The following is a 48606-nucleotide window of genomic DNA, read 5'->3' as shown; positions in this document are numbered from 1 at the left end:
CAGGTCGTTCGTCACACATCGACGTTGGACGCCCTCGTCTCATGTCCGCAGGCGATCCCTTGGACTCATTCATCTAGTTGACTCGCTGTCAGTGTCCAATCACAGTAGCGACAGCAACCTATCGACTTATTTATAGTTGAGCATTCTTCGGGGGCCAGAGCAGTAGCTGGGACAAGGGGAGGGCACACCGTGGATCTGGCCTTGCTACGGACCTTTGTGACCGTGCACAGGGCCGGCTCCTTCACCCGCGCCGCCGCTCTGCTCGGCCTCTCCCAGCCTGCCGTGACCTCCCAGATTCGGACGCTGGAGCGGCAGCTCGGACGCCCTCTCTTCTTACGCCAGGCCCGCGGCGTGACGCCGACGTCCATCGGCGACGAACTCGCGCACCGGGCCGCCCCGCATCTCGACGCCCTCGTGGAGATCGCCGAGACCGGGCTCGAGGAGGACTCCTCCCTGCGGACGCTGCATCTGGCGGGGCCTCCCGAGTTCACGGCGGAACGGGCCCTGCCCGCCCTCACCGAGCTGACCGGCGAGGACGGCCAGGGCCTCGCCCTGCGGGCCTCCTTCGGGACCGCCGAGGAGGTGCTGGAGGGGCTGGCCGCCGGTCATCACGACCTGGCGATCAGCACGATCCTGCCGCGCGGCGCCCTGCTCTCGGCGACCGCGCTCTGTGACGAGGAGCATGTGCTCGTCACCGCTCCGCGCTGGGCCGAGCGGATCGACATCGAGAAGCTGCCCCGTACCGGCGGATCCGTCCTGGAGGAGGTACCGGTCGTCGAGGTGCACGAGTCGCTGCCGCTCGTCTCCCGCTACTGGGCCTCCGTCTTCGACTCCCGCCCCGTCGCCACCGGCACCGTCGTCGTCCCGGATCTGCGCGCGGTGCTGGCGTGCACCGTCGCGGGAGCGGGCCTGGCGGTCCTGCCCCGCTATCTGTGCGCGGCGGCTCTCGAGCGCGGCGAGGTGATCGCGCTGCACGAGCCGCCGGTGCCCCCTCTGCGCACGTACTTCCTGGTGGTCCGCACCGGGACGCTGGCGATGCCGCATGTCGCGCGCGCTCACGAGTGGCTGCAGCGGGCGGCGAAGGACTGGTGCTGAACGGTCGGCACGGTGGAAACGGTGTCCCGGCCGAAGCATGCACCCGGTCACGCCCCGCGATGTTTCACGTGGAACATGCGGGGCCACATTTCTCCCATGACCGTCCGACCCGTGGTCAAGCGCACCGCCCGTGCCGTTCTGCTGGACGGTGACGACCTCATCCTGATCAAGCGCACCAAACCCGGCGTCGATCCCTATTGGGTCACCCCCGGCGGCGGGGTCGAGCCATCGGACCCGACCGTCGTCCATGCCCTGCACCGCGAGGTGTACGAGGAGCTCGGCGCCAAGATCACCGACGTGGTGCCCTGCTTCGTCGACACGGTGGAGCACATCGGCGAGGACGGCGGCGCCACCGGTGTGAAGGTGCAGCACTTCTTCGTGTGCCGCCTGGAGTCCATGGACCCCTCCCTGCGGCACGGCCCGGAGGTCGACGAGCCGGCCGGCGAGTACGAGATCGTCCGTGTCCCGTTCACCCGTGTCGGCATCGCCTCCGTCCATCTCGTCCCGTTGTCCCTGCGGCACTATCTGGACGGCAACATCGAGGGAGTCCGCGCCATGCACGCACCCGATCTGGGCTGACCTTGCCGGCGCTTCGCCGGTGACGGCATGGCCAAAAGGGTCTGTCCATCGGAAGAAACAGGTGGACGGCGGCGGCCTGCGTCGGACAGCCTGACCTGCGTGCCGATGCCTTCTCTCGCCTCACTGCCCGTCCGCCGCCTGACGCTCAAGGATCTCACCGCCTGCGCCGACCTCTCCGAGGACCGCGGCTGGCCACGGGAGGAGCACAAGTGGGGACTCCTCCTCTCGGCCGGCAAGGGCTACGGCATCGACGACCCCAGTGGCGGGCTGGTCGCCGCCTGTGTGGTCACCGAGTACGGGGCCGGGGAGCGTCCCGCACTGGGCGCCATCGGCATGGTGCTCGTCGCGGAACGGCACGCCCGCCGGGGGGTCGGCCGCCGGCTGATGCGCCAGGTGATCGAGGAGGCGGGCCCCACACCGCTCACCCTGCATGCCACGCCGAACGGGCGCCCCCTCTACGAGCAGCTCGGCTTCAAGGTCACCGGCCGGGCGGAGATGGTGCGCGGGCATCTCACTCCCGGCGGGGAGGCCGACGAGGCCGTCACGCGGGCCGCCACCGCCGAGGATCTGCCCGCGATCCTGCGGCTCGATCACGAGGTGTTCGGGGCGGACCGCACGCACATCCTCACCCGGCTGCCCGCCTTCGCCGACCAGCTGCGCGTCGCCGAGGAGGACGGCCGTCTCATCGGGTACGCGGCCGCCTGGCCCAACATGGAGACGCATGTCGTGGGCCCGCTGATCGCCCGAGACACGGCGACGGCCAAGGCCCTCGTCCGCTCCCTCGCCGCCCGCACCGACCGGCCGCTGCGCACCGACATCGACGTCCGCCACGAGGAGCTGCTGCAGTGGGCGAAGGAGCACGGTCTGGAGTCCGTCGCCTTCAACGCGGTCATGACGTACGGGATCACGGAGCTGCCGGGTGACTGGAGCCGCCGTTTCGCGCCCGTGACGGTCGCGGCGGGCTGAAGCCCTCCGGCACGCCTTCCGACACGCGGACGCCGGCCCCCGTATCCATCGGGGACCGGCGTCGACGACGCAGCGGGCGGGCCCGGTGTGCGTGGTGTTCGTCGTGGGGCTCAGCCGAGCGCGGCTATGGCGGCCTCGGCGAAGGCGTGGTCCTGCTCGGGCGCGCCCCCGCCCACACCGATGGCGCCGATCAGACGGCCGTCCCGCCGTACGGGCAGCCCGCCCGCGATGAACAGCAGCGGCCGGTCGAGCGCGGTCGGCAGCGTGTGGAACGGTCCCCCGGGCTGCACGGCGTCGACGAGGCCGGCGGTGGGGGCGTTCAGCTGCAGCGCCGTGTAGGCCTTGCGGGTGCTGGTCTCGCCGGAGATCAGGACGGCGCGGTCGTCCCGCCGGAAGGCGAGCAGATGCCCGCCGGCGTCGAGGACGGTGACGCTGACGCTGACTCCGGCCGCCTCGGCGGCCCGGCGAGCGCCGGTGACCAGGGCCTCGGCGTCCGCCGTGGTGAGCGGGGCGACAGCAGTGGTGGTGCTCATGGGGAGGTTCTCCTTGGTGTACCGGTACCGGTTGTACGGGTTGAGCTGATCGAGCGGGTCGAGTGGTGACGGGAGCCGGTGACTGCGGGGCGGCGCCGGCCCGCGGCCACGGATCCAGGGATCCCGCGGCCTCGGATCCACGGGTCAGGGGATGAGGGCCCCGTGCTGGTCGGCGGGGACGGAGCCGGCGACCACGGCGCCGGTGCGGGCGGCACGGCGGTCGAGCGCGGCCGAGAGGAAGGCGAGGACCAGGGCGGCCGCGGCGAGGGCGGCGCCGACCCAGTTGGGCGCGGTGTAGCCGAGGCCGGCCGCGATCACCAGTCCGCCGAGCCAGGCGGACAGGGCGTTGCCCAGGTTGAAGGCGCCGATGTTCACGGCGGAGGCCAGCGTGGGCGCGCCGTGCGCCTGGTCCAGCACCCGCTTCTGCAGCGGCGGGACGGTGGCGAAGCCCAGCGCACCGATCAGGGCGATGGTGACGGCCGCGAGGATCTTGTCGTGCGCGGTCAGCGTGAACAGCGCGAGGACCACGGCGAGCGCCCCGAGGGACACGTACAGCATGGGCATCAGGGCCCGGTCGGCGTACTTGCCGCCGATCAGGTTGCCGCCCACCATGCCGAGTCCGAAGAGGACCAGCAGCCAGGTCACCGAGCCGTCGGCGAAACCGGCGACGTGGATCATCATGGGCGCGATGTAGGTGATGGCCGCGAAGACACCGCCGAACCCCAGGACGGTCATCGCCATGGCGAGCAGGACCTGGACGTTCTTGAAGGCGGCCAGCTCGTGCCGCAGGCGGACACCTTCCGGCTTGGGCATCTCGGGGACGAGCCGGGCGACGCCGAGGAGTCCGACGACACCGAGCGCGGCGACGATGCCGAAGGTGACGCGCCAGCCGGCCGCCTGGCCGACGAAGGTGCCGAGCGGGACTCCGACGACATTGGCGACGGTGAGGCCGGTGAACATCATGGCGATGGCTCCGGCCTTCTTGTCGGGGGCGACCAGGTCCGCCGCGACGACCGAACCGATGCCGAAGAAGGCGCCGTGGGCCAGCGAGGCCACCACGCGTCCGATCAGCATGACGCCGAAGACGGGGGCCAGCGCCGAGAGCAGGTTGCCGGCGATGAACAGGCCCATCAGCAGCATCAGCATCCGCTTGCGCGAGACCCTGGTGCCGAGGGCGGTCATCAGCGGCGCACCGAGCACGACGCCGAGGGCGTATCCGGTCACCGAGTAACCGGCGGTGGGGATGGAGACCCCGAAGTCCTGTGCGACCTCGGGCAGCAGTCCCATGATCACGAACTCGGTGGTTCCGATCCCGAAGGCCCCGATCGCGAGGGCCAGCAGCGCTAGAGGCATAAGACGAGACCTTCCAGAACATTGCAGGAGCGCTTTACGCGCCCCGACAATAGTTGCAGACGCGTTTTATTTACAAGCGCGGACTATTGCGTGCCTGCTCTATCCTGGGATGCAGCCGCCCTTGGACGGAGGAAACGCCCATGACCGCCACGGACCCCGCCCTCACCGCCCTCGCCCAGGGCTGGTGCGCCCTCTCCCTGCTGCACGGGAGGATCGAGGCGCACATCGAGCGCGCACTGCAGTCCCGGCACGGGCTGAGCGTGCGCGAGTACTCCCTGCTCGACGTGCTGAGCCGGCAGCACGACGGCCCGGGCGGCCATCTGCAGATGAAGCAGGTCGCCGACGCGGTGGTCCTCAGCCAGAGCGCCACCACCCGCCTGGTCACCCGGCTCGAGGACCGGGGTCTGCTGGAGCGCTATCTGTGCCCCACGGACCGGCGCGGCATCTACACCAACGTCACCGAGGCCGGTCTGAAGCTGCTGGAGGAGGCCCGGCCGACCAATGACGCCGCCCTGCGCCAGGCCCTGGACGAAGCCGCGAAGAACCCCGAGCTGGCCCCTCTGGTCCGCACCGTCGAAACCCTCAAGGCACCGGTGCCCGCCTGAGGCCTGGCCGGGGCGCGTACGCTGCGCGGCATGGGAGATCTTGAGATACGCGCAGCAACCGCCGACGACATCCCCGCCATCGTCGGCATGCTCGCCGACGACCCCCTGGGCGCCCAGCGCGAGTCGCCGGACGACCTCGGCCCCTACCTCACCGCGTTCGAACGGCTCCGCACCGATCCCAACCAGCATCTGGTCGTCGCCGTCCGGGAGGGGCGGGTCATCGGCACCCTGCAGCTCACGATCATTCCCGGCCTGTCCCGTCGTGGCTCCACGCGGTCGATCATCGAAGGCGTCCGCGTCCATGCCTACGAGCGGGGCAGCGGCCTGGGGTCCCGGCTCATCGAGTGGGCCATCGAGGAGTCCCGCCGTCAGGGCTGCCGGCTGGTCCAGCTGACCTCCGACAACACCCGCACGGACGCCCACCGCTTCTACGAGCGTCTCGGCTTCGTGGCCTCACACGTGGGCTTCAAGCTCGCGCTCTAGGAAGGCTGGACGAGATGGGCCGGGGGTGTTTCACGTGAAACACCCCCGGCCCCCACTCCTGGGTTCTTCCGATCGCCGGCTAACCGATCCCCCGCCACCCCTCGGGATCGACACCTCCCGGCACCGGTGCGGTCTCGTCATAGGGCAGCCGTGTGAACACGAACGACCCGAGGTCGAGATGGCTCACGGATCCGTCCGGCCTCCGCACGGGCTTGAGAAGTTCACCGGCGTAGTAGCCCTCGAGCCCCGTCCAGGTGCCGTCCCCATTGGAACGGAAGCGTGAGCGGCGGCCGCTGCCGCTCAGCGGTCCCAGCGAGATCAGGCCGTCGCCGATGAGCCGCAGGGCGAAGGGGTGCGTGCCCCAGTACCACTGCCCCACCAGCTCCAGCACCGCCGGATCGGCCTCTCGCAGGGGCTTCCAGGGCGCGGGGATGCGCGGCTCCGCCTCGGCCACGATCCGGACGAGATCGGCGGCGACCCCGGACACCGCAGGACCGGATGTGCAGTTGGCCAGGACGACCGCGGCCACGTCGTCCTCCACGCTGATCGCAAGACCGGCGAGGAAGCCCGGCAGAGACCCGGAGTGGCCGACGAGGGTTCGTCCCTCCTGATGCCGGATCTCCATGCCCAGGCAGTACGCGTACCCGCCGGCCACATCGGCGGCCTCGACCGCCGCCGCGGGCGTCCTCATCTCCCGCACGGACTCCGCGCTCAGCACCCGCTCGTCACCGTTCATCAGGAAGGAGGCGAAGCGCGCCAAGTCCGCGGTAGTGGACCACAGTTGTCCGGCGGGCGCCATCCGTCCGAGGTCCTCGGCCGGCTCCGGCAGCAGCACATCCGCCCAGGGATGCACGGCCCAGCCATCCGCATGCGGCGCCATCGGGCGCACGCTCGTGCGACTCAGGCCCAGGAGTTCGAGCACTTCCCGCCGAAGCACCTCCTCCCAGGAGGCACCCCGCACCTTCTCCACCAACGCGCCCAGCAACGCGTAGCCGGGGTTCGAGTAGTGGAACCGGCGCCCCACCGGATGCACCAGCGGCCGCTCGCCCAGCACATCGGCCAGTTCGGGGCGGAGAGATCCCGGGGTGCGCTCCCACCACGGCCCCGGCGTCTCGGCGGCCAGTCCACCGGCGTGCGCCAGCAGTTGGGCGATGGTCGCCTCCCCCACCCCGGTCCCGGGGAGGTGCTTCTCCAGGGGATCCCCGAGGTCCAGCACTCCCTCGTCCCGCAGCCGCAGCACCAGCACGGCGGTGAAGGTCTTGGTGATGGAACCGATCCGGTACTGCACATGCTCGTCCGCGGCCGCCCCCTCCACCGCCGTACGCGCCCCCGACCACACGGCCGCACCGCCGCGCACCACCGTCGCGACGAGTGACGGTACCCGCCCCTCCGCCTGAGCGACGGCAATCCGATGCAGCAGTGCCCGCTGCGTACCGGGCAGAAGTTCTTCCTGAGGTGTCGTCATGACCTCAGTTCACCAGCAAGGGTGTACACATACCCAACGACGGGAGAGACCATGGAGCCGGCGGAACTCGGCCGAGCAGTCGCGGCGGGGCGAGCGACCGTCGCGGAGCTGGGTCTTCGGGTCGACGACGCCTTCGTCGTGCACAACTCGGATCGCGTGGCGCTGCGTCTGGTCCCCTGCGATGTTCTCGCCCGGGTCGCGCCTTCGCAGCAGCTGGCTGAGACGAGGTTCGAAGTGGAGGTGGCCCGCCGTCTCGCCGAGGCCGGCGCACCGGTGGCCGGGCTCGATCCTCGCGTCGAACCTCGGGTTCATGTGCGGGATGCCTTCGCCGTCTCGCTGTGGACCTACTACGAACCCGTCGGACGCGGGATCGAGCCGGCCGACTACGCGGACGTGCTCATGCGGCACCATGCCACACTGCGCCGGGTCGACCTGGACACCCCGCATGTCACCGACCGGGTCTCCGCGGCGCTGCGAGAGGTGACCGACCGGCAGCGGTCACCCGAGCTGTCCGACGGCGACCGGACATTCCTCCGTGACGCCCTCGCCGAGCTGAGCGCCACGATCAGCGGCAACGGAACCGGCGACCAGTTGCTGCACGGCGAGCCCCACCCGGGCAACCTCCTCAACACCGGGCAAGGCCCGCTCTTCGTGGACCTCGCCACATGCTGCCGCGGTCCCATCGAGTTCGACCTCGCCCATGCGCCGGAGGAAGTGGAATCCCACTATGCGGCGGCCGATCCCCGCCTGACTCGCCTGTGTCGCGCCCTCAACTGGGCGCTGTTCTCGGCCTGGCGCTGGCGCCGGGACGACCAGATGCCCGACCGGGGTCACTGGAGAGGAGGGACTCGACCGGGTCCGTGCCGCCCTCGCCCGCTGCGCCCGGGGCTGAATTGGGGGAGCAAAGCGGCTGGGTCGTCCGCAGCACCGTGCTTCACACAACGAGCGAGGTTGGACCGCTCCTGAGACAGCCCGGCAGACTCGCTCGCATGGTGCGCTTACGGGTTCTCACGACTGACGACTGGCCGTTGTGGCGGGACATTCGTCTTGCTGCGCTGGCTGAAGCTCTGCGCTCCTTCAAATCCCGGCTCGAGGACTGGCCCTGCGGTGGGGAGGAGCGGTGGCGTGCGCGTTTGGCCATGCCGGAGGCGCACAACCTCGTCGCGTTTCTGCGCGGGCAGGCGGTAGGCATGGCCAGCGGGCTTCCCGTGGACGGCGACACCTGTGAGTTGAGATCGGTATGGGTCAGCCCCGTGGCTCGGGGCTGCGGCGTCGGAGACCTCCTGGTCGCGGAGGTCGAAGCGTGGGCCCGGCGGTCGGGCGCCACCACGTTGAGACTGGCGGTGATCCCGGGCAACGAGCCCGCCGTGACGCTGTATCAACGCCACGGGTTCGACTTTTCCGGAGAGGTCGGGGACCTCGTATCCGCCGACGGGCTGAGGGAACGGGTGATGGCGAAGGCCCTTCACTGACAGCCGAGCTCCCTCTGACTGGGAACCTGCACCGCGGGCGGTCAGGTCTGGGCCATGTCCACGAAGCGGGAGTAGTGGCCCTGGAAGGCGACCGTGATGGTGGCGGTGGGGCCGTTGCGGTGCTTGGCGACGATCAGGTCCGCCTCGCCCGCGCGGGGGGACTCCTTCTCGTAGGCGTCCTCGCGGTGCAGCAGGATGACCATGTCGGCGTCCTGCTCGATGGAGCCGGACTCACGCAGGTCGGAGACCATCGGCTTCTTGTCCGTGCGCTGCTCGGGGCCACGGTTCAGCTGGGAGAGCGCGATGACCGGGATCTCCAGCTCCTTGGCGAGCAGCTTGAGGTTGCGGGACATCTCCGAGACCTCCTGCTGCCGGCTCTCGGCCCGCTTGGAGCCGCCGGACTGCATCAGCTGGAGGTAGTCGATGACGACGAGCCTGAGGTCGTTGCGCTGCTTCAGACGGCGGCACTTGGCGCGGATCTCCATCATCGACAGATTCGGGGAGTCGTCGATGTAGAGCGGCGCCGCCGACACATCGGGCATCCGGCGCGCCAGCCGCGTCCAGTCCTCGTCGGTCATCGTGCCGGACCGCATGTGGTGCAGGGCGACCCGCGCCTCCGCCGAGAGCAGGCGCATGGCGATCTCGTTGCGGCCCATCTCGAGCGAGAAGATGACGCTCGGCAGGTTGTGCTTGATGGCCGCCGCCCGCGCGAAGTCCAGCGCCAACGTCGACTTGCCCATCGCCGGACGCGCGGCGATGACGATCATCTGTCCGGGGTGGAGGCCGTTGGTGAGCGAGTCGAAGTCGGTGAAGCCCGTGGGCACACCGGTCATCTCGCCGCTGCGCGAGCCGATCGCCTCGATCTCGTCGAGCGCGCCCTCCATGATGTCGCCGAGCGGCAGATAGTCCTCGCTGGTGCGCTGCTCGGTGACCGCGTAGATCTCGGCCTGCGCCCGGTTGACGATCTCGTCTACGTCGTCGTCGGCCGCGTATCCCATCTGGGTGATGCGCGTGCCCGCCTCCACCAGGCGGCGCAGCACAGCACGCTCGTGCACGATCTCCGCGTAGTACGCGGCGTTGGCCGCCGTGGGCACCATCTGCACCAGGGTGTGCAGATAGGAGGCTCCGCCGACCTTGTTGATCTCGCCGCGCTTGGTGAGCTCCGCGGCGATGGTGATGGGGTCGGCCGGCTCCCCTCGCGCATACACGTCGAGCACGGCCGTGAAGATGGTCTCGTGGGCCGGCTTGTAGAAGTCGTGGCCCTTGAGGATCTCCACGACGTCGGCGATGGCGTCCTTGGACAGCAGCATGCCGCCCAGCACGGACTGCTCTGCCTCGAGATCCTGCGGCGGGACCCGCTCGAAGGCGGCACCCCCGCCGTCCCACATCCCGCCGTCCCGGCCGCGCTCGTGCTGCTCGTCCCGGCCGCGGCCCGAGTCGTCACGGCGGCGGGAGGCGGGGAGACGATCGCTGGGGCTGTCGGCCCACGGGTCGTCCAAGGGCTCGGAAATGCTCACCGAGCCACCTCCTCCCGTCCGGCGAGCGGACCTCGCCGTGCCCCTCATTTCTACGGCACGGCACTGACAAATAAGACGCCCAACTCCGGTTGTGACGCGCCGGTTTTGCGGTGCTTTGGGAACCGGCGGACGGAGCAGGCGCCGGACCACCGTAGGCCCGTCGGCACCGTCAGCCAATCTGGTTATCCACAGGCCATGTGGACGACGGCCCCAATGCTGTGGACAACTCCACGAAACCTGTGCACGACCCGGTGGACAGCCCTGTGAACAAGCTCGGCCGATCTCTACAAGAACGCACTTGACCTGCACTTTTGCCATCCACCGGCTGTGCAGAAGAAAAACTTCCCCGGTCGGCTCAAGATCACCTCGGACGACACCCTCCGACACGCACCCTGTGTACATCGGTAAGGGGTGCCAGCGCTTTGCATCTCTTACCTGTGGACGATTAGATTGGTGCTCATGACACAGGCCCCCGCGCGCCCCCGCGCCGCCCGGCGACAGCACGACCGTGAGATCGTCACGCTGGCCGTTCCCGCCTTCGGCGCCCTCGTCGCCGAGCCCCTGTTCGTGATGGCCGACAGTGCGATCGTCGGCCACCTCGGCACGGCACAGCTCGCCGGCCTCGGGGTCGCGTCGGCCCTTCTCATGACCGCCGTGAGCGTCTTCGTCTTCCTGGCCTACGCCACGACCGCCGCCGTCGCCCGGCGCGTGGGGGCGGGCGACCTTCCGGCAGCCATCCGCCAGGGCATGGACGGCATCTGGCTGGCGCTCCTGCTCGGCGCCGTCGTCGTCGCCCTCGTGCTCCCCACGTCCCCCGGCCTGGTGGAGCTCTTCGGCGCCTCGGACACGGCAGCCCCGTACGCGACCACCTATCTGCGGATCTCCGCACTGGGCATACCCGCCATGCTGGTCGTCCTGGCCGCGACCGGTGTGCTGCGCGGCCTGCAGGACACCAAGACGCCCCTCTATGTCGCCGTCGGCGGCTTCGTCGCCAACGGCGTTCTCAACGCCGTGCTGGTCTACGGCGCCGGACTGGGCATCGCCGGATCCGCCTGGGGCACGGTCATCGCGCAGAGCGGCATGGCCGCGGTTTACCTGGTCGTGGTGGTGCGCGGTGCCCGCAGGCACGGTGCCTCGCTGCGCCCGGACGCGGCCGGGATCAGAGCCTCCGCCCAGGCGGGCGCGCCGCTGCTGGTCCGCACGCTCTCCCTCCGGGCCATCCTGATGATCGCCACCGCCGTGGCCGCGCGGCTCGGCGACACCGACATCGCGGCCCATCAGATCATCCTCTCCCTGTGGAGCCTGCTCGCCTTCGCGCTGGACGCCATCGCGATCGCCGGGCAGGCCATCATCGGGCGCTACCTGGGCGCCGGGGACGCCCAGGGGGCCCGTCACGTCTGCCGCCGCATGGTGGAGTGGGGCATCGCGGTCGGGGTCGTCCTGGGTGTGCTGGTGGTGCTGGCCCGGCCGGTGTTCCTGCCGCTGTTCACCAGCGACTCCGCCGTGAAGGACGCCGCGCTGCCCGCCCTGGTCATCGTGGCGCTCTCCCAGCCGATCTCCGGCATCGTCTTCGTCCTGGACGGTGTCCTGATGGGCGCCGGCGACGGGCCGTACCTCGCCTGGGCCATGCTGCTGACCCTGGCGGTCTTCACCCCGGTCGCCCTGCTGGTGCCGGTGCTGGGCGGAGGGCTCACCGCGCTGTGGGCCGCCATGACGCTGATGATGACCGTCCGGATGCTCACGCTGTGGCTCCGCAGCCGCTCCGGCCGCTGGCTCGTCACCGGTGCCACCCGCTGAACGACCGGGGCCACCCGCTGACGTTCAACGGCGGCGCTGTTTCACGTGAAACACCGTGCTCGACGCGAGCGCCGGGGCCGACCGCCGCTCGGCCGCAGGGACGGACACCTTGCGCGTCACGCCCACGGCAAAGGGGCCGCACCCGGAGTGGGTGCGGCCCCCTTGCTCACCGCGTCGGTGAGCGCGGCGATCAGGCCGCGACGACCTCGATGTTGACCTTGGCGGCAACCTCGGGGTGCAGACGCACGGACGTCTCGTGCGAGCCCAGGGTCTTGATGGGCGCACCGAGCTCGATGCGGCGCTTGTCGACCTCGGGGCCACCCGCTTCCTTGATCGCCGAAGCGATGTCGGCCGGGGTGACGGAACCGAAGAGACGACCGGCCTCGCCGGAACGGACCGCGAGGCGGACCTTGACGCCCTCGAGCTGGGCCTTCACCTGGTTGGCCTGCTCGATGGTGTGGATCTCGTGGATCTTGCGAGCACGGCGGATCTGCTCGACGTCCTTCTCGCCACCCTTGGTCCAGCGGATAGCGAGCTTCCGCGGGATCAGGTAGTTGCGAGCGTAACCGTCCTTGACGTCGACGACGTCGCCCGCGGCACCGAGGCCGGAGACCTCGTGGGTAAGGATGATCTTCATGAGTCGGTCACCCTTCCCTTATCGCGCGGTGGAGGTGTAGGGCAGCAGCGCCATCTCACGGCTGTTCTTCACGGCCGTGGCGACGTCACGCTGGTGCTGAGTGCAGTTGCCGGTCACGCGGCGGGCACGGATCTTGCCGCGGTCGGAAATGAACTTCCGCAGCATGTTCGTGTCCTTGTAGTCCACGTACGTGACCTTGTCCTTGCAGAACGCGCAGACCTTCTTCTTCGGCTTGCGCACAGGCGGCTTCGCCATGGTGATTCTCCTGTGTGATCAAGAAGTGTGGGGTAACGGCCCACCCTAGAAGGGGGGCTCGTCCGAGTAGCCGCCACCGCCGCCGGAGCCGCCGCCCCAGCCGCCACCACCCTGCTGGCCGCCGGCGGGAGCACCGGTCGCCCACGGGTCGTCGGCAGGAGCGCCGCCGCCCTGCTGACCGCCACCGGGGCCACCGCCCCAGCCGCCGCCCTGCTGGCCGCCGCGGCCCGTGGTCTTGGTGACCTTGGCCGTGGCGTTGCGCAGGCTGGCGCCGACCTCGTCGACGTCCAGCTCGTAGACCGTGCGCTTGATGCCCTCACGGTCCTCGTAGGACCGCTGCTTCAGCCGGCCCTGCACGATCACGCGCATGCCTCGCTGGAGGGACTCGGCGACGTTCTCCGCCGCCTGACGCCAGACCGAGCAGGTCAGGAACAGGCTCTCGCCGTCCTTCCACTCGTTCGTCTGACGGTCGAAGGTGCGGGGAGTCGACGCGACACGGAACTTCGCGACGGCCGCACCGGACGGGGTGAAGCGCAGCTCGGGGTCGTCGACAAGATTGCCGACGACCGTGATGACGGTCTCGCCTGCCATGGGTGAACCTCTCGGCGGGTTTGCTGCTGGCTGCTTGCTGCTACTCGTGTCCCGGGATCAGCTGAGCGGGATGCTCAGTGGGTCTCGGGGCGGAGGACCTTGGTCCGGAGGACCGACTCGTTCAGGTTCATCTGGCGGTCGAGCTCCTTGACGACCGCAGGCTCGGCCTGCAGGTCGATGACCGAGTAGATGCCCTCGGGCTTCTTCTTGATCTCGTACGCGAGACGACGACGGCCCCAGGTGTCGACCTTCTCGACCTTTCCGCCACCGTCACGGACGACGGAAAGGAAGTTCTCGATCAGCGGGGAGACAGCGCGCTCCTCGAGATCGGGGTCGAGGATGACCATCACCTCGTAGTGACGCATGTGGAACCCACCTCCTTTGGACTCAGCGGCCACGGGCGTTCCGTGGCAGGAGGGTCGTGATGCGTTGCGCAACGATGCCTGTCAGTAAAACAGCCGCCACTGACAATCGACGTCGGGCGGCGGTTTTCCCAGGTCGGCGGGACGGACCGTGGACTCACGAGTCCCTTGCCCCAGCGCGGGGCGGGTCGCTTCCCTGGCTGTGTCCGGACAGACACCGGTGCGGACGCTACAGAGTACCCGCACAGTGCCTTCCGGTTGAAATCCGTCCGGGCAGGCCGTCAATCTGTACACATCGGGTGTGTATGGCGCTACGATGCGCCGTTTTTCGCAGGAGGTGCCCCATGGCACAGGCAATGCGACCCAACACCGCCGGCGGCGGACTCTTCGCCACGGACGGCAAGCCCCATCCGGTCCAGGACGCCCTGCTCGCGGTGACCCTGGTGCTGGGACTCACGTCCTTCATCTCGGCGATGTTCGACGATCTGCACCTGCTCAGCTCCTGGACCGGCCTGGTGGGCATTCTCACCGGCGCGTACGGGCAGTGGATCTCGGAGACGACGCGTGGGCGCTTCGGCCTGATCGTGGGCCTCGGCGCATCCGCGGTCGGCTTCTTCCTGGGCATGGCGCACGGCGGCCTCTTCGGTGGGGTCTTCGACTGACGCCAGGCACTCCCGCTCCGAAAAACCGGTGTACGCCCCGGCCCCGACGGGCCGGGGCGAAGGGGCCGTGCGCCCCGCCGGGCCGCTCCCGGGCGCAGTAGGCTTCGCGCGAGAGCCGGAGCCCCTGAACCCATGGGGACACACCAGCCCGAGGAGCGCCCCGAATGAGCCTGACCCTGAGGACCATCAGTCGCGAGCAGCATCTGGCGTACATCCAGAGCCTGCCGTCGGCGAGTCACATGCAGGTCCCGGCCTGGGCGGACGTGAAGGCGGAGTGGCGGTCCGAGAATCTCGGCTGGTTCGACGACCGCACCGGCGAGCTGGTCGGCGTCGGACTGGTGCTGTACCGGCAGCTGCCCAAGATCAAGCGGTATCTCGCGTATCTGCCCGAGGGGCCGGTCATCAACTGGTTCGCGCCCAATCTTCAGGAGTGGATCGAGCCGATGCTGGCGCACCTGAAGCAGCAGGGCGCCTTCTCCGTGAAGATGGGCCCGCCGGTGATCATCCGCCGCTGGGAGGCGGCGACCATCAAGAAGGGCATCCAGAACCCGGACGTGAAGCGTCTGCGCGATCTGGAGGCCGACTTCATCGAGCCCCGTGCCTTCGAGGTGGCCGACAAGCTGCGCCGCATGGGCTGGCAGCAGGGGGAGGACGGCGGCGCCGGCTTCGGCGACGTCCAGCCCCGGTACGTCTTCCAGGTGCCGCTGGCCAACCGCTCCCTGGAAGAGGTCCACAAGAACTTCAACCAGCTGTGGCGCCGCAACATCAAGAAGGCCGAGAAGGCCGGCGTCGAGGTCGTCCAGGGCGGCTACGAGGACCTGCCCGAGTGGCAGCGCCTGTACGAGATCACCGCGGTGCGCGACCACTTCCGGCCCCGCCCGCTGTCGTACTTCCAGCGCATGTGGACGGCCCTCAACAACGAGGACCCCAACCGCATGCGGCTGTACTTCGCCCGGCACAACGGGGTCAACCTCTCCGCGGCGACCATGCTGATCGTCGGCGGGCACGTCTGGTACTCCTACGGCGCCTCCGACAACATCGGGCGCGAGGTCCGGCCCTCGAACGCGATGCAGTGGCGGATGCTGCGCGACGCCTACGCGCTCGGCGCCACCGTCTACGACCTGCGCGGCATCTCCGACTCGCTGGACGAGACCGACCACCTCTTCGGTCTGATCCAGTTCAAGGTGGGCACGGGCGGCCAGGCCGCCGAGTACCTCGGCGAGTGGGACTTCCCGCTCAACAAGCTGCTCCACAAGGCGCTCGACATCTACATGTCGCGCCGCTGACCCCGGCCTCGTCGCTCCGACCGCTTCCACCGCTTCGACATTTCCCATATCCCTGATACACCGCAGCCACGAGAAAGGTTCCAGGTCCGGCCATGGCGCTCACGCTCTACGTCGACACCGCGCGCTGGCGGGCGCACCACAAGCACGTGCAGGAGCAGTTCCCCGGGCTGGTCCCGGTCTGCAAGGGCAACGGCTACGGCTTCGGCCACGAGCGGCTGGCAGAAGAGGTCACACGGCTGGGCGCGGACCTGCTGGCCGTCGGCACGACGTACGAGGCCGCCCGGATGAAGGACTGGTTCGGTGGTGACCTGCTGGTCCTGACTCCCTACCGGCGGGGCGAGGAGCCCGTGCCGCTGCCCGACCGCGTCATCCGTTCGGTGTCGTCGGTCGACGGCGTCTACGGCCTGGTCGGCGCCCGGGTGGTCATCGAGGTGATGTCCTCGATGAAGCGGCACGGCGTCACCGAGCAGGATCTGCCCCAGTTGCACGCGGCCATAGAGAACGTGCGGCTGGAGGGGTTCGCCATCCATCTGCCGCTGGACCGCACCGACGGCTCGGACGCCGTCGAGGAGGTCATCGGCTGGATGGACCGGCTGCGCGCGGCCCGGCTCCCGCTGCACACGATGTTCGTCAGCCACCTCAAGGCGGAGGAACTCGCCCGGCTGCAGCAGCAGTTCCCGCAGACGCGGTTCCGCGCCCGGATCGGAACGCGGCTGTGGCTGGGGGACCACGAGGCCACTGAGTACCGCGGGGCGGTCCTGGACGTCACCCGCGTCGCCAAGGGGGACCGGTTCGGCTACCGGCAGCAGAAGGCCACCTCGGACGGCTTCCTGGTGGTCGTGGCGGGCGGAACGTCGCACGGGGTGGGTCTGGAGGCCCCCAAGGCGCTGCACGGCGTCATGCCGCGCGCCAAGGGCGTCGCCCGCGCCGGTCTGGCCACGGTCAACCGGAACCTTTCGCCGTTCGTCTGGGGCGGGAAGCAGCGCTGGTTCGCCGAGCCGCCGCACATGCAGGTGTCGATCCTGTTCGTGCCGGCGGACGCGCCCGAGCCCAAGGTGGGCGACGAACTGGTGGCCCATCTCCGCCACACCACCACGCAGTTCGACCGTCTGGTCGACCGCTGAGCACATCCCGGAACCACTGAAGGGGGCCCTCGCCGGACGGCGAGGGCCCCCTTTTCCGCCAAGCGTGGTTCGCTCAGAGCGAACCGGCCGTGCCGCCCGTGGCTCCCGGTCCGCCCCACTCGACGCGTGCCCCCTCGGGGCGGGCGGCGTGACGGGCGTGATGGACCGCCGGACCGAGCACGAACACGTCCTCGGCGCCGTCGAGCACCCCGCCGGAGGGGTCGTCGTCACCGACACGGCGCACCGGATCGCGTTCCGGCATGAGGATGTCGCGCACGACCATGGCGCACAGGTAGACCGTGCCCAGCAGATGCACTCCGATCGCCCAGTGGTAGCCGTCGGTCGGCAGGCCCTTGTGAGCGTCGCCGCTGGTCGTGTAGGCGAGGTACATCCAGATGCCCAGGAAGTACATCACCTCGCAGGCCTGCCAGATCAAGAAGTCCCGCCACTTGGGCCGCGCGAGGGCGGCGAGCGGCACCAGCCACAGGACGTACTGCGGTGAGTAGACCTTGTTGGTGAGGATGAACGCCGCGACGATCAGGAAGGCGAGCTGCGCGAAACGTGGCCGCCGGGGGGCCGTGAGCGCGAGCGCGGCCACGCCGGCGCAGCAGAGCAGCATCAGCAGGGTGGCGAGCGTGTTGACGGCGTCGGTGCTCAGCGGATCGGACGAGTTCTGGGCCAGGATCAGCCAGAAGGAACCGAAGTCGACGCCCCGCTCCTGGCTGAACGTGTAGAACTTCGACCAGCCGTCGAAGGCGAAGAGCATCACCGGCCCGTTCACGACGGTCCAGGCGACGAGCGCGCCGCCGAGGGCCGTCGCGTACTCCCGCCACCGTCCCGCTCGCCAGCACAGCACCAGCAGGGGCCCGAGGAGCAGCGCGGGATAGAGCTTGGCGGCCGTGGCGAGGCCCAGCAGGACTCCGAAGGCCAGGGCGCGGCCTCGCGACCACATCAGCATCGCCGCGGCCGTCAGCGCCACCGCCAGCAGGTCCCAGTTGATCGTCGCGGTCAGCGCGAAGGCGGGGGCCAGCGCCACCAGCAGGCCGTCCCAGGGCCGCCGCGCATGGGTGCGGGTGACGCAGACGGCGATGACCGCCGCGCACGCCATGAGCATCCCGGCGTTGACCAGCCAGTACGTCTGTTCCTGGTCCTGGATGCTGCCGCCACCGGGTGAGAGCCAGGCGGCGACCTGCATGAACAGGCCGGTCAGCACCGGGTACTCCAGGAACTGCATGTCGCCGGGGAGCTGGTCGAAGTACGGCAGCAGTCCGTCGGCGAAGCCGCGCCCCTGGTACAGGTGCGGGATGTCCGAGTAGCACGCGTGGGTGTACTGGGAGCTGGCCCCGAAGAACCAGGCGCCGTTGTAGCAGGGCGCCTTCTGCACCAGGCCGAGGGTGAACATGCCGATCGCCACCAGGGCGATCACCCGGACCGGCGTCCACCAGGAGGTCCCGAGCAGCGCATGCCGCCCGAGCGGGCCGCCGATCAGTTCACTGCCGGCCGCGGCGACCTCGTCCTCGGCCGTGGGGCGTACCAGGTCCCGCTCGTGGGCGCTCGCTTGCTTCGATACTCCACTGGGCATGCCGCACATCCTGCCGTACGAGCCCGGGGAAACGACGTGGGCCGCCGTACCCGAGCGGTACGACGGCCCACGTTTCACGTGAAACGGCGGGGCGTTTCACGTGAAACGCTCAAGCCGGGCGTGGGGCGGTCTAATCGTCGGTCCGGCCTCCGAAGAGCCCGCCGCCGCCGTTGCCGTTGCCTCTGTTTCCTCCGGGAAGCCCGGTCTCCGTGGGATCCGGTGATTCGCTCACACCACCGTCCGTTCCGCCGTTGTTCGCGCCTCCCTGGTTGTTGCCGCCCGTGTCCTCGTCGTCGCAGTTGAAGTCGAACGGCCGGCACGTCTCGGTCTGCGTGGGACTCGGATCCGGAACGGTCTCAGTCGGCGACGCGGGCGCCGTCGGGGTCGGCTCCTCGGTCTCCGACTGAGTCGGCGTGGGAGTCGGGGAGGGCTCGTCGTTGACGATCTCACCGATGGGCTCGGGGGTCGGGAACCGCTCCACCGGCTCGTTCTTCAGCGCATCGCCCATGTAGTCCGCCCAGATCTCGGACGGGAACGAGGCACCGTGGATCTTCTTCTGCCCACCCGTGCCGAACATCTCGAGGAAGGTGCGGTTCTTGATGTTCTCGTCGTCGGGGTAACGGAACATGCTGATCGCGGTGGACAGCTGCGGGGTGTACCCGACGAACCAGGCGGACTTGTTGCCGTCCGTGGTACCGGTCTTGCCGGCCACCTCGCGGCCGGGCAGTTGGGCGTTGGTACCGGTGCCCTTCTCGACGACGGTCTTCAGGACGTCCGTGACGTTGTTGGCCACGTTCTCCTCGAAGGCCTGCTTGGTCACCGTCTTGTGGGTGAAGAGCGTGCCGTCCTTGCTGGTGATCTTCTTCACCGAGAACGGCTCGCGCTGCTCACCGGAGGCGGCGAAGGTGGCGTAGGCGCCCGCCATGCGGATGGCGCTGGGGCTGGACGTACCGATGGAGAAGGACGGGTAGTCCGTACCGGCGAGGCTGCTCTCCAGCACGCCGGCGTCCACCGCGGCCTCCTTCACCTTGTCCAGGCCGACGTCCATGCCGAGCTGCACGAAGGAGGAGTTCACCGACTCCCGCATCGCGTTCCGCAGGTCGATCTTGTACTCGGGCGGCCGGCCGTAGGAGACGTTGCCGTCATTGACCTGCAGCCACTCCTCGCCCTTCTCGTTCCGCCAGATCGATCCGTCGTAGTTCTTGATCTTGAGCTTGTTCTTGCCCGGGTACAGGCTCTTGGGCGAGACGACGGTGCGTTCGTCCTGCGCCTGATCCGGGTCGAGGTCCGGGTCCCTCACGCCCCACTTCATGGCCGCCGCCAGCACGAACGGCTTGAAGGTCGAACCGACCTGGGCGCCGGTCACATCGGCGTTGTTGGTGAAGTGCTTGGTCGCGTCCGCACCGCCGTAGATGGCCTCGATCGCGCCGCTCTCGGGGTTCACCGAGGCGCCGCCGAACTGGACGTGGGTGTCCGTCTCCGGGCGCTTCTTCTCGTCGATGTTCTCCTTGTAGACCTTCTTGACCGAGTCCTCGAGCGCCTTCACCTTCTTCTTGTCGAAGGTGGTGTAGATCGAGTAGCCGCCCCGCTGCAGGTCCTCGGCGGTGATGCCGGTTTCGTCGCTGTGCGTGACGATGTAGCTCTTGGCGAGGTCCACCAGGTAGCCGATCTGGCCGCTCAGTGCGGTGTTGGACCGCGGGCTCTGCACCTTGGGCAGCTTGGTGTACTTGGCCCGCACCTCGGGATCGAGATGCCCGTACTCGACCATCTTGTCCAGCGTGTCCTGCATCTGGAGCAGGGCACGCTTCTTGTTCTTCTCGGGTGTGGCGCCGACCGGGTCGATGGAGGTCGCACCGGCCGGGTCGTAGTAGGTGGCGCCCTTGAGCACCGCCGCCAGGAAGGCGCACTGGCCCGGGTTCAGATCGATGGCCCGCTTGTTGAAGTAGGCGCGGGCGGCGGCCTCGATCCCGTAGGCGCCACGGCCGTAGTACGCGGAGTTCAGGTAGCCCTCGAGGATCGTGTCCTTGTCCATCGTGGCGCCCACCTTGATGGAGACCAGGATCTCCTTGAACTTCCGGGTGAGCGTCTGGGACTGGTCCTCCAGCATCGCGTTCTTCACGTACTGCTGGGTGATCGTCGAGCCGCCCTGGGTCTCGCCGCCGCGGGCCATGTTGAACACGGCGCGGGCGATGCCCTTGGGGTCGATGCCGCTGTCGCTGTAGAACGTCTTGTTCTCCTGGGAGATGACGGCCTTCTGCATCTCCTCCGGGATCTGCGCGAGGCTGACGATCTGCCGGTTGCGCTCACCGCCGGTGGCGACCATCTGCTCGCCGTTGGCCCAGTAGTAGACGTTGTTCTGGGCCGTGGCCGTCTTGGCGACCTCGGGCGTGCCCACCATCGCGTACCCGATACCCGCGACGGCGATCAGGCCGCCGAAGAAGGCGATGACCAGGCCGGAGACGAGCCTCCAGGAGGGCACCCAGCGGCGCCAGCCGTACTTGTCGTGCCGCGGATAGTCGATGAACCGCTTTCTGCTCGGTGGTGCCGCGCGCCCCCTGCCTCGGCCGGGACCGGCCGCGCCGGCGCGCCGGCTGCCGGGCCCGGTGTCCGACGCCCGGCGCCTGCCGCCTCTCTGTGCTGCGCGCCGCGCCTCGGCGCGGCCGCCGTACATGGGCCCTTCGCCCCCGCGGGGTCCCGGCCCGTAGGAATCGGACGGCGACCCGGTGGCGCCTCGCGGTGCCGCGCGGCGGCCGGAGGACGAGCCGGACTGGCCGCGTCGGGCCGCGGCACGTCCGCCTCCCTGCGGCGGTTTGCGACGGTGCTCGCTCATCGAACGACTACTCCTCGGGCAGGCGCACCCTTGCGCGCCTGGAACGGCGGCTGGTTTCCGGTCCCCCCGAAGTACGGATACGGCGCTGGCCGCATTCAGCCCGTACTGCACCGGGGACAGGGACGCCCACAGACGTCACTCGGTTCCCGGTGGTGTGCATGGCGCACAGACTACGCACCGCCAAAACCTGCCGAGCCCAGAAGTTCACCTCAAATCAGGCAACTTGCTCGGTATGAATCGGGGATGTGATCCCGTTCACCACACTCCCTCTTGTCGCATCCGGAGGGCCGTTCTATCGTCGTGATGTATCGAGTCGATACATCAGAGCGGCATACGGGACGAGAGGAGGCGACGATGAGCCGGCGTTCCGGGATCCTCGAGTTCGCCGTACTCGGCCTGCTCCGCGAATCTCCGATGCACGGCTATGAGCTGCGCAAGCGGCTCAACACGTCGCTGGGCGTCTTCCGGGCGTTCAGCTACGGGACGCTGTATCCCTGCCTCAAGACGCTGGTCGCCAACGGCTGGTTGATCGAGGAGCCGGGGAGCACCAGCGAGGCCACCGCGACCCTCACCGGACGACGCGCCAAGATCGTCTACCGGTTGACGGCCGAAGGTAAGGAGCACTTCGAGCAGCTCCTCTCGCAGACGGGCCCCGACGCGTACGAGGACGAGACCTTTGCCGCGCGGTTCGCCTTCTTCGGGCAGACGTCGCGCGACGTACGCATGCGCGTGCTGGAGGGCCGCCGCAGCCGCCTGGAGGAGCGTCTCGAGAAGATGCGCGCCTCACTGGCGCGCACTCGGGAGCGCCTCGACGACTACACGCTTGAGCTCCAGCGACACGGAATGGAGTCCGTGGAGCGCGAAGTGCGCTGGCTGAACGAGCTCATCGAGAGTGAGCGCGCCGGGCGGGACCTGAGAGGTTCCGCCCCTGGGGGAGCCGCTCAGCAGGACAGGACATCTGGAGCGACGGGCGGCCTGCCCCGGTCCGGGGACGATCCCCGGCCGGATACGCCCGACGACACCGCCACGTGAGACCCACCTCAGGGCCTCACTCGTACACACAGGGAGCAACCGGAATGGGTTCGGTTCGCGTAGCCATCGTCGGCGTGGGCAACTGCGCGGCATCGCTGGTTCAGGGAGTCGAGTACTACAAGGACGCCGACCCGGCGAGCAAGGTGCCGGGCCTGATGCACGTCCAGTTCGGCGACTACCACGTCGGTGACGTCGAGTTCGTCGCCGCCTTCGACGTGGACGCCAAGAAGGTCGGCCTCGACCTCGCGGACGCCATCGGCGCCTCCGAGAACAACACCATCAAGATCTGCGACGTCCCCCGTACCGGCGTGACGGTGCAGCGCGGCCACACCCTCGACGGTCTCGGCAAGTACTACCGGGCCACCATCGAGGAGTCCGCCGAGGAGCCCGTCGACGTCGTCCAGGTCCTCAAGGACAAGCAGGTCGACGTCCTGGTCTGCTACCTGCCCGTCGGCTCCGAGGAAGCGGCGAAGTTCTACGCCCAGTGCGCCATCGACGCCAAGGTCGCCTTCGTCAACGCCCTCCCGGTCTTCATCGCCGGCACCAAGGAGTGGGCGGACAAGTTCACCGAGGCCGGTGTGCCGATCGTCGGTGACGACATCAAGTCCCAGGTCGGCGCCACCATCACGCACCGCGTCATGGCGAAGCTGTTCGAGGACCGCGGTGTCATCCTGGACCGCACCATGCAGCTGAACGTCGGCGGCAACATGGACTTCAAGAACATGCTCGAGCGCGAGCGCCTGGAGTCCAAGAAGATCTCCAAGACGCAGGCCGTCACCTCGCAGATCCCCGACCGGGAGCTGGGCGAGAAGAACGTCCACATCGGCCCGTCCGACTACGTGGCCTGGCTGGACGACCGCAAGTGGGCCTACGTCCGCCTCGAGGGCCGCGCCTTCGGTGACGTCCCGCTGAACCTGGAGTACAAGCTCGAGGTCTGGGACTCCCCGAACAGCGCCGGTGTCATCATCGACGCCCTGCGCGCCGCGAAGATCGCCAAGGACCGGGGCATCGGCGGACCGATCCTGTCGGCCTCCTCGTACTTCATGAAGTCCCCGCCGGTGCAGTACTTCGACGACGAGGCCCGCGAGAACGTCGAGAAGTTCATCCGGGGCGAGGTCGAGCGCTGAACCCTGCCTCTGCGGGCAGTTGAGGGTCTCCGGGTCGCACGGCCCGGAGATCCTCTTCGTATGTGAGGCTGTGCGCCATGGCCGTCGTCCGTGACCTGCGCGTCCTGCTGCGCTTCCAGGGGTTCAGACGCCTGCTCGCCGTACGGCTGCTGTCCCAGGGGGCGGACGGGGTCTTCCAGGTCGCGCTCGCCGCCTATGTGGTCTTCTCCCCGGAGCGGCAGACCTCGGCCGCGGCGATCGCCTCCGCGATGGCGGTGCTGCTGCTCCCCTACTCGCTCCTCGGGCCGTTCGCCGGGGTGTTCCTGGACCGCTGGCGCCGCCGCCAGGTCTTCCTCTACGGCAATCTGCTGCGCGCCCTGATGGCCGCGGTCACCGCCGTGCTGATCCTGGGCGGCGTCCCCGACTGGCTGCTCTACGTCTCCGCTCTGTGCGTCACCGCCGTCAACCGCTTCGTGCTGGCCGGCCTGTCCGCCGCGCTGCCCCGGGTGGTGGACACCGAGCGGCTGGTCATCGCCAACTCGCTGTCGCCGACCGCGGGGACGCTGGCCGCCACCGCCGGCGGCGGACTCGCCTTCCTCGTGCGGCTGCTGATCGCGGACTCCGACGCGGCCGTGGTGGTCGTGGGCGCCGGCCTGTATCTGTGCGCGGCCCTCGCCTCCCTGCGCATCGCCAAGGAACTCCTCGGACCGGACCGTGCCCTGTTCGACCCCCGGCTCGCCACCGCGCTGTCCGGCACCGCGCGCGACCTGGTGGCCGGTGTACGGCATGTCGCCGCACCGCAGCGCCGGGAGGCCGCCTGGGCGCTGACCGCGATGTCCCTGATGCGGTTCTGCTACGGGGCCATGCTCGTCATGGTGCTGATGCTGAGCCGCTATGCGCTGACGTCGAGCACGGACGGGGGACTGGCGCTGCTCGGGCTGGCGCTCGGCTTCTCGGGCGCCGGGTTCTTCGCGGCCGCCGTCCTGACGCCGTGGGCCGCGGGGCGGCTGGGGCCGGGCCGCTGGATCGTGGTGTGCGCCGGGGCTGCGGCGCTGCTGGAGCCGGCCCTCGGTCTGCTCTTCGCCACCGTCCCCCTGCTCGCGGGGGCGTTCGTCCTGGGACTGGCCACCCAGGGCTCCAAGATCGCGACGGACACCATCGTCCAGACCCTGGTCGAGGACGACTTCCGTGGCCGGATCTTCTCCGTCTACGACGTTCTGTTCAATGTGGCCTTCGTCAGCGCCGCCGCGGTGGCGGCCCTGATGCTTCCTCCGGACGGGCGTTCGGTTCCACTGGTCGTAACGATCGCCGTGATCTACGGAGGAGTAGCTGCGCTTATGGCCCGTTTTGAGCGCCAGTAAGTGTCACATCAGTGCCACAGAGCCCCAGGAAGCTACTGAGATGTCCATGGCGGCCGATAGCTTACGTGGGTCTTACGAGCGAGCTTTTCGCGTCAGCACCCATGTATTGAGGGGGACCCCCAGTGACCACTCCGCCGCCCCAGGGCAACCCGTTCGCCCAAGGCCAGCAGCAGCCCTACGGCCAGCCGCCCCAGGGCGGTTTCCCCCAGCAGGCGGGCCAGCCCGGCTTCCCGCCTCCGGGGGCGCCGGTGCCGCCGGCCCAGCCGCAGCGGAAGGTCAGCTTCAAGCTGATCAAGAACATCGTGCTGGCCGTGGTCGTGGTCAGCGTCGCGATCGGCGGCTACATCGCCAGCCGCGACGATGCCGACCAGGCCGCTGTGGGCGACTGCCTGAAGTCCGCTTCCTCCTCCTCGGACCGCATGGAGGTCGTCGACTGCTCCTCCTCGGAGGCCGAGGGCAAGGTCCTCAAGAAGGTCGAGGGCCACTTCACGTCCCTCACCGCCGAGGCCGAGTGCCGCAAGGTCGAGGGAGCCACCGGCTTCTACGCCGAGACCGGCGACGGCGAAGAGTTCCTGCTCTGCTTCGGCGATGTCTGACCGGACCTGAGCACCTGGTGCCACGGAAAGGGCGGGTCATGTTTCACGTGAAACATGACCCGCCTTTCGCAACCTGTGGCGGGAGAGCGTCCGGGGGCATGTTTCACGTGAAACGTGCCCCCGCTTCGCGTCTCAGCTCTGCTGTTCGCTCCACCACTGCTTGAGGGCCGCGACCGCCTCGTCGTGGGGCATCGGGCCGTTCTCCAGGCGGAGCTCCAGCATGTGCTTGTAGGCCCTGCCCACGTCGGGGCCCGGCTTGATGCCCAGGATCTCCATGATCTGGTTGCCGTCGAGGTCCGGGCGGATGGCGTCCAGCTCCTCCTGCTCCTGGAGCTTGGCGATGCGCTCCTCCAGGCTGTCGTACGCACGGGAGAGCGCGGCCGCCTTGCGCCGGTTGCGAGTGGTGCAGTCGGAACGGGTCAGCTTGTGGAGGCGGTTCAGCAGCGGGCCCGCGTCACGGACATAGCGGCGCACGGCCGAGTCTGTCCATTCCCCCGTGCCATAGCCGTGGAAGCGGAGGTGCAGCTCCACCAGACGGGAGACGTCCCTCACCAGCTCGTTGGAGTACTTCAGCGCCGTCAGCCGCTTCTTGGCCATCTTCGCCCCGACCACCTCATGGTGGTGGAACGAGACCCTGCCGTCCTTCTCGAAGCGGCGGGTGCGCGGCTTGCCGATGTCGTGCAGCAGGGCGGCCAGGCGCAGGGTGAGGTCCGGGCCCTCGTCCTCCAGCGCCATCGCCTGCTCCAGGACGATCAGCGTGTGCTCGTAGACGTCCTTGTGCCGGTGGTGCTCATCACTCTCCAGACGCAGCGCCGGCAGCTCGGGCAGCACATGATCCGCCAGCCCGGTGTCGACGAGCAGCGTCAGGCCCTTGCGCGGGTTCGAGGAGAGGATCAGCTTGTTCAGCTCGTCGCGCACCCGCTCCGCGGAGACGATCTCGATACGTCCCGCCATTTCCGTCATCGCCGCGACGACCTCGGGCGCCACGTCGAAGTCCAGCTGCGCGGCGAAACGCGCGGCCCGCATCATCCGGAGCGGGTCGTCCGAGAAGGACGCTTCGGGGGTGCCCGGCGTGCGCAGCACCCGGGCCGCGAGGTCGTCCAGGCCCCCGTGCGGGTCGATGAAGACCTTCTCCGGGAGCGAGACGGCCATCGCGTTCACCGTGAAGTCACGGCGGACGAGGTCCTCCTCGATCGAGTCGCCGTACGACACCTGGGGCTTGCGCGAGGTGCGGTCGTAGGCCTCCGACCGGTACGTCGTCACCTCGATCTGAAAGCCGTCCTTCTGCGCACCGACCGTCCCGAAGGCGATGCCGACGTCCCACACGGCGTCCGCCCAGGGCCGCACGATCCGCAGCACGTCCTGGGGGCGGGCGTCCGTGGTGAAGTCCAGGTCGTTGCCCAGCCGGCCGAGCAGTGCGTCCCGTACCGAGCCGCCGACGAGAGCGAGTGAGAATCCCGCCTCCTGGAAACGGCGGGCGAGATCGTCGGCAACAGGCGCGACCCGGAGCAGCTCGCTCACTCCGCGTTCCTGCACCCGGCTGAGAGAGGTACTGGTTTCTTCCTTGGCGTTCGGCACAACAGAAGAGGGTACGTGGCCCAGGCAGCCCGCAGCCTCCCCATTACCTGCGCAGAGGGTCACCCCGGCCGGCACACAGGGCAACAGGCCGATCCACTTCCCGATCTTGCGCGGCGGTCCGTGGTACTACCTCTCAGCTCGCATCGTTACCATGCGGGGACCACTTTCCGACGACCACTGACGACGACGAGGGACGGGCGAGCGCGTGGCCGAGGCGGCAGCTATCCAGGGAACCAGTCCCTCACCTGCCCGCCGCTGGCTGCGGCGCACCGGAGCCCTGCTCGCCGGGGTGCCGCTGCTGGCCGGGCTCCTCCAGCTGCCCGCCCAGCCTGCGGCGGCCGACTCCGGCCGGACCGCTCCCCGCGCCGCGGCCGCGACGGGCTCCGTCTCCGTCTCGGTGGACACGCTGACTCCCAGCATCCCCGGCGAGGGGGACACGGTCACCGTCTCCGGCACGGTCACCAACAAGGGCAAGCAGGCCGTCACGGACGCCCACGTCGGTCTGAGCGTGGGTCCCCGGCTGACCACCCGCTCCGGCATCGACACGGTCGCCAGGAACAGCGGCGACGTCCGCACTCCCGTCGGCCAGGAGATCGGCGGCAAGTTCACCGAGAAGTTCGACAAGCTCACCCCCGGTGTCTCGCGCCCCTTCAGCATCTCCGTGCCGGTCGACGAGCTGGACCTCGGCCAGGACGGCGTCTACCAGCTGTCCGTGCAGCTGACCGGGCAGACCGCGGCCCAGCAGTGGGAGCAGACCCTCGGCGTCCAGCGGACCTTCCTCCCCTGGCAGCCCGACGAGGCCGAGACCAGGACGAAGACGACCGTCCTGTGGCCGCTGATCTCCGATGTGCATGTCACGGCGGAGACGGGTTCGAACGAGCAGCAGACCCCCGTCTTCCGTGACGAGGACCTCGCCAAGGAGATCGCACCCGGCGGCCGGCTCGACCGGATGGTGTCGCTGGGCAAGGAACTCGACGTCACCTGGGTGATCGACCCCGACTTGCTGGCCTCGGTCGACGCCATGACCGAGAGCTACCAGGTCCGCGGCGAGGGTGACGAGAACGTCCCCGGGCGCAATCAGCAGCTGGCGAAGCGATGGCTGGCCCAGCTGCAGCAGGCGGTGGAGGACAAGGAGGTGGTCGCCCTGCCGTTCGGCGACCCGGACCTGGCCTCCCTCGCCCACCACGGCACATCGGTCGCCGGCTCGCTGAACCACCTCAAGGAAGCCACCGACGCCGCCGTCGAAACGGTGCGGACCATCCTCCACCTGACCCCCGCCACGGACTTCGCCTGGCCCGTGAGCGGCGCGGTCGACCCGTCCATCATCAAGGTCGCCACCTCCGCGGGCGCCGACAAGGTGATCGCCCGCAGCGACTCCTTCCAGGAGAACGGCGGGCTCTCGTACACGCCCTCGGCACCGCGCCCCATCGGTGGCGGCACCACCGCGGTGGTCGCCGACGCACGGCTGTCCACGGCCTTCCAGGGCGACATGGCCAAGGCCTCCGGGTCCACGCTGGCCACCCAGCGGTTCCTCGCCCAGAGCCTGATGCTCGGCCTGCAGACCAACAAGCAGCGCAGCATCGTCGTCGCCCCCCAGCGCACCCCGTCCGCGAGCCAGGCCCAGACGATGGCCGAGGCGGTCAAGGCGCTGCAGAACGCCTCCTGGTCCGACTCACAGGGCCTCGCCGCGGCCGCCAAGGCAAGGCCTGACCCGGCGGCCCGGACCACCGTCCCCTCCGCGGGCGCGTACCCGGCCTCGTTGCGCAAGCAGGAGCTGCGCCGGTCGGCGTTCGAGCAGATCGCGAGGACGCAGGACAAGCTCGACAAGTTCAAGGTGATCCTCTCCGAGGCGGACCGGGTGGTGACCCCGTTCGGCCGGGCCCTGAACCGGGCCATGTCCGCCTCGTGGCGGGGCCGCCCCGCCGACGCGGCCATCTACCGCAGCGGAGTGGAGACCTACCTGGACGGGCTCATCGACTCGGTGAAGCTGATCGAGAAGTCCGAGACGAAGCTCTCCGGCCGCAGCGCCACGATCCCCGTGACGGTGCAGAACAACCTGGTCCAGGGCGTCGACCACCTGGTGCTGCGCCTGACCTCCACCAACCCGACCCGGCTCAAGATCGACGGCGGCGCCTATCAGGAGCAGCCGGTCACCGTCTCCGGCGGCCACAGCCAGTCGGTGAAGTTCACCACTTCCGCCAACGCCAACGGCCGGGCGACCGTGGTGGCCCAGCTGTACACACCGGACGGCCGGAAGTACGGCGAGCCCGTCACCTTCGACGTCAAGGTCACCGAGATCACCGCCACGGTGATGCTGGTCATCGGCGGCGGAGTGCTGCTGCTGGTCCTCGCGGGATTCCGCATGTACACCCAGCGCAAGCGTGCCGCCGCCCGTGAGGCGGCGGAGGAGGAACCCGGGGCGGGCAAGGAGAAGGACGACGCGCAGAACCCGGAGGCCGCCGGGGAGCGTCCCACTGAGGAGCCGGGGTCCGGCTCACGGGAGGGCGGCCCCCAGCAGCCGAGTGACCCGGCAGCGGACACCGCACCGGAAAGCGCAGACCCGTCCGGCACGGGTGAGAGAGTGGACCGTTGACGATGTCGTGGCCGGTCGGCCCGGGACGATGAGGTGGGGTAACCATGAACGCGCCGTACGACGGTGACCGCGGCCATGCCGCGGGCAGCTCGGGCCACCCCGAGTCGGACCACCCCGAGGGTCCGCCGCCCGGGCACGGCCAGGTGCCTCCGCCGTCCGAGGACCCGTACCTCCAGGGAACCTACGACCAGGACCCCTACCGGGCGCAGGACATCTCCGCCCAGGACCCGGTCGACGAGGCGCGCTACGACCGCGCCGCGCACCCCCCGTCGGCGCAGGCCCCCCAGCCACCGCAGCAGCCGCTGTACGGCAGGCCTCCCCAGCCGCCGCACGCTCCCGATCCGAGGGTGTGGGCGCAGACCCCCGCGCCGGAGCCGGACGGCCCCTCGCAGCATCTGCCGTACGGGGACGACCCGCGCACCACGCAGTACGTGGGCGTGGACGAGCTCGTCGGCGGCGGCCGCCAGGAGCAGGACGCCTTCGCGCACCTCTTCCGCGACCAGCAGCAGAGCGGCGTGTTCCCGGACCAGCCCCCGGGCGACCGGTACCCCGCGCAGCACTCGGCCGGGCAGGAAGGCACCGGGCAGCCCGAGGGCCCCGCTCCGGTGCCCGGGCCCGCCACCCCGACCCCGGGCCACTACGCGGGCGCCACTCCGCCGCCCGCGGCGGAGGCTCCCGCCCCCGAGCCGGCTCCGGCGCCCAAGAAGGCGAGCCGGGCCGGCGGCCTGCTGAAGTCGAGCGCCGTGATGGCGGCGGGCACGATGGTGTCCCGGCTGACGGGGTTCATCCGCTCCGCGCTGATCGTCTCGGCTCTGGGTCTCGGCCTGCTCGGCGACTCGTTCCAGGTCGCCTACCAGCTACCGACCATGATCTACATCCTCACCGTCGGCGGCGGTCTCAACTCGGTGTTCGTACCGCAGCTGGTCCGCGCCATGAAGGAGGACGAGGACGGGGGCGACGCCTACGCCAACCGGCTGCTGACCCTCGTCATGGTCGCCCTGGCCGCGCTCACCGCCCTCGCCTGGTTCGCCGCGCCGCTTCTGGTGCGCGCCCTGTCCAACCCGGTCGCCAGCGATCCCGACGCCAACGACGTCGCCGTCACCTTCACCCGCTACTTCTTGCCCTCGATCTTCTTCATGGGCATTCATGTGGTGATGGGTCAGATCCTCAACGCCCGCGGCCGCTTCGGCGCGATGATGTGGACCCCGGTCCTCAACAACATCGTCATCATCGTCACCCTCGGCACCTTCATCTGGGTGTACGGCACCGCCGCCGACTCCGGCATGACCGTCGAGACCATCCCACCCGAGGGCGAGCGGCTGCTCGGCGTGGGCGTCCTCCTCGGCCTGGTCGTCCAGGCGCTGGCGATGATCCCCTACCTGCGTGAGACCGGGTTCCGGATCCGTCCGCGTTTCGACTGGAGGGGCCACGGACTCGGCAAGGCCGCCATGCTGGCCAAGTGGACCATTCTGTTCGTCCTGGCCAACCAGGCGGGCGCCCTGGTCGTGACCCAGCTGTCCACCGCGGCCGGACGGGACTCCGGCGTCGAGGGCACCGGCTTCGCCGCCTACGCCAACGCGCAGCTCATCTGGGGCCTGCCGCAGGCCATCATCACCGTCTCCCTGATGGCCGCCCTGCTGCCCCGCATCTCCCGCTCGGCGGCCGACGACGACGCCGGCGCGGTCCGGGACGACATCTCCCAGGGGCTGCGCAACACGGCCGTCGCCATCGTGCCGATCGCCTTCGGCTTCGTCTCGCTCGGCATCCCGATGTGCACCCTGATCTTCGGCTCCTCGGGCACCAGCGAGGCGACCAACATGGGCTACATGCTGATGGCCTTCGGCCTCGGCTTGATCCCCTACTCGGTGCAGTACGTCGTCCTGCGCGCCTTCTACGCCTACGAGGACACCCGGACCCCCTTCTACAACACGGTCATCGTGGCGGCGGGCAACGCGCTCGCCTCCGGGCTGTGCTTCCTGGTGCTCCCGGCCCGCTGGGCCGTGGTCGGCATGGCCGCCTCCTACGGCCTGGCCTACGCGATCGGCGTCGGCGTCGCCTGGCGCCGACTGCGCAAGCGGCTGGGCGGCGACCTGGACGGCGCCCGGGTGCTGCGCACCTACGCCCGGCTGTGCATCGCCTCGGTGCCGGCCGCGCTGCTCAGCGGCGCCGCCTGCTACGGCATCAGCCAGACGCTGGGCCAGGGCGTCGGCGGTTCCTTCGCGGCGCTGCTGGCCGGCGGGGCCGTCCTGCTCGGCGTCTTCTTCGTCGCCGCACGCCGCATGCGCATCGAGGAGCTCAACTCACTGGTCGGCATGGTCCGCGGACGCCTGGGACGCTGAGGCAGGGGGTAGACGCACAACCATCGTCAGCCACCGTGTGTCGTGCATAGCGGCGGACTGTGGGCACAATTGATGTCGGCGTCGGGCGGCGCGCAACGGCGCCGGCCGATGCGCAACGGATGGGGAGGCAGGGAACGACGGTGGCGGAACGGAGCACAGCTGCCGTCGACGTGGCGGACAACAGCGGCGAGGAGTCGCTGACCGCGGAGGCGGACCAGTCCACGGCCGACGGGGTGGCCAAGAACCGGGAGCAGGACACGGACAGCGACGAGGTACAGGAGAAGACTGGGACCGAGGGTTCCGGCGAGACCTCGCCGCCTGAACTGCACAGCGGTCACAAGCTCGCCAGACGCTACCGGCTCGAGGAGTGCGTCACCCGTCTGGACGGTTTCAGCAGCTGGCGTGCCGTCGACGAGAAGCTGCGCCGCGCGGTCGGGGTGCACATCCTGCCCGCCGACCACTCGCGCGCCCGTTCGGTGCTGGCCGCTGCCCGCTCCTCCGCCCTGCTGGGCGATCCGCGCTTCGTGCAAGTCCTGGACGCGGTCGAGGAGAACGACCTCGTCTACGTGGTCCACGAGTGGCTCCCCGACGCCGTCGAGCTGACCACGCTGCTGGCCTCCGGCCCGCTGGAGGTGTACGACGCCTACCAGATGGTCAGTCAGGTGTCCGCCGCCATGGCCGCGGCGCACCGCGAGGGCCTCGCGCATCTGCGGCTCAACCCCAACGCGGTGCTGCGCACCTCCACCGGCCAGTGGCGCATCCGCGGCCTCGCCGTGAACGCGGCGCTGCGCGGCATCAGCTCCGACACCCCGCAGCGCACCGACACCGAGTCCATCGGCGCCCTGCTGTACGCGGCGCTCACCCAGCGCTGGCCGTACGAGAACGACGCCTACGGCCTGTCCGGGCTGCCGAAGGACATCGGCCTGATCCCGCCCGACCAGGTGCGCGCAGGTGTCCACCGCGGCCTGTCCGAGCTCGCCATGCGCGCCCTCGCCAACGACGGCGCCACCGCCTCGCGGCACGAGTCGCCCTGCACCACGCCGGAGGAGCTGGTGAAGGCGATCGGCGAGATGCCCCGCATCCGCCCGCCGGAGCCCGCGTTCACCTCCCCGCCCGAGTACCAGCGCACGACCTACCAGCAGGGCACCTACGGCCGCACAGCACCTCGTCCGGGCAGCCCTCAGGCGGTGCCCGCTCCGCCGCCCCCGCTGCAGAGCCGCACGGGCAAGGCGCTGAAGTGGGCGGTGTCGGCCCTGCTGATCGCGGCCCTCGGGCTGGGCAGCTGGCAGCTCGCGGACGCTCTGTTGGACCAGGGCGGCAAGTCCGACGACACCAACAAGACACAGACCAACGACGGGGACGACAAGGGCGGCAAGGCCCGGCCGCCCAAGCCGCTGGCCATCCAGGGCGCCCAAGAGTACGTCGCCAAGGGGTCGGCCCAGGCACCCGAGGACGTGGCCAAGACCTACGACGGCGATCCCTCGACCTACTGGCGCACCAGGAGCTTCGTGGACGGCCCGGACATGAACCCGGCCTTCAAGCCCGGTGTGGGGATCGTCTACGACCTCGGGTCCGAGCAGACGGTGAAGGCGTCGTCGATGGGGCTGCGCTACAGCGGCGACCACACCACGGTCACGCTGTACGCGACGGACTCCACGAGTTCGTCGACCCCGATCAGCGCCATGCGGAAACTCGGTACGGTGACCACCACCGGGGACAGCGCGACGGTGAAGGTCTCCAAGCCGGTGAAGACCCGGTACGTGCTCGTCTGGATCACCGCCATGCCGTCGGCGCCTGGTGACGCATACAGTGGCGCCGGATACAAGCAGGCCATCACCGACCTGAAGTTCACCGGCTGACGCCTGAAAAGGGGGAGGGGGTCCGATGGCGGACGGCACCGCGTACCGTGACGCGAGCGATCAGGACCTCCTGGCCCGCCATGTGGACGGCGATCCCGACGCCTTCGGTGAGCTGGTGCGCCGCCACCGGGACCGGCTGTGGGCCGTGGCCCTGCGCACGCTGGGAGACCGGGAGGAGGCCGCCGACGCGGTCCAGGACGCCCTGGTCTCCGCCTACCGGGCCGCCCACACCTTCCGCGGACGGTCGGCCGTCACGACCTGGCTGCACCGGATCACCGTGAACGCCTGCCTGGACCGGGCCCGCAAGGCCGCCTCCCGGAAGACCGCACCGGTGGACGACACCGAGCGTCTGGAGCAGTTGCTGGAGCCGCACGAGTCCGCGGCGGCGCCCGCCGAGCGCAACGATCTGCACCGCCAGCTGGTCGAGGCCATGGGCACCCTCCCGGCCGATCAGCGGGCCGCACTGGTGCTGGTGGACATGCAGGGCTACCCCGTCGCCGAGGCCGCCCGGATCCTCGATGTGCCCACCGGCACGGTGAAGAGCCGCTGTGCCCGTGGCAGGGCCAGACTCCTGCCCCTCCTGACCCATCTGCGGCCGGACGCCGAGGGTGAGGCCGGGAAACCGGACGAGGCACGGAACCGGACAGCGGGCAGAGCCGTCCCACCCGCAGCGGGACCGCGTGCAGCGGATCCGCCGGAGGCAGGACCGAGTGACCCAGCGGCTATGAAGGGCGGAGGTGGGCGAGCGTGACGTCGACGACGGAGGACAGGGCGGAGCACCCGGACGTCGCGGAGATCTCCGACCTCACCGAAGGCCTCCTGCCGCCGGACCGGACCACTGCGGTGCGCCGTCATCTGGACGAGTGCGAGCTCTGCGCGGACGTCCATGCCTCGCTGGAGGAGATCCGGAGCCTGCTCGGCACGGCGCCGGGCCCCCTCCGCATGCCCGACGACGTCGCCGGCCGTATCGACGCCGCACTGGCCGCGGAGGCCCTGCTCGACGCCAGGGCGTCGCAGGCGCGGGCGGAGGAAGCCCCCGGGGCCGCAGAGACTCCGGAGGCGCCGGCGGAAGGGACTCCGGAGGCCGTCGGTGCCGCCCGTGCGGCGAGCTCCGAGGACGATCGCGCGCATGTTTCACGTGAAACCGCGCGCGTTTCACGTGAAACATCGACCCCCGCGGACCGGCCTGCCGGGCGTCCCCGCTCCGCGACCACCGGTCCGGGCCGCAAGGGGCGCCTGCGGGGCCGCCGCCGGATCGCCGTCCTGGGCACCGTGTTCACCGTCGCCGCGCTGGGGTTCGGCTCGCTGCTGCTGTCGTCCCTGAACGACGGCGGGGCTCCCGAGAAGGGGCAGGAGACCACTGCCGCGGACACCTTCTCCGGGGAGCGCCTGAAGGAGCGGGTCGACCATCTCCTGGCGAGCAGCCAGGGCAAGGGCGGCGGGTCCCGCACTCCGTTCGGCGTGGAGTCGGAAGGCACCGGAGCGAGCCCGCGAGTCCTGAGGGAGCCGGCGGTCCCGGAGTGCATCCGTGAGGGCATCGGCCGGGACGATGCCGCACTCGGCACGGAGCGCGGCACGTACCAGGGCAAGGAGGCGCTACTCGTGGTACTCCCCGACGCCGCGGACGCCACCCGCGTGACGGCCTATGTGGTCGAGACGAACTGCGTGGACGACCCCTCCTCGGGAGCCGAGGCCAAGGTCCTTCTGAAGCACTCCTACACCCGGTCCTGACCGAGAGGGAAGACGGCCTCCGACGCGGCAATGCGTACGGTGTGTGCCCCCTTCGTGCGCGTCACAGGGCCGTCTCCGTGTGCCCGGACACAGCGGGAATGCCAGCCCCTTAGGATCCGTTGGGTGGGGTGAGAGTCGAGAACAGAAGCTCCCCCGGTCGACCTGACGCAGACCAGAGACGAGGAAATCAGCCGTGAGCGACGTCCGTAACGTGATCATCATCGGATCGGGGCCGGCCGGCTACACGGCGGCGCTCTACACCGCCCGTGCGTCGCTGAAGCCTCTGGTGTTCGAGGGCGCCGTCACCGCCGGTGGTGCGCTGATGAACACCACCGAGGTCGAGAACTTCCCCGGCTTCCAGGACGGCATCATGGGCCCGGAGCTCATGGACAACATGCGCGCCCAGGCCGAGCGCTTCGGGGCCGAGCTGGTCCCGGACGATGTGGTCGCCGTCGACCTGACCGGTGAGATCAAGACCGTCACGGACACCGCCGGCACCGTGCACCGCGCGAAGGCCGTCATCGTCGCCACCGGCTCGCAGCACCGCAAGCTCGGTCTACCGAACGAGGATGCCCTGTCCGGCCGGGGCGTGTCCTGGTGCGCCACCTGTGACGGCTTCTTCTTCAAGGACCAGGACATCGCCGTGATCGGCGGCGGTGACACCGCGATGGAGGAGGCCACCTTCCTCTCGCGGTTCGCCAAGTCGGTCACGGTCGTCCACCGCCGGGACACCCTGCGCGCCTCCAAGGCGATGCAGGAGCGCGCCTTCGCCGACCCGAAGATCTCGTTCATCTGGGACAGCGAGGTCGCCGAGATCCTGGGCGACCAGAAGCTGTCCGGTCTGAAGCTGCGCAACGTCAAGACCGGCGAGCTCACGGACCTGGCGGTCACTGGTCTGTTCATCGCGATCGGCCACGACCCGCGCACCGAGCTCTTCAAGGGTCAGCTGGAACTGGACGAGGAGGGCTACCTCAAGGTCGCCTCGCCCTCCACACGCACCAACATCCCCGGCGTCTTCGGCGCCGGTGACGTGGTCGACCACACCTACCGCCAGGCCATCACCGCGGCCGGCACCGGCTGTGCCGCCGCTCTCGACGCCGAGCGCTTCCTCGCCGCCCTCGCGGACGAGGACCAGGCCGAGCCCGAGAAGACCACTGTCTGATCCCCACCCGCCCCACGCACCACACAGTTAAGGAGCCCGCCGTGGCAGGCACCCTGAAGAACGTGACCGACGACTCCTTCGAGCAGGACGTCCTCAAGAGCGACAAGCCCGTCCTGGTGGACTTCTGGGCCGCCTGGTGCGGTCCGTGCCGCCAGATCGCTCCGTCCCTCGAGGCCATCGCCGCCGAGTACGGGGACAAGATCGAGGTCGTCAAGCTGAACATCGACGAGAACCCGGGCACGGCCGCCAAGTACGGAGTCATGTCGATCCCGACCCTGAACGTCTACCAGGGCGGCGAGGTCGCCAAGACCATCGTCGGTGCCAAGCCGAAGGCCGCGATCGTGCGCGACCTCGAGGAGTTCATCGCGGACTGACGTCGGACTGCCATCGCGGTGGCGTCTGTTTCACGTGAAACACGAATGGGCCGACCCACACGGGTCGGCCCATTCGTGTGATGACGCCCCTCACAGCGGCCGCAGCGCGGGCTCTTTCTGCACCGCGCCCAGCAGCCGGTCCAGCGCCATCTCCACGTCTTCCTTCCAGGACAGGGTCGTTCTCAGCTCCAGCCGCAGCCGCGGGTAGGTCGGATGCTGGCGGACCGTCTTGAAGCCCACGGCCAGCAGATGGTCGGCCGGCAGCACACAGGCGGGCTCCTTCCAGCGGGCGTCGCCGAAGGCCTCGATCGCCTTGAATCCCCGGCGCAGCAGATCCTTCGCCACCGTCTGGACCATCACCCGGCCCAGCCCCTGCCCTTGATAGCCGGGCACGATGAAGCCCGTCATCAGCTGCACCGCGTCGGGCGACACCGGACTCGTCGGGAACGCCGTGGACCGCGGGACGTACGCCGGGGGCGCGTACAGCACGAAGCCCACCGGGACGTCGTCGACATAGACGACCCTTCCGCAGGAGCCCCAGTCCAGCAGGACGGCCGAGATCCAGGACTCTTTCTCCAGGCTGGAGGTGCCTGCCTCTACCGCTGCCTCGCCGCTGACGGGGTCGAGCTCCCAGAAGACGCACGAGCGACAGCGCTGGGGGAGGTCCTGAAGGTTGTCCAGCGTGAGCGGTACGAGCCGACGGCCCATGACGGCTGTTCCTCGCTTCCTGCGCCCGCTGCTTCGCGGGCGGCTGTGAGAGCACTTCGTTCCCTGAGCAGACTGCCGATGAACCCGCCGACGGCAGCCATCCCCAGCCCCGCGCCCACCAGTCCGCTGCGGCTCGTCAATCGCATGGCCCCTGCCTTGCTCTTCGAAGTACTGCCCGGAGGATGCGCCATATCCGAACGCATCGTATCCATGAAGCGATTCCCTCGATACCGACACAAAGCAAAGGGTGGACTGGTTCCGGAACGCACCGGATGCAGTCCACCCTCCAGGCTCGGCCGACGGCCGTGAGATCAGTCGTCGGCTTCCTCGCTGTCGTGCTCCGCGAGGCTCTTCTGCAGGACCGGGCCCTCGCCGGGGGCCAGGGTGCTGAGGATGCGCTCAAGATCCTCCATGGAGGCGAACTCGACCGTGATCTTGCCCTTCTTCTGCCCGAGGTCGACCTTGACCCGCGTCTCGAAGCGGTCCGAGAGCCGCGTCGCCAGCTCGGTCAGTGCCGGGGAGACCCGGGCACCGGCGCGCGGCCCCTTGGGGCGCTGAGCCTTCTGCGGACGCGATCCCATCAGGGTCACGATCTCCTCGACGGCCCGCACCGAGAGCCCCTCGGCCACGATGCGGTGGGCCAGCCGGTCCTGCTCCTCCGAGTCCTCGACGGACAGCAGCGCACGGGCGTGGCCGGCCGACAGCACTCCGGCGGCGACCCGCCGCTGGACCGCCGGGGAGAGCTTCAGCAGACGCAGGGTGTTGGAGACCTGCGGGCGGGACCGGCCGATGCGGTCCGCCAGCTGGTCGTGCGTGCAGTTGAAGTCCTTCAGCAGCTGGTCATAGGCGGCTGCCTCCTCCAGTGGGTTCAGCTGAGCACGGTGCAGGTTCTCCAGCAGCGCGTCCAGGAGAAGCTTCTCGTCCTCCGTGGCCCGCACGATCGCCGGGATGGCCTCCAGTCCGGCCTCGCGGCAGGCACGCCAGCGGCGCTCGCCCATGATGAGCTCGTAGCGTCCGGGCCCGGTCGGCCGGACCACGACCGGCTGGAGCAGACCCACTTCCTTGATGGAGGTGATCAGCTCGGCCAGCGCGTCCTCGTCGAAGACCTCTCGCGGCTGCCGCGGGTTCGGCGTGATGGCGTCGAGGGGAATCTCGGCGAAGTGCGCACCGACCGGCGGAGGGGGCACCTGCGAGGACTGCTCCTCTGTTTCACGTGAAACAGCGGGCAGCGTGGCCACCTTCGCCGCGGCCACACCACGTTCGTTGGGCAGGACCGGAACCGCTGCGGGCGATGTGGAGGCGCTGCCCCCCATCGCGGCCGGCGGCACCGTCTTCTCGGTCGGGGCGGCAGGGATCAGCGCGCCGAGACCACGACCCAACCCCCTCCGTCGCTCGCTCACTGGATGCCCTCCACCATGCTCGGATCGTTCTGCTGCTGTGCGCCGATGTGCGCCTGTGCGGCGTCATAGCTGACGCCGACGCCCCTCAGCGCGATCTCACGTGCCGCCTCAAGATAGGAGAGGGCACCGCTCGATCCAGGATCGTAGGTCAGTACCGTCTGCCCATAGCTCGGCGCCTCCGAGATACGGACCGAGCGGGGGATGCTCGTCCGCAGTACCTCGTCGCCGAAGTGGTTGCGCACCTCCTCGGCGACCTGGGACGCCAGACGGGTCCGGCCGTCGTACATGGTGAGCAGAATCGTCGAGACGTGCAACGAGGGATTGAGGTGCCCTCGCACCAGGTCGACGTTGCGCAGTAGCTGCCCGAGCCCTTCGAGTGCGTAGTACTCGCACTGGATCGGGATCAGCACCTCCCGGCCGGCCACCAGCGCGTTCACCGTCAGCAGCCCCAGGGAGGGCGGGCAGTCGATCAGGATGTAGTCCAGCGGCTGCTCGTAGGCCTGGATGGCCCGCTGCAGGCGGCTCTCCCGTGCCACCAGCGACACCAGCTCGATCTCCGCACCGGCGAGATCGATGGTGGCGGGGGCGCAGAAGAGACCCTCGACATCCGGGACGGGCTGGACGACGTCCGAGAGCGGCTTGCTCTCGACCAGCACGTCATAGATGGAGGGGACTTCGGCGTGATGGTCGATGCCCAGGGCAGTGGAGGCATTGCCCTGTGGATCGAGGTCGACCACGAGGACGCGGCCGCCGTGCAGAGCGAGCGAAGCGGCAAGGTTGACCGTGGTCGTCGTCTTGCCCACGCCGCCCTTCTGGTTGGCGACCACGATGACACGCGTCTGCTCGGGCCGTGGCAGACCCTCACCGGCGCGGCCCAGAGCCTCCACCGCCAGCTGGGCAGCACGACCGATGGGAGTGTCGTCCATAGGAGGCGGCGTTTCACGTGAAACATCCGCCCCCATCGACTCGGTACGGGGACCGGGGACCGGATCGGTCATCGGTCCCGCGATGTTGGCGTCGGACCGCAAGGATTCACTCTCCTCGACTTCAGGCTCGCAATGAACAGAGCCTCCCATGTCTTCGGGGTGGTGAACCAGTGAGGCCTGGCGTTCTGTGGAGAAATCCACCTCTGTGGACAACTCCGGACCCTCGACGAGTGACGAGGAGGCGCTCTCCGCGGGGGCCGGGGAAGCACCCTCCTGTGGTGATGGGGAGGAGAGGCCCTCCGCGGGCGAAGGGGAGAAGTCTTCCGCGGAGGGCTTCGACGGAGATGCGCCGGGAGCAGGCCCCTCTCCGAGTGATCCGAGAGGCTTCCGGTCGCGGGGTTCGGCCGCAGCGCGGCCTCGGCTGATGATGCCGTGCAGGAGTGAGCGACGTTTCACGTGAAACACGATGCACAGCAGCCGAGGCAGCTGTGCCGCGACACTCCGGCATGGACTGCTTTGGCAGCTTGTGTGGAGTACGCCCGCCCCGAGGACGGGCCTGTGCGGAGTACACCCCGCCCCGAGGACGGGCCTGCGCGAAGTACGCCCTATCCCGAGGACGGGCCTGCGCGAAGTACGCCCTATCCCGAGGACGGGCCTGCGCGAAGTACACCCCGCCCCGACGACGGGCCTGCGCGAAGTACACCCCGCCCCGACGACGGGCCTGCGCGAAGTACGCCCCGCCCCGAGGACGGGTCTTCGCGGAGTACGCCCCGCCCCGGGACGGCCCCGCCGGAAGGCACCCCGCTTCGGAGCGTTCGCTAGCCTCGACGTCGGCGCGCCCGACCGGTACGAGCGGCCTTGGCCCGCTTTGCCGCGAAGCGCACCCCGCCGGGGCTCTCACCCACCTCGACCCGTACCACGGTGGACATCGGGTCCACGACCCCCTGGCCCACATGCACGATCGAGGTGGCCACGGCGCCCAGCTTGCTCAGGGCCGTGGCCGCATTCTTCAGCTCCTCCTCGGCGGTGTCGCCCTTGAGAGCGAGCATCTCGCCGTAGGGCCGCAGCAGGGGGATGCCCCAGGTGGCGAGGCGGTCGAGCGGCGCCACGGCACGGGCGGTCACCACATGGACCGGGGGCAGCTTCCCCATGACCTCCTCGGCCCGGCCTCGCACCACCGTCACATGGTCCAGGCCCAGCAGCTCCACGACCTCGGTCAGGAAGGTCGTCCGCCGCAGCAGCGGCTCCAGCAGCGTGATCTTGAGGTCGTCGCGGACCAGCGCCAGGGGAATGCCCGGCAGCCCGGCTCCCGAGCCGACGTCGCACACCGTCACGCCCTCCGGCACGACCTCCGAGAGCACCGCGCAGTTCAGCAGATGCCGCTCCCACAGGCGCGGCACCTCTCGCGGGCCGATCAGACCGCGCTGCACGCCCGCCTCCGCGAGCAGCTCCGCGTACCGCACCGCATCCGCGAAACGATCACCGAAGACCTCGCGTGCCTGCTCCGGCGCGGGGGGAAGCTCCGCTGCCTCCGTCACGGGGGACCGTCCTTCCGCATACGTGCCGGCACGGGAGCCGGCACCAGAACCACAGAACTATCAGGCTGACAAAGTTCGGCCCCGCCTGCGCAACAGACGGGGCCGGTGGAACGTAGTGCCGATCAGGCGGGCAGCACGACGACGAAGCGCTGCGGCTCCTCGCCCTCGGACTCGCTGCGCAGGCCCGCGGCCTTGACCGCGTCGTGCACGACCTTGCGCTCGAAGGGCGTCATCGGCTTGAGCCGCACGGCCTCGCCGCTGCTCTTGGCCTCGGCGGCCGCCTTGGCGCCCAGCTCCGACAGCTCGGCCCGCTTCTTGGCCCGGTACCCGGCGATGTCGAGCATCAGCCGGCTGCGGTCGCCGGTCTCCCGGTGCACGGCCAGGCGCGTGAGCTCCTGGAGCGCTTCCAGCACCTCGCCGTCACGACCGACCAGCTTCTGCAGGTCACGGCTGCCCGTGTCGCTGATGATCGAGACGGAGGCTCGGTCGCCTTCGACGTCCATGTCGATGTCGCCGTCGAGGTCGGCGATGTCGAGCAGACCCTCCAGGTAGTCCGCCGCGATGTCGCCCTCCTGCTCGAGGCGGGTCAGGGTGTCTGCACCCTCGGCAGCGGCGGAGGTGGTGCCTTCCGTCACGGGATGGACTCCTTCTACTTCTTCGACGAGGACTTGGGCCGCTGCGGGCCCTTGCGCTGTCCGGACTGGGCCTTGCTGCGGGTACCGCTGCCGGACTTCGGCGGGTTCTTCTTGGCCCCGCTCGCAGCCTTGGCGTCACCCTTGGGCTGACCGGTCTTGGTCAGCGACGTCGGCTCACCGGCCGCCTTGGCGGCCTGGCGCTGCGCCTTGGTCTGCCGCTTGGGTTGCTGACGCCTGGGGGCGGTGGTGACGGGCGCACCGTCCTCGGCCTGGGCGGCGGCCGTGGCCTCGCTCTTGATCACCGACCCGTCGGCCTGGGCCGCCAGGCCGGCCTTGTTCAGACCGTTGATGAACTTGCGCTCGAACTCGTTGCGGTCCCGGCCCTTGGCGACGATCGCCTTGACGATGGCCCGCTCGCGGCGGCCGCGGGTCCCGCCGTGCTTGGTGACCTGCTTGGAGAGGCGCTCCAGGTAGGCGGCCTGAGCCTTGGAGCCCGGGGTCGGGTTGTTGTGGATGACGTACATCTGCTGGCCCATGGTCCACACGTTGGTGGTCAGCCAGTAGACGAGGACACCGACCGGGAAGTTGATGCCGAAGACGGCGAAGATGACGGGGAAGACGTACATCAGCATCTTCTGCTGCTGCATGAACGGCGTCTTCACCGTGGTGTCGACGTTCTTCGTCATCAGCTGCCGCTGCGTGTAGAACTGCGACAGCGACATCAGGATGATCATGACCGCGGTCACGACCCGCACGTCGGTCAGCGACGCGTTGAGCTCGGCCAGCTTGGCCGGGCTGTCCATGAACTTCGCGGCGAGCGGGGCGCCGAAGATGTGGGCCTTCTGGGCGCTCTGCAGGAGCGGCCCGTCGATGAAGCCGATCTCCTTGTTCGAGGCGATGCTGTTCAGGACGTGGTACAGGGCGAAGAAGAACGGCGACTGCGCCAGGATGGGAAGGCACGAGGAGAGCGGGTTGGTGCCCGTCTCCTTGTAGAGCTTCATCATCTCTTCGGACTGGCGCTGCCGGTCGTTCTTGTAACGCTCCTGGATCTTCTTCATCTCCGGCTGGAGCGTCTGCATGGCCCGCGTCGCCTTGATCTGCTTCACGAAGAGCGGGATCAGGCAGATACGGATCAAGATCACCAGGGACACGATGGACAGGCCCCAGGCCCAGCCCGTGTCCGGGCCGAAAAGGGCGCCGTACACGCTGTGGAACTGGACGATGACCCAGGAGACGGGTGTCGTGATGAAACTGAAGAGGCTGGCAATCGTGTCCACTAATCATGCTCCTTGGGCATGGGACGAGGTCTCTGCGGCCGGGCTCGAAGGACTCGTCGGACTTGTGGGGGAAGTCTGTCCTTCGGTGGCCGGTTCGGCGGCGGAGGGCCCGCCCTTGCGTGCACGCCAGGCGTTACGCAGCATTTCGTGCCACCGCGGACGCTTGCGCGGCGGGACATGGTCCACACCGCCCAGCGACCACGGATTGCACCGCAGGATGCGCCAGGCCGTGAGTGCTGTGCCCTTGACGGCACCGTGCCGGTCGATGGCCGTGTAGCCGTAGTGGGAGCACGACGGGTAGTACTTGCACACCGGCCCCAGCAGCGGACTGATCGTCCACTGGTAGAGCTTGATCAGGGCCAGCAGCGGGTACTTCATCTCGTGCCCCCTCCCAGGAGCCGCTTGAGTGCGGCATCCAGGTCTCGGGCCAGCTGGGCTTGGTCGGCGTCACCCGCTCCGGGCAGCGCGCGTACGACTACCAGGCTACCGGGGGGCAACTGGGCGATCCGGTCCCGCATCAGATGGCGAAGCCTGCGCTTCACCTTGTTGCGGACGACGGCTCCGCCCACGGCCTTGCTCACGACGAAACCCGCACGCGCCGGGGGAGCGCTCTCCCCAGGTGCATGCGGGTCCTTGGCACCGCTACGAAGGTGCACGACGAGGTGCTGGCGTCCGGCCCGGCGACCTCGTCGTACCGCAGTCGCGAAGTCCTCGCGCCGCCTCAGCCGGTTCTCGGAGGGCAGCACGACGTCATGACCTGACCGGTATCAGGCGGACAGACGGGCGCGACCCTTGCTGCGGCGGGACGCGAGAATCGCGCGGCCGGCACGGGTGCGCATCCGCAGCCGGAAGCCGTGGGTCTTGGCGCGGCGACGGTTGTTCGGCTGGAAGGTGCGCTTGCTCACTCGGGGGCTCCAGAAAAGAATCGGTAATTGCGGGGTGCCGCCTTGGCTGTCACCGTGCGCCCACGAGTAGCTCGCGTTACGCCCCAGTGCACCGCTGACCGATCACCGTGGTTCACCCCCGCAGTGGCGGGGACGTGATCTTTGCCCATCGGAGGCAGGCGGCAGCAGCCATCGACAACTCGACCTGGTTACGGTACGCGCGGCTGCGCCATTCGGTCAAACCAGCGCCCGGCGGGAGACACTTGTCCACAGGCTGGGGACAACAACTTGAACCGCACCGGCCGCCCTGACTACCGTGACTGAACTCCAATTCGTTCCCTTGTCACTCGACCATCCCCTTTACATCCCGACCCGTCCCCGAATCACACGTTCGAGGGACCTGTGAGAGAGCGTGCCCTGTGGCTGACGTACCTGCCGATCTTGCCGCAGTGTGGCCACGTGTACTGGAGCAGCTCCTCGGCGAGGGTCGCGGCCAAGGGGTCGAGGCGAAGGACGAGCACTGGATCCGGCGCTGCCAGCCCCTGGCCCTCGTCGCCGACACGGCGCTGCTCGCGGTGCCGAACGAGTTCGCCAAGAACGTGCTCGAGGGGCGGCTCGCCCCGGTCGTCAGCGAGAGTCTGAGCCGCGAGTGCGGCCGCCCCATCCGGATCGCGATCACCGTCGACGACTCCGCGGGCGAGCCCCCGGCACCCCCGGCGCCCCGGCCCCAGCCGCGTTACGAGGAGCCCGAGCTCCCGGCCGCACGCCCGGAGCAGCAGGACCGTGGTGACCAGCGCGATCAGTACGACAGCGGCTACGGGGGCTACGAGCCCTACGGCCGCCGCCGTGCCGACCAGCACCCCTCCGGCGACGACCTGCCCACCGCGCGTCCCGCCTACCCCTCGGAGTACCAGCGCCCGGAGCCCGGCTCCTGGCCGCGGCCGCCCCAGGACGAGTACAGCTGGCAGCAGCAGCGGCTCGGCTTCCCCGACCGCGATCCGTACGCCTCGCCGGGCCCGGAGAGCTACTCCGGCGGGCCCTCCTCCCAGGACTACGGGCAGGACTACCGCCCGCAGCCGCCCGAGCGCCCCGGCTACGATCCGCAGCGCTCCGACTACGACGGCTCACGTGGTGACTACGACCGCGGGGACTACGAGCGGGGTGACCGCGGTGAGTACGACCGTGGTGACCGCGGTGACTACGAGCAGCGGGACGCCGCGCGCCGTGAGCTGCCCGAGCCCCCGCCCGGCTCCGGGCACGTCCACCGCGGCGGCCCCGTCGGCCCGAACCTGCCGGCCACCGGGGCACCCGGCCCGCTGGCGGCGCAGCCCGCGCCCGCGCCCGGTCCCGGGGAGCCCACCGCCCGCCTGAACCCGAAGTACCTCTTCGACACCTTCGTCATCGGTGCGTCCAACCGCTTCGCGCACGCCGCGGCGGTGGCCGTCGCCGAGGCGCCGGCGAAGGCGTACAACCCCCTGTTCATCTATGGGGAGTCGGGGCTCGGCAAGACGCATCTGCTGCACGCGATCGGGCACTACGCGCGCAGCCTCTATCCGGGCACGCGGGTGCGGTACGTCAGCTCGGAGGAGTTCACCAACGAGTTCATCAACTCCATCCGGGACGGCAAGGGCGACAGCTTCCGCAAGCGCTACCGCGAGATGGACATCCTGCTCGTCGACGACATCCAGTTCCTGGCGGACAAGGAGTCGACGCAGGAGGAGTTCTTCCACACCTTCAACACGCTCCACAACGCCAACAAGCAGATCGTGCTCTCCAGCGACCGGCCGCCCAAGCAGCTGGTGACGCTGGAGGACCGGCTGCGGAACCGTTTCGAGTGGGGTCTGATCACCGACGTCCAGCCGCCGGAGCTGGAGACCCGTATCGCGATCCTGCGCAAGAAGGCGGTGCAGGAGCAGCTCAACGCCCCGCCGGAGGTGCTGGAGTTCATCGCCTCCCGCATCTCGCGGAACATCCGCGAGCTGGAGGGCGCGCTGATCCGGGTGACGGCGTTCGCCTCGCTCAACCGACAGCCGGTGGACCTGGGACTGACCGAGATCGTCCTGAAGGATCTGATCCCGGGCGGCGACGACGCGACGCCCGAGATCACCTCGGCGGCGATCATGAGCGCGACCGCCGACTACTTCGGGCTCACAGTCGAGGACCTGTGCGGCAGCTCGCGCGGCCGCCAGCTGGTCACGGCCCGCCAGATCGCCATGTATCTGTGCCGGGAGCTGACGGATCTGTCGCTGCCGAAGATCGGTGCGCTGTTCGGCGGCCGCGACCACACCACGGTGATGCACGCCGACCGCAAGATCCGCAATCTGATGGCCGAGCGGCGCTCCATCTACAACCAGGTCACCGAGCTCACCAACCGCATCAAGGCCGGCTGACGACGAGGCGGCGCCGATGCCCACGCCTCACAGAGCCAGACGCCCACGCCTCACAGAGCCACGAGAGACCTCGCGCAAGGCGCTCCCGGAGCAGATCCGGGGGCGCCTTTCCTCGTCCCTGAGGTTCTTCGGTCTTCTCCGGCCTTCTCCGTTCCCTTCCCCGCCGCTCTCCCGTTGTTCGATTAACTGCCCGGTTACGGCCTCTCTCCACAGATTCGGTGACTTTTTCCCGTCCACATCCTGGGGACCGCGAAGTTGTCCCGATCTTGTCCACAGCGGCCCCGGCCCTGGACCCATCCGCCCAGATCAGCCGGTTGTGGATCCGTGGACAGAGGATCTCCACAGCCTGTGGACGGAAAGCTGACCCACAGCCTGTGCATCGAGTTGTCCACGGACAACCCACAGGCTGAGGGCTGTTGTCCCCAGAGTTCACCGGGTTCTCCACATGACTGTCCACTGTTCGGCAACCCGGCGCGCCCTCTCACCGTGTCGAGTGAAAGGCGTCACATCATGCTGCCGAGAGGGGCTGTGGGAAAGAGCGCCGAAACTGGGGACGACTCTGGGGAGAACTCGCCCCTGCCTGTGCACGGACTGTGCAGAACTTTCCGTTCTCCACAGAGGGCCCGAGTTGTCCACGGATCCCGCCCACAGGGCCCGTGGACAAAATCCCGTCACTGACCTGCGGAAACGAGGTTATCCACGGTATCCACAGGCCCTACTACTACCCCCAACCAGAGAGAGCGAGGAATCCGTTTCGAAGCGGGACCTGTGCACAACTCGCTCTCTCGACCCCGCCCGTCCCTCGTCACGACTTGACCCCGAGGGGCACCTACTGTCAGTGCGGTGCGTCAGACTGGTCCCCGGTGTCCTTCCCCACCCCGGGGCTCACGACACCGAGTCAGACGACGAAGCCGAAGCAGGGCGACAAGCGCCGGCAACAGCAGGAGGCGGCAACAGTGAAGATCCGGGTGGAACGCGACGTACTCGCGGAGGCAGTGGCCTGGGCGGCGCGCAGCCTTCCGGCCCGTCCGCCGGCGCCTGTCCTCGCCGGCCTTCTGCTGAAGGCGGAGGACGGCCAGCTGAGCCTGTCCAGCTTCGACTACGAGGTCTCCGCGCGGGTGTCCGTCGAGGCCGAGGTCGAGGAGGAGGGCACGGTCCTGGTCTCCGGCCGCCTGCTCGCCGACATCTCGCGCGCTCTCCCCAACCGCCCGGTGGAGATTTCCACAGACGGTGTACGGGCGACGGTGGTCTGCGGCTCCTCCCGGTTCACACTCCACACCCTGCCTGTGGAGGAGTACCCGGCCCTGCCGCAGATGCCGAACGCGACGGGCACGGTCCCCGGCGAGGTCTTCGCCTCCGCGGTCCAGCAGGTCGCCATCGCCGCCGGCCGGGACGACACGCTGCCGGTGCTGACAGGTGTGCGCATCGAGATCGAGGGCGACACGGTGACGCTGGCGTCCACCGACCGCTACCGCTTCGCGGTCCGCGAGTTCCTGTGGAAGCCGGAGAACCCGGACGCCTCCGCGGTCGCCCTGGTGCCCGCCAAGACGCTGCTGGACACTGCCAAGTCGCTGACCAGCGGTGACCAGGTCACCCTGGCGCTGTCCGGCTCGGGCGCGGGCGAGGGCCTGATCGGTTTCGAGGGCGCCGGCCGCCGCACCACCACGCGGCTGCTGGAGGGCGACCTGCCCAAGTACCGCACGCTGTTCCCGACGGAGTTCAACAGCGTCGCCGTGATCGAGACCGCCCCCTTCGTGGAGGCCGTCAAGCGTGTGGCGCTGGTCGCCGAGCGCAACACCCCGGTGCGGCTGAGCTTCGAGCAGGGCGTGCTCATCCTGGAGGCCGGCTCCAGCGACGACGCACAGGCTGTGGAAAGGGTCGACGCCCAGCTGGAGGGCGACGACATCTCGATCGCCTTCAACC

43 protein-coding genes and 1 pseudogene (1 of these 44 only partly in view) are annotated in these 48606 nt (G+C 69.5%); 24 read left to right on the top strand and 20 right to left on the bottom strand.

The annotated features are described in order from the left end of the window. Positions 1-189 precede the first annotated feature (189 nt). The 3 genes from ABD198_RS10140 to ABD198_RS10130 all read left to right on the top strand — a co-directional run bounded on the left by ABD198_RS10140 (position 190) and on the right by ABD198_RS10130 (position 2640). Positions 190-1095, top strand: coding sequence for a LysR family transcriptional regulator (locus ABD198_RS10140; protein WP_343999537.1), 906 nt, complete (start codon positions 190-192; stop codon positions 1093-1095). 96 nt (positions 1096-1191) lie between these two features. Beyond that, positions 1192-1674 carry an NUDIX domain-containing protein gene (locus ABD198_RS10135; protein WP_167997978.1) on the top strand — a complete coding sequence of 161 codons (483 nt, stop codon included), beginning with the start codon at positions 1192-1194 and terminating at the stop codon, positions 1672-1674. Positions 1675-1773: 99 nt separating this feature from the next. Next, positions 1774-2640 carry a GNAT family N-acetyltransferase gene (locus ABD198_RS10130; protein ID WP_343999534.1) on the top strand — a complete coding sequence of 289 codons (867 nt, stop codon included), beginning with the start codon at positions 1774-1776 and terminating at the stop codon, positions 2638-2640. 110 nt (positions 2641-2750) lie between these two features. Here ABD198_RS10130 and ABD198_RS10125 read toward each other — a convergent pair whose 3' ends face one another. Together ABD198_RS10125 and ABD198_RS10120 are read right to left on the bottom strand one after the other, a co-directional pair. Further along, a complete protein-coding gene (locus tag ABD198_RS10125; RefSeq protein ID WP_343999532.1) occupies positions 2751-3173 on the bottom strand; it encodes a GlcG/HbpS family heme-binding protein in 423 nt (140 codons plus the stop codon). Positions 3174-3317: 144 nt separating this feature from the next. Then, positions 3318-4526: an MFS transporter gene (locus ABD198_RS10120; RefSeq protein WP_343999530.1), complete on the bottom strand. Its 1209-nt coding sequence runs from the start codon at positions 4524-4526 to the stop codon at positions 3318-3320. Positions 4527-4666: 140 nt separating this feature from the next. On the opposite strand from ABD198_RS10120, the gene ABD198_RS10115 reads away from it, so the two are divergent. Further along, entirely contained in the window at positions 4667-5131 is a 465-nt protein-coding gene (locus ABD198_RS10115) for a MarR family winged helix-turn-helix transcriptional regulator (protein WP_343999528.1), read from the top strand. A gap of 30 nt (positions 5132-5161) precedes the next feature. Then, positions 5162-5614, top strand: coding sequence for a GNAT family N-acetyltransferase (locus ABD198_RS10110; RefSeq protein ID WP_343999526.1), 453 nt, complete (start codon positions 5162-5164; stop codon positions 5612-5614). Positions 5615-5693: 79 nt separating this feature from the next. Here the strand turns inward: ABD198_RS10110 and ABD198_RS10105 are convergent, their stop codons facing one another. Further along, positions 5694-7079: a serine hydrolase domain-containing protein gene (locus tag ABD198_RS10105; RefSeq protein WP_343999524.1), complete on the bottom strand. Its 1386-nt coding sequence runs from the start codon at positions 7077-7079 to the stop codon at positions 5694-5696. Positions 7080-7130: 51 nt separating this feature from the next. On the opposite strand from ABD198_RS10105, the pseudogene ABD198_RS10100 reads away from it, so the two are divergent. Together ABD198_RS10100 and ABD198_RS10095 are read left to right on the top strand one after the other, a co-directional pair. Continuing rightward, a pseudogene (locus tag ABD198_RS10100) lies at positions 7131-7971 on the top strand (phosphotransferase). Positions 7972-8068: 97 nt separating this feature from the next. Then, positions 8069-8551 (top strand): GNAT family N-acetyltransferase, encoded by a 483-nt coding sequence (locus ABD198_RS10095; protein WP_343999522.1) that lies wholly within the window; start codon positions 8069-8071, stop codon positions 8549-8551. Positions 8552-8592: 41 nt separating this feature from the next. Here ABD198_RS10095 and dnaB read toward each other — a convergent pair whose 3' ends face one another. After that, positions 8593-10068 (bottom strand): replicative DNA helicase, encoded by a 1476-nt coding sequence (dnaB, locus tag ABD198_RS10090; protein WP_343999520.1) that lies wholly within the window; start codon positions 10066-10068, stop codon positions 8593-8595. Between the two features lie 459 nt (positions 10069-10527). Here dnaB and ABD198_RS10085 point away from each other — a divergent pair, with 459 nt between their 5' ends. Next, positions 10528-11865, top strand: coding sequence for an MATE family efflux transporter (locus ABD198_RS10085; RefSeq protein WP_343999518.1), 1338 nt, complete (start codon positions 10528-10530; stop codon positions 11863-11865). A 190-nt stretch (positions 11866-12055) separates the two neighbouring features. On the opposite strand, the gene rplI is transcribed toward ABD198_RS10085, so the two are convergent. The 4 genes from rplI to rpsF all read right to left on the bottom strand — a co-directional run bounded on the left by rplI (position 12056) and on the right by rpsF (position 13713). After that, entirely contained in the window at positions 12056-12502 is a 447-nt protein-coding gene (gene rplI, locus ABD198_RS10080; protein WP_167996104.1) for a 50S ribosomal protein L9, read from the bottom strand. Positions 12503-12520: 18 nt separating this feature from the next. Further along, positions 12521-12757, bottom strand: a complete 237-nt coding sequence (gene rpsR / locus ABD198_RS10075; protein WP_003949403.1) for a 30S ribosomal protein S18 — start codon at positions 12755-12757, stop codon at positions 12521-12523. A gap of 45 nt (positions 12758-12802) precedes the next feature. Beyond that, positions 12803-13348, bottom strand: coding sequence for a single-stranded DNA-binding protein (locus ABD198_RS10070; protein WP_343999514.1), 546 nt, complete (start codon positions 13346-13348; stop codon positions 12803-12805). A gap of 74 nt (positions 13349-13422) precedes the next feature. Continuing rightward, positions 13423-13713, bottom strand: coding sequence for a 30S ribosomal protein S6 (gene rpsF / locus ABD198_RS10065; RefSeq protein ID WP_014673750.1), 291 nt, complete (start codon positions 13711-13713; stop codon positions 13423-13425). Positions 13714-14054: 341 nt separating this feature from the next. Here rpsF and ABD198_RS10060 point away from each other — a divergent pair, with 341 nt between their 5' ends. The 3 genes from ABD198_RS10060 to ABD198_RS10050 all read left to right on the top strand — a co-directional run bounded on the left by ABD198_RS10060 (position 14055) and on the right by ABD198_RS10050 (position 16782). Next, on the top strand, positions 14055-14372 hold the full coding sequence (locus tag ABD198_RS10060; protein WP_343999511.1) for a hypothetical protein: 318 nt from the start codon (positions 14055-14057) through the stop codon (positions 14370-14372). A gap of 164 nt (positions 14373-14536) precedes the next feature. Continuing rightward, positions 14537-15658, top strand: a complete 1122-nt coding sequence (gene femX / locus ABD198_RS10055; protein WP_343999509.1) for a peptidoglycan bridge formation glycyltransferase FemX — start codon at positions 14537-14539, stop codon at positions 15656-15658. Positions 15659-15750: 92 nt separating this feature from the next. Beyond that, positions 15751-16782 (top strand): alanine racemase, encoded by a 1032-nt coding sequence (locus ABD198_RS10050; protein WP_343999508.1) that lies wholly within the window; start codon positions 15751-15753, stop codon positions 16780-16782. Between the two features lie 73 nt (positions 16783-16855). On the opposite strand, the gene ABD198_RS10045 is transcribed toward ABD198_RS10050, so the two are convergent. Both ABD198_RS10045 and ABD198_RS10040 read right to left on the bottom strand, forming a co-directional pair. Continuing rightward, positions 16856-18373 carry a glycosyltransferase family 87 protein gene (locus ABD198_RS10045; protein ID WP_343999506.1) on the bottom strand — a complete coding sequence of 506 codons (1518 nt, stop codon included), beginning with the start codon at positions 18371-18373 and terminating at the stop codon, positions 16856-16858. Positions 18374-18494: 121 nt separating this feature from the next. After that, positions 18495-21194 (bottom strand): transglycosylase domain-containing protein, encoded by a 2700-nt coding sequence (locus ABD198_RS10040; protein WP_343999504.1) that lies wholly within the window; start codon positions 21192-21194, stop codon positions 18495-18497. A 354-nt stretch (positions 21195-21548) separates the two neighbouring features. Here ABD198_RS10040 and ABD198_RS10035 point away from each other — a divergent pair, with 354 nt between their 5' ends. The 4 genes from ABD198_RS10035 (at position 21549) to ABD198_RS10020 (ending at position 25289) form a co-directional block, all read left to right on the top strand. Continuing rightward, positions 21549-22226 carry a PadR family transcriptional regulator gene (locus tag ABD198_RS10035; RefSeq protein ID WP_167995092.1) on the top strand — a complete coding sequence of 226 codons (678 nt, stop codon included), beginning with the start codon at positions 21549-21551 and terminating at the stop codon, positions 22224-22226. A 44-nt stretch (positions 22227-22270) separates the two neighbouring features. After that, positions 22271-23353 (top strand): inositol-3-phosphate synthase, encoded by a 1083-nt coding sequence (locus tag ABD198_RS10030; protein WP_343999500.1) that lies wholly within the window; start codon positions 22271-22273, stop codon positions 23351-23353. Positions 23354-23430: 77 nt separating this feature from the next. After that, a complete protein-coding gene (locus ABD198_RS10025; RefSeq protein WP_343999498.1) occupies positions 23431-24693 on the top strand; it encodes an MFS transporter in 1263 nt (420 codons plus the stop codon). Between the two features lie 122 nt (positions 24694-24815). Beyond that, complete coding sequence (locus ABD198_RS10020) at positions 24816-25289, top strand: LppU/SCO3897 family protein (protein ID WP_343999496.1); 474 nt, start codon at positions 24816-24818, stop codon at positions 25287-25289. Between the two features lie 132 nt (positions 25290-25421). Here the strand turns inward: ABD198_RS10020 and ABD198_RS10015 are convergent, their stop codons facing one another. Further along, entirely contained in the window at positions 25422-26867 is a 1446-nt protein-coding gene (locus ABD198_RS10015; protein ID WP_343999493.1) for a CCA tRNA nucleotidyltransferase, read from the bottom strand. Positions 26868-27072: 205 nt separating this feature from the next. On the opposite strand from ABD198_RS10015, the gene ABD198_RS10010 reads away from it, so the two are divergent. The 7 genes from ABD198_RS10010 (at position 27073) to trxA (ending at position 36925) form a co-directional block, all read left to right on the top strand. Continuing rightward, on the top strand, positions 27073-29460 hold the full coding sequence (locus ABD198_RS10010) for a DUF6049 family protein (protein WP_343999492.1): 2388 nt from the start codon (positions 27073-27075) through the stop codon (positions 29458-29460). A 44-nt stretch (positions 29461-29504) separates the two neighbouring features. Further along, complete coding sequence (gene murJ, locus ABD198_RS10005) at positions 29505-31799, top strand: murein biosynthesis integral membrane protein MurJ (protein ID WP_343999490.1); 2295 nt, start codon at positions 29505-29507, stop codon at positions 31797-31799. A gap of 140 nt (positions 31800-31939) precedes the next feature. Continuing rightward, positions 31940-33658, top strand: coding sequence for a protein kinase family protein (locus tag ABD198_RS10000; RefSeq protein WP_343999488.1), 1719 nt, complete (start codon positions 31940-31942; stop codon positions 33656-33658). A gap of 25 nt (positions 33659-33683) precedes the next feature. Continuing rightward, entirely contained in the window at positions 33684-34409 is a 726-nt protein-coding gene (gene sigM, locus ABD198_RS09995) for an RNA polymerase sigma factor SigM (RefSeq protein WP_343999486.1), read from the top strand. After that, complete coding sequence (locus tag ABD198_RS09990) at positions 34406-35389, top strand: anti-sigma factor (protein ID WP_343999484.1); 984 nt, start codon at positions 34406-34408, stop codon at positions 35387-35389. Before sigM ends, ABD198_RS09990 begins: the two co-directional genes overlap by 4 nt. A gap of 193 nt (positions 35390-35582) precedes the next feature. Further along, the gene (gene trxB, locus ABD198_RS09985; RefSeq protein WP_343999483.1) at positions 35583-36551 is read left to right on the top strand and encodes a thioredoxin-disulfide reductase; all 969 of its coding nucleotides are present in this window, start codon (positions 35583-35585) and stop codon (positions 36549-36551) included. 41 nt (positions 36552-36592) lie between these two features. Then, positions 36593-36925, top strand: a complete 333-nt coding sequence (gene trxA, locus ABD198_RS09980) for a thioredoxin (protein WP_167995073.1) — start codon at positions 36593-36595, stop codon at positions 36923-36925. Positions 36926-37015: 90 nt separating this feature from the next. On the opposite strand, the gene ABD198_RS09975 is transcribed toward trxA, so the two are convergent. The 9 genes from ABD198_RS09975 to rpmH all read right to left on the bottom strand — a co-directional run bounded on the left by ABD198_RS09975 (position 37016) and on the right by rpmH (position 44314). Beyond that, positions 37016-37633, bottom strand: coding sequence for a GNAT family N-acetyltransferase (locus ABD198_RS09975; RefSeq protein ID WP_343999480.1), 618 nt, complete (start codon positions 37631-37633; stop codon positions 37016-37018). Between the two features lie 311 nt (positions 37634-37944). Next, on the bottom strand, positions 37945-39033 hold the full coding sequence (locus ABD198_RS09970) for a ParB/RepB/Spo0J family partition protein (protein WP_343999478.1): 1089 nt from the start codon (positions 39031-39033) through the stop codon (positions 37945-37947). Further along, positions 39030-40109: a ParA family protein gene (locus ABD198_RS09965; protein ID WP_343999556.1), complete on the bottom strand. Its 1080-nt coding sequence runs from the start codon at positions 40107-40109 to the stop codon at positions 39030-39032. Before ABD198_RS09965 ends, ABD198_RS09970 begins: the two co-directional genes overlap by 4 nt. A 668-nt stretch (positions 40110-40777) precedes the next feature. Further along, positions 40778-41497 carry a 16S rRNA (guanine(527)-N(7))-methyltransferase RsmG gene (rsmG, locus tag ABD198_RS09960; RefSeq protein WP_343999476.1) on the bottom strand — a complete coding sequence of 240 codons (720 nt, stop codon included), beginning with the start codon at positions 41495-41497 and terminating at the stop codon, positions 40778-40780. A gap of 122 nt (positions 41498-41619) precedes the next feature. Next, complete coding sequence (locus ABD198_RS09955) at positions 41620-42132, bottom strand: R3H domain-containing nucleic acid-binding protein (protein WP_167995069.1); 513 nt, start codon at positions 42130-42132, stop codon at positions 41620-41622. 14 nt (positions 42133-42146) lie between these two features. Continuing rightward, positions 42147-43409: a membrane protein insertase YidC gene (yidC, locus tag ABD198_RS09950; RefSeq protein ID WP_343999473.1), complete on the bottom strand. Its 1263-nt coding sequence runs from the start codon at positions 43407-43409 to the stop codon at positions 42147-42149. Between the two features lie 3 nt (positions 43410-43412). Further along, entirely contained in the window at positions 43413-43787 is a 375-nt protein-coding gene (yidD, locus tag ABD198_RS09945; RefSeq protein ID WP_343999471.1) for a membrane protein insertion efficiency factor YidD, read from the bottom strand. Next, positions 43784-44155, bottom strand: a complete 372-nt coding sequence (gene rnpA / locus ABD198_RS09940; RefSeq protein ID WP_343999469.1) for a ribonuclease P protein component — start codon at positions 44153-44155, stop codon at positions 43784-43786. Before rnpA ends, yidD begins: the two co-directional genes overlap by 4 nt. 21 nt (positions 44156-44176) lie before the next feature. Then, positions 44177-44314: a 50S ribosomal protein L34 gene (gene rpmH / locus ABD198_RS09935; protein ID WP_003956500.1), complete on the bottom strand. Its 138-nt coding sequence runs from the start codon at positions 44312-44314 to the stop codon at positions 44177-44179. Between the two features lie 398 nt (positions 44315-44712). Here rpmH and dnaA point away from each other — a divergent pair, with 398 nt between their 5' ends. Further along, positions 44713-46683, top strand: a complete 1971-nt coding sequence (gene dnaA / locus ABD198_RS09930; RefSeq protein WP_343999467.1) for a chromosomal replication initiator protein DnaA — start codon at positions 44713-44715, stop codon at positions 46681-46683. Between the two features lie 956 nt (positions 46684-47639). After that, positions 47640-48606, top strand: the 5' portion of a protein-coding gene (dnaN, locus tag ABD198_RS09925) for a DNA polymerase III subunit beta (protein WP_343999553.1). 164 nt of this gene lie beyond the right edge of the window; 967 of the gene's 1131 nt are visible here — the first part of the coding sequence; its start codon is at positions 47640-47642; its stop codon lies off the right edge, out of view.

Origin of the sequence: Streptomyces thermocarboxydovorans (genome assembly GCF_039524635.1) — a bacterium.
In the GTDB taxonomy this organism is placed as follows: domain Bacteria; phylum Actinomycetota; class Actinomycetes; order Streptomycetales; family Streptomycetaceae; genus Streptomyces; species Streptomyces thermocarboxydovorans.
The sequence above is the reverse complement of the archived record's forward strand: the minus strand, read 5'-3'. Positions and strand labels throughout refer to the sequence as shown.

What these genes read in the sequence shown, in the direction of transcription:
- rpsR (WP_003949403.1), bottom strand. Translation starts at nt 12,757, where the DNA reads ATGGCGAAGCCGCCTGTGCGCAAGCCGAAGAAGAAGGTCTGCGCGTTC.
- ABD198_RS10040 (WP_343999504.1), bottom strand. Translation starts at nt 21,194, where the DNA reads ATGAGCGAGCACCGTCGCAAACCGCCGCAGGGAGGCGGACGTGCCGCG.
- ABD198_RS10105 (WP_343999524.1), bottom strand. Translation starts at nt 7,079, where the DNA reads ATGACGACACCTCAGGAAGAACTTCTGCCCGGTACGCAGCGGGCACTG.
- ABD198_RS10045 (WP_343999506.1), bottom strand. Translation starts at nt 18,373, where the DNA reads ATGTGCGGCATGCCCAGTGGAGTATCGAAGCAAGCGAGCGCCCACGAG.
- ABD198_RS10120 (WP_343999530.1), bottom strand. Translation starts at nt 4,526, where the DNA reads ATGCCTCTAGCGCTGCTGGCCCTCGCGATCGGGGCCTTCGGGATCGGA.
- ABD198_RS10110 (WP_343999526.1), top strand. Translation starts at nt 5,162, where the DNA reads ATGGGAGATCTTGAGATACGCGCAGCAACCGCCGACGACATCCCCGCC.
- ABD198_RS10035 (WP_167995092.1), top strand. Translation starts at nt 21,549, where the DNA reads ATGAGCCGGCGTTCCGGGATCCTCGAGTTCGCCGTACTCGGCCTGCTC.
- sigM (WP_343999486.1), top strand. Translation starts at nt 33,684, where the DNA reads ATGGCGGACGGCACCGCGTACCGTGACGCGAGCGATCAGGACCTCCTG.
- ABD198_RS10085 (WP_343999518.1), top strand. Translation starts at nt 10,528, where the DNA reads ATGACACAGGCCCCCGCGCGCCCCCGCGCCGCCCGGCGACAGCACGAC.
- ABD198_RS10125 (WP_343999532.1), bottom strand. Translation starts at nt 3,173, where the DNA reads ATGAGCACCACCACTGCTGTCGCCCCGCTCACCACGGCGGACGCCGAG.
- femX (WP_343999509.1), top strand. Translation starts at nt 14,537, where the DNA reads ATGAGCCTGACCCTGAGGACCATCAGTCGCGAGCAGCATCTGGCGTAC.
- murJ (WP_343999490.1), top strand. Translation starts at nt 29,505, where the DNA reads ATGAACGCGCCGTACGACGGTGACCGCGGCCATGCCGCGGGCAGCTCG.
- ABD198_RS10030 (WP_343999500.1), top strand. Translation starts at nt 22,271, where the DNA reads ATGGGTTCGGTTCGCGTAGCCATCGTCGGCGTGGGCAACTGCGCGGCA.
- ABD198_RS09965 (WP_343999556.1), bottom strand. Translation starts at nt 40,109, where the DNA reads ATGGGAGGCTCTGTTCATTGCGAGCCTGAAGTCGAGGAGAGTGAATCC.
- rpsF (WP_014673750.1), bottom strand. Translation starts at nt 13,713, where the DNA reads ATGCGTCACTACGAGGTGATGGTCATCCTCGACCCCGATCTCGAGGAG.
- ABD198_RS10115 (WP_343999528.1), top strand. Translation starts at nt 4,667, where the DNA reads ATGACCGCCACGGACCCCGCCCTCACCGCCCTCGCCCAGGGCTGGTGC.
- yidD (WP_343999471.1), bottom strand. Translation starts at nt 43,787, where the DNA reads ATGAAGTACCCGCTGCTGGCCCTGATCAAGCTCTACCAGTGGACGATC.
- ABD198_RS10050 (WP_343999508.1), top strand. Translation starts at nt 15,751, where the DNA reads ATGGCGCTCACGCTCTACGTCGACACCGCGCGCTGGCGGGCGCACCAC.
- ABD198_RS10025 (WP_343999498.1), top strand. Translation starts at nt 23,431, where the DNA reads ATGGCCGTCGTCCGTGACCTGCGCGTCCTGCTGCGCTTCCAGGGGTTC.
- ABD198_RS10095 (WP_343999522.1), top strand. Translation starts at nt 8,069, where the DNA reads ATGGTGCGCTTACGGGTTCTCACGACTGACGACTGGCCGTTGTGGCGG.
- rplI (WP_167996104.1), bottom strand. Translation starts at nt 12,502, where the DNA reads ATGAAGATCATCCTTACCCACGAGGTCTCCGGCCTCGGTGCCGCGGGC.
- ABD198_RS10135 (WP_167997978.1), top strand. Translation starts at nt 1,192, where the DNA reads ATGACCGTCCGACCCGTGGTCAAGCGCACCGCCCGTGCCGTTCTGCTG.
- ABD198_RS09975 (WP_343999480.1), bottom strand. Translation starts at nt 37,633, where the DNA reads ATGGGCCGTCGGCTCGTACCGCTCACGCTGGACAACCTTCAGGACCTC.
- ABD198_RS10060 (WP_343999511.1), top strand. Translation starts at nt 14,055, where the DNA reads ATGGCACAGGCAATGCGACCCAACACCGCCGGCGGCGGACTCTTCGCC.
- ABD198_RS10070 (WP_343999514.1), bottom strand. Translation starts at nt 13,348, where the DNA reads ATGGCAGGCGAGACCGTCATCACGGTCGTCGGCAATCTTGTCGACGAC.